A 53,288-nucleotide genomic window follows, 5' to 3' on the forward strand; every position below is an offset into this window, starting at 1 on the left:
CCGCGAGGAGGACTGCGGCACCGAGCGCGGTCTGCCGAAGAAGATCGGCGAGCCCGGTCCGGACGGCAAGGTCGTGCACGCGGAGAACGTCGAGACCAGTGCCTACGCCCGGACGCTGGCCACCGACGCCATCGGTCCGGACGGCAAGGTCGTCCTCGAGGCCGGCAGCGACCTCGGCGACGTCTCGATCGCCGTACTGGTCGAGGCCGGGCTGGAGGAGGTCAAGGTCCGCTCGGTGCTGACCTGTGACGCCAAGACCGGGACCTGCGCGAAGTGCTACGGCCGTTCGCTGGCGACCGGCAAGCCGGTCGACATCGGCGAGGCGGTCGGCATCATCGCGGCCCAGTCCATCGGTGAGCCGGGTACGCAGCTGACCATGCGTACCTTCCACACCGGTGGTGTCGCGGGTGATGACATCACCCACGGTCTGCCGCGTGTGGTCGAGCTGTTCGAGGCCCGGCAGCCCAAGGGCAAGGCGCCGATCTCCGAGGCGGCCGGCCGGATCTCGATCGAGGACACCGACAAGACCCGCAAGCTGGTGCTCACCCCGGACGACGGTTCCGAGGAGGTCGCCTACCCGGTGTCGAAGCGTGGCCGCCTGCTGATCGAAGAGGGTCAGCACGTCGAGGTCGGCCAGCAGCTGACGCAGGGTACGCCGGACCCGCAGGAGGTGCTGCGGATCCTCGGTGTGCGCAAGGCGCAGGAGCACCTGGTGGACGAGGTCCAGGAGGTGTACCGGTCGCAGGGTGTGGCCATCCACGACAAGCACATCGAGATCATCGTCCGGCAGATGCTGCGCCGGGTCACGGTGATCGAGTCGGGCGACGCCCAGCTGCTGCCGGGTGAGCTCGCGGACCGGATCATGTTCGAGGCGGAGAACCGCCGGGTGGTCGCCGAAGGCGGCACACCGGCCTCCGGTCGTCCGGTGCTGATGGGGATCACCAAGGCCTCGCTGGCGACCGAGTCGTGGCTGTCGGCCGCCTCCTTCCAGGAGACGACCCGCGTCCTCACCGAGGCCGCGATCCACGGCAAGTCCGACTCGCTGGTCGGTCTGAAGGAGAACGTCATCATCGGCAAGCTGATCCCGGCCGGTACGGGCATGGACCGGTACCGCAACATCCGGGTGGAGCCCACCGAGGAGGCGAAGGCCGCGATGTACTCGATGGTCGGCTACGAGTCGTACGACTACGACTTCGGCCCGTCCACCGGTCAGTCGGTCCCGCTCGACGACTTCGACCTCGGTTCCTACCAGAACTGATTCGAGGCACTCCGCCAAGGGCGGCACTCCTGCTGGAGTGCCGCCCTTGCGGCTTTTCCGGGCCCGGTACGACGGGTGCCGGAAAAGACACTCGGGGTGGCGGCTGAAAGTGTCCCTGTGATGCGCCAAGATTGGTCCATGACGGATCTCCCGGCCCACCTGCGGCCCTTCGTCCTGGGGGTGCTGGACGGCCCCGGCGTCCGGGTCGACCGGCTCGGCGAGATCGACTTCTACCGCCCGGCCGGAACCGCCCGGACCGGCGCGATTCTCTTTGTGCACGGGGGTCCTGGGCCCGCCGGCCTCGAGGTGCTGCCTCGCGAGTGGCCGGTGTACCGGGGATATGCGACCGCCGCCGCCCGGCGTGGCGTGGTGGCCGCTGTCGTCGACCACAGCCTGATCCGCGGCTTCGACCAGGTGGTCACCGCCGCGGACGAGGTGGAGGCTGCGATCGGCGTACTGCGATCCGACCCACGGGTCGACCCCGATCGGGTCGCTCTGTGGTTCTTCTCCGGCGCCGGCCTGCTGGCCGGGGAGTGGCTGGACAGCCGCCCCGACTGGCTGCGTTGCGTCGCCCTGACCTATCCCCTGCTCGCCACCCCGCCCGGTGTCGAAGAACTGGTCAATGCCGCCGAAGTGATCGGCAAACACAAGAACCTGCCGGTACTGCTGACCCGAGCCGGGCTCGAGCTGGAGGAGTTCGCCGGTCCGGTCGCGGAGTTCGTCTCCGCCGGTGGTACCGCGCTGGACATCATCGACGTACCGAAAGGGCACCACGGGTTCGACATGCTCGACCACACCGAAGAATCACGCGCCGCCGTCACCAAGGCCCTGGACTGGGCGATCGCCCACCTGGGTGAGGAGCCGGACGGCCAGAACAAGCTCCTCGTTCCTCCTCCCGCGAAGCCGGCGAGCCGGCGTACGACGACCGCCGCCAAGCGCACCGTGACCGCGAAGGCAGCCAAGGCGCCCGCTGAACCCGCCAGCCAGCCGAAGCCCACCCCGGCACCGGTCCCGGCAGCCCCCACCGCGGCTCCGGCCGCGCCCCCGACTCCCGATCCCACTCCCAGCCCAGCCGTCACACCCGTGGCCACACCGCTGGCCAGCGTCGCCGCCGCCACCGTCGCGGCTGCCACGGTGGACAGCCCCGCAGCTCGCGTGGTCGCGCGCGAGCACTCCGCGTACGCCGCCCATGACCTGGAGGCGTTCCTGGCGATGTACTCGCCGACCGCGCGGATCGCGCTGGCCGACGGCAGCGAACTGAAAGGCCGCCGCTTCCTCCGCGAGTACTACCAGCCACGCTTCGACGCCGGCCGCTGCAAGACCGAGGTGGTGCAGAAGCTGATGGTCGGCGAGTGGGTGGTCGAGCACGTGCTGGCGTACGACTCGGGCGAGCCGACGCCGATGATCGCCATGTACCGGGTGACCGAGGGGCTGATCGCCGAAGTCCAGTTCCGGATCTGAGCCTGTTGTCCACGCCGATCGATCATCTGGCCGAGTTCGAGCGGACGGCCGCGGAGTTCGCGGCCGTCCTGGACACTGTCGACCCCGCCGCGGCGGTGCCCGGCTGCCCCGGCTGGACGCTGGCCGACCTGGCGTTGCACCTCGGTTCCGGCCAGCGCTGGGCCGCGTCCATCCTGCTGAGCGGCACCAGGCAGAAGGTTCCGGAGGTGCTCCGTACGACGGCCTCCTGGGCGGACTGGTATGCCGGCACGACCGCGGCACTGGCCGCCGCGATCCGGGCCGTCGACCCGGACGAGCCGTGCTGGAACTTCGCACCGGTCGAGCAGCGCGCTGGATTCTGGTCCCGCCGGCGCATGCATGAGACAGTCATCCACCTCGTGGACGCGGTCCAGGCCGGGGCTGCCCCGGACCAACGGGCGGCCAGTGGTCTTACCGCCGTACCTGCGGAGCTCGCGGCGGACGGGGTGGACGAGGTGTTCGGGGTGTTCCTGCCCCGGCTGCTGGCCCGGGGGTTCGAGCCGGCGGTCACCCGGCAGATCGGCATCCGGGCGACCGACACCGGTGACGAATGGACGCTCACCCCTGTGCCACAAGGCGATCGGCCGCAGGTCGAGCGCGCGAAAGCGACCGGCGAAGCGGTGCTCTCCGGCACTGCGGCCGAGCTCGACCTGTGTCTGTGGAAACGCTTGCCGGGCAGTGTTCTGACGGTCGAGGGAGACCCCGCGGTGGCAGCCGCTTTCCTGGCCGGAAAGGCCACTCCGTAGACCCTGTAGACTGGAGTAGCGGAAGGGCTTCGGTGCGGGGCGGTTACTCATTTTGACCGTGCTTGAGGCAGCCGCTAGTCTTAACGATCGTGCCCGGGTCATCCTGGGCCGTCATGCGTGCCCCTCGTCAACGGGTCTGCGCGCGTGGCACGGGACTCCTGCCGACAGTCTGGAAGATCAAGGCTTTCGGTGCGCCTGTGAACACGCGACACACCCGACCGCGGGGGTCAGGCGAACGCAGCAGAAGAAAGCCGGACGACAGAAAGAGACCTACGCGGTGCCCACCATTCAGCAGCTGGTCCGCAAGGGCCGCCAGGACAAGGTGTCCAAGAACAAGACGCCGGCCCTGAAGGGTTCCCCTCAGCGTCGCGGTGTGTGCACGCGCGTCTACACCACCACGCCGAAGAAGCCGAACTCGGCCCTTCGCAAGGTCGCGCGTGTCCGCCTGACCAGCGGCATCGAGGTCACCGCGTACATCCCCGGCGTCGGCCACAACCTGCAGGAGCACTCGATCGTGCTCGTGCGTGGCGGTCGTGTGAAGGACCTGCCGGGTGTCCGGTACAAGATCATCCGCGGTTCGCTCGACACCCAGGGTGTGAAGAACCGGAAGCAGGCCCGCAGCCGTTACGGCGCGAAGAAGGAGAAGAGCTAATGCCGCGCAAGGGTCCCGCCCCGAAGCGGCCGGTCATCATCGACCCGGTCTACAGTTCGCCGCTCGTCACCCAGTTGATCTCCAAGATCCTGGTCGACGGCAAGAAGCAGATCGCGCAGAGCATCGTCTACAGCGCGCTCGAGGGCACCCGCACGAAGACCGGCACCGACCCGGTCATCACGCTGAAGCGTGCGCTCGACAACGTGAAGCCGAGCATCGAGGTGAAGAGCCGCCGGGTCGGTGGCGCCACCTACCAGGTGCCGATCGAGGTCAAGCCGGGCCGCTCCACCACGCTGGCGCTGCGCTGGCTGACGACGTACTCCCGGGCCCGTCGCGAGAAGACGATGGCCGAGCGCCTGATGAACGAGATCCTGGACGCCTCCAACGGCCTGGGAGCCTCGGTCAAGCGCCGCGAGGACACGCACAAGATGGCCGAAGCCAACAAGGCTTTCGCCCACTACCGCTGGTGATCCGGGGTCCGATCCGGACCCCAGCGCTCACCCTTTTGACGCAGTACAGAATCGAGAGGTAGACCACCGAGGTGGCCGTACAAATCACCACCGACCTGGCCAAGGTCCGCAACATCGGGATCATGGCTCACATCGACGCCGGCAAGACGACGACGACCGAGCGGATCCTCTTCTACACCGGTATCACCTACAAGATCGGTGAGGTCCACGAGGGCGCCGCCACGATGGACTGGATGGAGCAGGAGCAGGAGCGCGGCATCACGATCACGTCCGCCGCGACGACCTGCACCTGGAAAGACCACACCATCAACATCATCGACACCCCGGGCCACGTCGACTTCACCGTCGAGGTGGAGCGCTCGCTGCGCGTGCTCGACGGCGCCGTCGCGGTCTTCGACGGTGTCGCCGGTGTGGAACCGCAGTCCGAGACCGTCTGGCGTCAGGCGGACCGGTACGGCGTGCCCCGGATCTGCTTCGTCAACAAGCTGGACCGGACCGGCGCGGAGTTCATGCGCTGCGTCGACATGATCAAGGACCGCCTCGCCGCGGTGCCGCTGGTCATGCAGCTGCCGATCGGCGCCGAGGCCGACTTCATCGGTGTCGTCGACCTGGTCGAGATGCGCGCGCTGACCTGGCGCGGCGAGACCAAGATCGGTGAGGACTACACGGTCGAGGAGATCCCGGCCACCCACACCGAGCTGGCCGCCGAGTGGCGCGACAAGCTGATCGAGACCGTCGCCGAGGCCGACGACGAGGTCATGGAGCTGTACCTGGAGGGCGAGGAGCCGACCAAGGAGCAGCTGAAGGCCGCCATCCGGCGCGCCACCCTGGCCAGCAAGCTGACCCCGGTCCTGACCGGCACCGCCTTCAAGAACAAGGGCGTCCAGCCGCTGCTCGACGCGGTCAACGACTACCTGCCGAGCCCGATCGACGTCCCGGCCATCGAGGGCCACGACGTCAAGGACGCCGAGCAGGTCGTGCTGCGCAAGCCGGACGACAGCGAGCCGTTCTCGGCGCTGGCGTTCAAGATCGCGGCGGACCCGCACCTGGGCAAGCTGACCTTCATCCGGGTGTACTCGGGCAAGCTCGAGACCGGCACCCAGGTGCTGAACCCGACCAAGGGCCGCAAGGAGCGGATCGGCAAGATCTACCGGATGCACGCGAACAAGCGTGAGGAGATCGCGTCGATCGGCGCCGGCCACATCGTCGCCGTGATGGGTCTGAAGGACACCACCACCGGCGAGACCCTGGCCGACCCGTCGAACCCGGTCGTGCTGGAGTCGATGCAGTTCCCGGCCCCGGTCATCTCGGTCGCCATCGAGCCCAAGTCGAAGGCCGACCAGGAGAAGCTGGGCGTCGCGATCCAGCGGCTCGCCGACGAGGACCCGACCTTCCAGGTCCGGACCGACGAGGACACCGGCCAGACCATCATCGCCGGCATGGGCGAGCTGCACCTCGAGGTACTGGTCGACCGGATGAAGCGCGAGTTCCGGGTCGAGGCGAACGTCGGCAAGCCGCAGGTCGCCTACCGCGAGACCATCACCAAGAAGGTCGAGAAGGTCGACTACACGCACAAGAAGCAGACCGGTGGTTCGGGTCAGTTCGGTCGCGTGATCATCGACATCGAGCCGACCTCCGTCGAGGCCGGTGGCGAGGGCGGCTACGAGTTCGTCAACGCCGTCACCGGTGGCCGGATCCCGCGGGAGTACATCCCGTCGGTGGACGAGGGCTGCCAGGAGGCGATGGAGTTCGGTGTCCTCGCGGGCTACCCGATGGTGGACGTCAAGGTCACGCTGCAGGACGGCGCGTACCACGACGTCGACTCCTCCGAGCTCGCGTTCAAGATCGCCGGCTCGATGGCGTTCAAGGATGCCGCCCGCAAGGCCGGGCCGGTCATCCTGGAACCGATGTTCGCCGTCGAGGTCACCACGCCCGAGGACTACATGGGCGACGTGATCGGCGACCTCAACTCCCGCCGTGGCCAGATCCAGTCGATGGACGAGGGCCCCGGTGGCAGCCGGGTCGTGAAGGCCCTGGTGCCGCTGTCGGAGATGTTCGGGTATGTCGGTGACCTGCGTTCCAAGACGCAGGGCCGCGCGTCCTACTCGATGCAGTTCGATTCCTACGCCGAGGTTCCGAAGAACGTGGCGGAAGAGATCATCAAGAAGGCCCGGGGCGAGTAGTCTCTCGCTCCTGACCACCACACCCCAAGCGCGTCGGCGTACGGCGTAGTCAACATTTATCTAGGAGGGCCCCAGTGGCGAAGGCGAAGTTCGAGCGGACTAAGCCGCACGTCAACATCGGCACCATCGGTCACATCGACCACGGTAAGACCACTCTTACCGCGGCGATCACCAAGGTGCTGCACGACAAGTACCCGAACCTCAACGAGGCGTCGGCCTTCGATCAGATCGACAAGGCGCCCGAAGAGCGTCAGCGCGGTATCACCATCTCGATCGCGCACGTCGAGTACCAGACCGAGGCCCGGCACTACGCCCACGTCGACTGCCCGGGTCACGCGGACTACATCAAGAACATGATCACCGGTGCGGCCCAGATGGACGGCGCGATCCTGGTCGTCGCCGCCACCGACGGCCCGATGCCGCAGACGCGTGAGCACGTGCTGCTCGCCCGCCAGGTCGGCGTGCCGGCCATGGTCGTGGCGCTGAACAAGTGCGACATGGTCGACGACGAGGAGATCCTGGAGCTCGTCGAGCTCGAGGTCCGCGAGCTGCTCTCGGAGCAGGAGTTCGACGGCGACAACGCGCCGATCGTCCGGGTCGCCGCTCACCCGGCGCTGCAGGGCGACGCCAAGTGGGGCGAGTCGATCGTCGAGCTGATGGACGCGGTCGACTCCTACATCCCGCAGCCGGAGCGCGAGGTCGACAAGCCGTTCCTGATGCCGGTGGAGGACGTCTTCACCATCACCGGTCGCGGCACGGTCATCACCGGCCGGATCGAGCGCGGTGTCGTCAAGATCAACGAGACCGTCGACATCGTCGGCATCCGTCCGGAGAAGCAGACCACCACGGTCACCGGCATCGAGATGTTCCGGAAGCTGCTGGACGAGGGCCAGGCCGGTGAGAACGTCGGTCTGCTGCTTCGTGGCACCAAGCGCGAGGACGTCGAGCGCGGCATGGTCGTCATCAAGCCGGGCACCACGACCCCGCACACCAACTTCGACGCGTCGGTCTACATCCTGTCGAAGGAGGAGGGCGGCCGTCACACGCCGTTCTTCCAGAACTACCGGCCCCAGTTCTACTTCCGCACCACGGACGTCACCGGCGTCGTCACGCTGCCCGAGGGCACCGAGATGGTCATGCCGGGCGACAACACCGACATGTCGGTCGAGCTGATCCAGCCGATCGCCATGGAAGAGGGTCTGAAGTTCGCGATCCGCGAAGGTGGCCGCACCGTCGGCGCCGGCCGGGTCACCAAGATCATCAAGTGATCTCACGAGGTCCGCGAGGGCTCGCACTCTGAGCCCCCGCGGACCTCTGCTTTGCGCCCGATCCGGCGCTCAGGTGGGCCGGATCAGGCGTAAAGCCACCCGATTGGCGTTCCGGCGCCGATCTCTGGCACAATATTCAGGTTGCTCAGGCGAGGCCGCCGGGGTGCGCCCCAGATCCATCGGGTCTGGCGGGTGCGCCGGACCGGAGACCATGCCGAGGTTCCGGTCCGAGACCGGGCCCCGATCTCCATCCCAGGTCGAAGAAGCGGTGAGTCACGCGCGCGCCGCGTCCGCGACACACCCGACCGCGGGGGTCGGAGCAACGTAGACGTTGACGATAGAGAAGGACGAAGCGAAGCGATGGCGGGACAGAAGATCCGCATCCGGCTGAAGGCCTACGACCACGAGGTCATCGACAGCTCGGCGCGCAAGATTGTCGACACGGTGACGCGTACTGGTGCGAAGGTTGCTGGCCCGGTGCCGTTGCCGACGGAAAAGAACGTGTTCTGCGTCATCCGCTCGCCGCACAAGTACAAGGACAGCCGCGAGCACTTCGAGATGCGCACCCACAAGCGGCTCATCGACATCATCGACCCCACGCCGAAGACCGTCGACTCGCTGATGCGGCTCGACCTGCCGGCCGGTGTCGACATCGAGATCAAGCTCTGAGGGACGCGAACAACCAATGAGCAAGCACAAGAACACGCGCGGTCTGCTGGGCACCAAGCTCGGCATGACCCAGACCTGGGACGAGAACAACCGCGTCGTCCCCGTCACCGTGATCCAGGCCGGCCCCTGCGTCGTCACCGAGGTTCGCACCTCGGACAGCCACGGCTACGACGGCGTCCAGATCGCCTTCGGCGACATCGACCCCCGCAAGGTGACCAGCCCCATGCGCGGCCACTTCGACAAGGCCGGCGTGACGCCGCGGCGCCACCTGCTGGAGCTGCGCACCGCCGACGCCAGCGAGTACACGCTGGGCCAGGAGATCAAGGCCGAGGCGTTCGAGGCCGGTGAGCTGGTCGACGTCTCCGCCACCAGCAAGGGCAAGGGCTTCGCCGGTGTGATGAAGCGGCACGGCTTCGGTGGTCTGCGCGCCACCCACGGTGTGCACAAGAAGCACCGCTCGCCGGGCTCCATCGGCGGCTGCGCCACCCCCGGCCGGGTCTTCAAGGGCCTGCGGATGGCCGGCCGGATGGGCAACGAGAAGGTCACCACGCAGAACGTGTCGGTGCACGCGATCGACGCCGACCGCGGCCTGATCCTGCTGAAGGGCGCCGTCCCCGGCCCCAAGGGCGGCCTGGTGCTGATCCGCAACGCCGCGAAGGGAGCTGCCAAGTGAGCACCGTCGACGTCGTCGTCGTGAAGGGCGACAAGGTCAGCAAGAAGGGCTCCGCCGAGCTTCCGGCCGAGCTGTTCGACGTCCAGGTCAACATCCCGCTGATCCACCAGGTCGTGGTGGCCCAGCTGGCCGCGGCCCGCCAGGGCACGCACAAGGCCAAGACCCGTGGTGAGGTCTCCGGTGGCGGCGCGAAGCCGTACCGGCAGAAGGGCACCGGTCGCGCCCGCCAGGGCTCGACCCGCGCGCCGCAGTTCACCGGCGGTGGCGTGGTCCACGGCCCGGTGCCGCGTGACTACAGCCAGCGGACCCCGAAGAAGATGATCGCCGCCGCGCTCCGCGGTGCGCTCTCGGACCGGGCCCGTGACGGCCGCGTGCACGTGGTCGAGCAGTTCGTGGACGGCGACAAGCCGTCGACGAAGTCCGCGCTGAAGGTGCTGTCCGAGGTCACCGACCCCGGTAAGGCGCTGGTCGTGGTCGAGCGCGCCGACGAGCTCACCTGGCTGAGCCTGCGCAACGTGCAGCACGTGCACCTGATCGCCGCCGACCAGCTGAACGCGTACGACGTGCTGGTCAGTGACGCGGTCGTGTTCACCAAGGGTGCGCTGGACGCGTTCGTCGCCGGCGCCCCGAAGGGCAAGTCCGTGAAGGCTGTCGCGACGTCGACCGAAGCCGAGGAGGTAGAAGCATGAGCCACGGAGTCAACAAGGACCCGCGGGACGTGCTGCTGCGGCCGGTCGTGAGCGAGAAGAGCTACGGCCTGCTGGACGAGCAGAAGTACACGTTCGAGGTCGACCCGAACGCCAACAAGACCGAGATCAAGCTCGCGGTCGAGAAGGTCTTCAAGGTCAAGGTCAGCGACGTCAACACCATCAACCGCAAGGGCAAGCGCCGCCGGACCCGGTCCGGCTGGGGCAAGCGCCCGGACACCAAGCGGGCGATCGTGACCCTCAAGGGTGACGACCGCATCGACATCTTCGGAGGCCAGTCGTAATGGGAATCCGCAAGTACAAGCCGACGACGCCGGGCCGCCGTGGCTCGAGCGTGGCCGACTTCGTCGAGCTCACCCGTTCGACCCCCGAGAAGTCGCTGCTGCGTCCGCTGCCGAAGAAGGGCGGCCGGAACAACTCCGGCAAGATCACCACCCGGCACCAGGGCGGCGGTCACAAGCGGGCGTACCGGCTGATCGACTTCAAGCGGTACGACAAGGACGGCGTCCCGGCGAAGGTTGCCGAGATCGAGTACGACCCGAACCGCACCGCGCGGATCGCGCTGCTGCACTACGTCGACGGCGAGAAGCGCTACATCCTCGCCCCGTCGAACCTGAAGCAGGGCACGATCGTCGAGAACGGCCCGGCCGCCGACATCAAGATCGGCAACAACCTGCCGCTGCGCAACATCCCGGTCGGTTCCACGGTGCACGCCGTCGAGCTGCGCCCGGGCGGCGGCGCCAAGATGGGCCGCTCGGCCGGCGCCAGCATCCAGCTGGTCGCGAAGGAAGGCCGGATGGCCACCCTGCGGATGCCGTCCGGCGAGGTCCGGATGGTCGACGTGCGGTGCCGCGCCACCCTCGGTGAGGTCGGCAACGGCGAGCAGTCGAACATCAACTGGGGCAAGGCCGGCCGGATGCGCTGGAAGGGCAAGCGCCCGACCGTCCGCGGTGTCGCGATGAACCCGGTCGACCACCCGCACGGTGGTGGTGAGGGCAAGACCTCGGGTGGTCGCCACCCGGTGTCCCCGTGGGGCAAGCCCGAGGGGCGCACCCGCACCCGCAAGGAAAGCGACCGCATGATCGTCCGGCGCCGCAAGGCCGGCAAGAAGCGCTGATAGGGAGCCGGCCAGATGCCACGCAGCCTCAAGAAGGGCCCGTTCGTCGACCACCACCTGATGAAGAAGGTGGAGGTGCAGAACGAGAAGGGCACCAAGAACGTCATCAAGACCTGGTCCCGCCGATCGATGATCGTGCCGGACATGATCGGCCACACGCTGGCGGTGCACGACGGCCGCAAGCACGTGCCCGTGTTCGTGACGGACGCGATGGTCGGGCACAAGCTCGGCGAGTTCGCGCCGACCCGGACGTTCAAGGGTCACGAGAAGGACGACCGGAAGTCACGGCGTCGCTGACCCCTGGTCAGTGACGAAGCGAAAGCAACCTACGGAGAGATTCGAACATCATGAGCGTTCAAGAGCGTAGGGCGATCAGCGCCCGTCGCGAGAGCCTGCTGGGCGACGAGCCCGGGGCCTTCGCGGTCGCGCGCTTCGTCCGCGTGACGCCGATGAAGGCGCGCCGCGTGGTCGACCTGGTGCGCGGTCTGGGCGTCGACGACGCACTCGCCACTCTGAAGTTCGCCCCGCAGGCCGCTGCCGCGACCGTGTACAAGGTCGTCGACAGCGCCGCGGCGAACGCCGAGGGCACCGAGCACCTGAGCCGGGCCGACCTGGTCGTGGCGAAGGCCTTCGTGGACGAGGGTCCGACGCTGAAGCGTCACCGCCCGCGGGCCCAGGGCCGCGCCACCCGGATCGACAAGCGGACCAGCCACATCACCGTTGTGGTGGCCCCGCGGGTCGAGGAGGAGCCGGTCGAGAAGGCCCCCGCCAAGAAGTCGGCCAAGAAGGCCGACACGGCCAAGAAGGCTCCGGCCAAGAAGGCCGCGGCCGACAAGGCCGAGGCCGCGGAGAAGCCGGCCAAGAAGGCGACCGCCAAGAAGTCGGCCGCCAAGAAGGCCACCGCTGAGAAGAAGGAGTCCTGACTGTGGGACAGAAGGTAAACCCGCACGGGTTCCGTCTCGGCATCAGCACCGACCACAAGAGCCGCTGGTACGCCGACAAGCTCTACAAGGACTACGTGGGCGAGGACGTCAAGATCCGCCGCCTGCTGAGCAAGGGCATGGAGCGCGCCGGCATCTCCCGCGTGGAGATCGAGCGCACCCGTGACCGGGTCCGCGTGGACATCCACACCGCCCGTCCGGGCATCGTCATCGGTCGCCGTGGCGCCGAGGCGGACCGGATCCGGGGCAGCCTGGAGGAGCTCACCGGCAAGCAGGTGCAGCTGAACATCCTCGAGGTGAAGAACTCCGAGGTCGACGCCCAGCTGGTCGCGCAGGGCGTGGCCGAGCAGCTGTCCGGCCGCGTGGCGTTCCGCCGCGCGATGCGCAAGGCGATGCAGACCACCATGCGTGGCGGCGCCCTGGGCATCCGGATCCAGTGCTCCGGCCGCCTCGGTGGCGCGGAGATGTCGCGGTCGGAGTTCTACCGTGAGGGCCGGGTGCCGCTGCACACGCTCCGCGCGGACATCGACTACGGCTTCTACGAGGCCCGCACGACCTTCGGCCGGATCGGCGTGAAGGTCTGGATCTACAAGGGTGACGTCGCCGGCTCCCGGGCCGAGCGCGAGGCGCAGGCCGCGGCCCGGGCCGCCACTCAGCAGCGCCGTCCGGCCCGTCGCGACGACCGTGGCGGTCGTGGTGGCGAGCGCGGTGGCCGCGGTGGCGACCGTCGGGACGACCGTCGGGGACAGCGCGACGAGGCCCCCCGGGCCGAGGCGCCGGCTGCTGCCGACAAGCCCGCCGAGACGACCGGAACGGAGAGCTGACCGATGCTCATCCCCCGCAAGGTCAAGCACCGCAAGCAGCACCACCCGAAGCGCTCCGGCGCTGCTAAGGGTGGCACCACGCTGGCCTTCGGTGACTTCGGCATCCAGGCGCTGGAGAGCCACTACGTCACCAACCGGCAGATCGAGTCCGCGCGTATCGCGATGACCCGGCACATCAAGCGTGGCGGAAAGGTGTGGATCAACATCTACCCCGACCGCCCGCTGACCAAGAAGCCGGCCGAGACCCGGATGGGTTCCGGTAAGGGTTCGCCGGAGTGGTGGATCGCCAACGTGAAGGCCGGTCGCGTGATGTTCGAACTGTCCGGTGTTCCGGAGGATATCGCTCGCGAGGCGATGCGCCGCGCGATTCACAAGTTGCCGATGAAGTGCCGCTTCATCACCCGAGAGGCAGGTGAGAACTGATGGCTACCCTGACCGCCGCCGAGCTGCGGAACCTGGGCCGGGACGAGCTGCTGACGAAGCTCGGTGAAGCCAAGGAGGAGCTGTTCAACCTCCGGTTCCAGGCTGCCACGGGTCAGCTGGAGTCCCACGGCCGGCTGCGCGCCGTCCGCAAGGACATCGCCCGCATCTACACGGTGCTGACCGAGCGCGCGCTCGGCATCACCGAGGACGTCGACTCCGCCCCGGCGGCCGAGACCGAGGTCGAGGCTGACGCCGAGGCCGACGCGGACGACAGCGAGAAGGCCGGGAGCAAGGCATGACCGAGAACGCGAAGGACGAGACCGTGAGCACGACCACCACCGAGGCGCGAGGCCGCCGGAAGACCCGCGAGGGCCTGGTGCTGAGCGACAAGATGGACAAGACCGTCGTGGTCCAGGTCGAGGACCGGGTCAAGCACCACCTCTACGGCAAGGTCATCCGCCGCACCAGCAAGCTGAAGGCGCATGACGAGCAGAACGCCGCCGGCATCGGCGACCGCGTCCTGCTGATGGAGACCCGGCCGCTGTCGGCGACCAAGCGCTGGCGCGTCGTCGAGGTCCTCGAGAAGGCCAAGTAGTTCCCGGCCCGGCGCCCCGGCGCCGACCGGCAACCAATCGAAATCATTCGTTCCGCAAGGCTCACGGACGTGAGAACCAGCGAGACAACCAGGAGATCAACAGATGATCCAGCAGGAGTCGCGACTGAAGGTCGCCGACAACACGGGTGCCAAGGAGATCCTTTGCATCCGCGTGCTCGGTGGCTCCGGTCGGCGCTACGCCGGTGTCGGTGACACGATCGTCGCCACCGTCAAGGACGCGATCCCGGGCGGTGGTGTGAAGAAGGGTGACGTCGTCAAGGCGGTCGTCGTGCGGACCGTGAAGGAGCGCCGGCGTCCGGACGGCTCCTACATCCGCTTCGACGAGAACGCCGCCGTCATCCTGAAGGCCGACGGCGAGCCCCGCGGTACCCGCATCTTCGGGCCGGTCGGCCGGGAACTGCGCGAGAAGCGCTTCATGAAGATCATCTCGCTCGCTCCGGAGGTGCTCTGAGATGGCGCAGAAGAAGCTGCACGTGAAGAAGGGTGATCTCGTCCGCGTGATCGCCGGCAAGTCCAAGGGCCTCGAGGGCAAGATCATCCAGGTCTTCCCCGACGACGAGAGCATCATCGTCGAGGGCGTCAACCGGGTGAAGAAGCACACCAAGGTGCAGCAGGCCCAGCGCGGCGGCACCACCGGTGGCATCGTCACCCAGGAGGCCCCGATCCACGTGTCCAACGTGGCGCTGCTGGTCGAGGTCGAGAAGGACGGCAAGAAGCAGAAGGTGACCACCCGCGTCGGCTACAACCGCGTCGAGGTGCAGAAGCGCCGTCCCGACGGTTCGACGTACACCGGTTTCCGGAGCGTCCGGATCGCGCGGCGTACCGGCGAGGAGATCTGATGAGTGCAACAGCTACCGAGACTGCGACGAACAGGGTCCAGCCGCGGCTGAAGACGAAGTACCGCGAGGAGATCGTCGGCAAGCTGCAGGACGAGTTCCAGTTCGAGAACGTCATGCAGGTGCCCGGCCTCACCAAGATCGTGGTGAACATGGGCGTCGGCGAGGCGGCTCGCGACTCGAAGCTGATCGACGGCGCGGTGAAGGACCTGGCCGCGATCACCGGTCAGAAGCCGCAGGTCACCAAGGCCCGCAAGTCGATCGCGCAGTTCAAGCTGCGCGAGGGGATGCCGATCGGCGCCCACGTGACGCTGCGCGGCGACCGGATGTGGGAGTTCCTGGACCGGCTGCTGGCGCTCGCGCTGCCGCGGATCCGTGACTTCCGCGGTCTGTCCGCGAAGCAGTTCGACGGCACCGGGAACTACACCTTCGGCCTGACCGAGCAGGTGATGTTCCACGAGATCAACCAGGACCGCATCGACCGGGTCCGCGGTATGGACATCACCGTGGTGACCACCGCGAAGAACGACGACGAGGGCCGGGCGCTGCTGCGCGCGCTGGGCTTCCCGTTCAAGGAGAACTGACGTGGCGAAGACAGCACTCAAGGTCAAGCAGGCCCGGAAGCCGAAGTTCGCGGTGCGCGGTTACACCCGCTGCCAGCGCTGCGGCCGGCCGAAGGCGGTCTTCCGCAAGTTCGGCCTGTGCCGGATCTGCCTGCGGGAGATGGCGCACCGGGGCGAGCTGCCCGGTGTGACCAAGTCCAGCTGGTGACCGTCTCCACCTCCGATCTTCTCCCTACTCACCATCTAGTCACCGTAGGTCGCCGAGCGGCGAAACCACGGCGGGAAAGAGGCCCCAGGCCATGACGATGACCGACCCGATCGCAGACATGCTGACGCGTCTGCGCAACGCCAACCAGGCGTACCACGAGTCGACCTCGATGCCGTACAGCAAGATCAAGCAGGGCATCGCCGACATCCTCCAGCAGGAGGGCTACATCTCTTCCTACAAGGTGGAGGAGCCCCAGGAGGGCGCCGTCGGCAAGACCCTGATCGTCGACCTCAAGTTCGGCCCCAGCCGGGAGCGCTCCATCGCGGGCGTCCGGCGGATCAGCAAGCCGGGCCTGCGGGTCTACGCGAAGTCGACCAACCTGCCCAAGGTTCTCGGTGGCCTGGGCGTCGCGATCATCTCGACGTCCCAGGGGCTGCTGACGGACCGCCAGGCCAAGAACAAGGGCGTCGGCGGGGAAGTCCTCGCCTACGTCTGGTGACGAAGAACCGGAAGGAGGACCACTGTCATGTCTCGCATCGGTAAGCTCCCGATCTCGGTCCCGTCCGGCGTCGACGTCACGATCGACGGCCAGACGGTCACCGTGAAGGGTCCCAAGGGTCAGCTCTCGCACGTCGTCGCTGAGCCCATCGCGGTCAACCGGGACGAGGACGGCACGATCGCCGTCAGCCGCCCGGACGACCAGCGCAAGAGCAAGGAACTGCACGGCCTGTCCCGCACCCTGATCGCCAACCTGGTGACCGGTGTGACGGAGGGCTACGAGAAGAAGCTCGAGATCGTCGGCGTCGGGTACCGCGTCCTGTCCAAGGGACCGACCCAGCTGGAGTTCTCGCTCGGGTACAGCCACACCATCACGGTGGACGCGCCGGAAGGCATCACGTTCAACGTCGAGGCCCCGACCCGTTTCTCGGTGCAGGGAATCGACAAGCAGTCCGTCGGCGAGGTTGCCGCCAACATCCGCAAGCTGCGCAAGCCCGAGCCGTACAAGGGCAAGGGTGTGCGGTACGCCGGCGAGCAGGTGCGCCGCAAGGTCGGAAAGGCTGGTAAGTAACCATGGCGATCGGACTGCGTCCGCACAAGCACTCCGCGAAGAAGACCGCGTCCCGGCTTCGTCGCCAGATCCGGGTCCGGAAGAAGATCAACGGCACGGCCGACCGGCCGCGGCTGGTGGTCACCAAGTCGTCGAAGCACCTGTTCGTGCAGGTCATCGACGACGTGGCCGGCAAGACGCTGGTGTCCGCCTCCACCATGGAGGCCGACCTGCGCGGCGCGGAGGCGAACAAGACCGACAAGGCCAAGACCGTCGGCGGCCTGATCGCCGACCGGGCCAAGGCTGCCGGCATCGACTCGGTCGTCTTCGACCGGGCCGGGAACAAGTACCACGGCCGCATCGCGGCTCTGGCCGACGCCGCCCGCGAGGGCGGCCTCGGGTTCTGACATGGCGACATACAAGGAAGAAGGTAGTTCGAAATGAGCGGAGGCCAGCAGCGTCGCGGAGGCGGCGCCGGTGGTGAGCGCCGTGGTCGCGACGGTGGTCGCGGTCAGGCAGCTGACAAGACCGCCTACATCGAGCGCGTGGTAGCCATCAACCGTGTCGCCAAGGTCGTGAAGGGCGGTCGTCGCTTCAGCTTCACCGCCCTCGTGGTCGTCGGCGACGGTGAGGGCACCGTCGGTGTGGGTTACGGCAAGGCCAAGGAGGTGCCCGCGGCGATCGCCAAGGGTGTCGAGGAGGCCAAGAAGGCGTTCTTCAAGGTGCCGAGGATCCAGGGCACCATCCCGCACCCGGTCCAGGGTGAGAAGGCCGCCGGCGTGGTGCTGCTGCGCCCGGCCGCTCCCGGTACCGGTGTGATCGCGGGTGGCTCGGCGCGCGCCGTACTGGAGTGCGCCGGGATCCACGACGTGCTCAGCAAGTCGCTGGGTTCGGCGAACGCCATCAACGTGGTGCACGCCACGGTCGAGGCGCTGCGGAACCTGGAGACCCCGGAGGCCGTGGCCGCGCGTCGTGGCCTGCCGGTCGAGGACGTCGCTCCGGCGGCGCTGCTGAAGGCCCGGGCGGAGGTGTCGTCCTGATGGCACGCCTGAAGGTGACCCAGACCCGTTCCGGCATCGGTGGCAAGCAGAACCAGCGCGACACGCTGCGCACCCTGGGCGTCAAGCGGATCGGCGACACCGCCGTCCACGAAGACCGCCCCGAGGTCCGCGGCATGGTCCGCACGGTTCGCCACCTCATCACCGTCGAGGAGGTCGACTGACATGGCGCTGAAGGTTCACCACCTGCGCCCGGCGCCCGGCGCCAAGACCGCCAAGACCCGCGTGGGTCGTGGTGAGGGCAGCAAGGGCAAGACGGCCGGCCGCGGTACCAAGGGCAGCAAGGCGCGCAACAACATCCCCGAGTACTTCGAGGGTGGCCAGATGCCGCTGCACATGCGGCTGCCGAAGCTGAAGGGTTTCAAGAGCAGGAACCGGGTGGAGTTCCAGGTCGTTAACCTGGACAAGCTCGGACAACTGTTCCCCGAGGGTGGCGAGGTCGGCGTGGCCGAGCTGGTCGCCAAGGGCGCGGTCCGTCGCGGTCAGCCGGTGAAGGTGCTGGGTGACGGCGAGCTGACCGTGGCACTGCAGGTTTCGGTGCACAAGTTCTCCAAGTCCGCCCAGGAAAAGATCCAGGCGGCCGGGGGGACCACCACCGAGGTGTGATGTCCAGGGCTCGTGCGAGCCGGCGCTTGATATCGTGCGCTGGAGTTCGGACGAGCCCTGGTTCGTCTCTTGCCAAGCTGCTTTGCTAGGCCCCTGCCCTGACCGGGCAGAGGAAACATGTGTGGGAGGACAGGGTGTTAGGCGCCTTTGCCAACGCGTTCAAGACTCCGGACCTGCGCCGGAAGATCTTTTTCGTGCTCTTCATCATCGTGATCTTCCGGATCGGTTCGGTCGTTCCGGCGCCGGGGGTCAACGTCCAGTCGCTCGACATCTGCCTGAAGGGCGCGCAGCAGGGTGCGAACGCGAACCTGTACAACCTGATCAACCTGTTCTCCGGCGGCGCGCTGCTGCAGCTCGCGATCTTCGCGCTCGGCATCATGCCGTACATCACCGCCAGCATCATTCTGCAGCTGCTCACCGTGGTGATCCCGCGGCTGGAGTCGCTGAAGAAGGAAGGTCAGGCGGGGCAGGCCAAGATCACGCAGTACACCCGGTTCCTCACGGTCGGTCTGGCGATTCTGCAGGCGACCGCGTTCGTCGCGCTCGCGCGGACCCCCGGACGGCTCTTCCAGGGCTGCCAGGAGCCGCTGCTGCACGACGACAGCTGGTTCCCGGTGGTCGTGATGGTGCTGACCATGACGGCCGGCACCGGTGTGGTGATGTGGCTGGGCGAGCTGATCACGGACCGTGGTGTCGGCAACGGCATGTCGATCCTGATCTTCACCCAGATCGTCGCCACCTTCCCGTCGCAGCTGTGGACCATCCGCAAGGAGCGCGGTCTGGCCACCTTCGTGGTGGTGCTGGCGATCGGGTTGGTGATCATGGCCGCGGTCATCTTCATCGAACAGGCCCAGCGCCGGATCCCGGTGCAGTACGCCAAACGCATGGTCGGCCGCAAGATGTTCGGCGGCACGTCCACCTACATCCCGCTGAAGGTGAACCAGGCCGGTGTCATCCCGGTCATCTTCGCCTCCAGCCTGATCTACCTGCCGGTGCTGGTCAGCCAGTTCCAGCAGGACAAGTCCTGGGCCCAGTGGATCCAGGGCAATCTGGTCAAAGGCGACCACCCGATCTACATGATCTCGTACGTCGCCCTGATCATCTTCTTCACGTACTTCTACGTCTCGATCACCTTCAACCCGAAGGAAGTCGCGGACAACATGAAGAAGTACGGCGGCTTCATCCCCGGAATCCGGGCGGGCCGGCCGACCGAGGAATACCTGGGCTACGTGCTGTCCCGCATCACGCTGCCGGGCGCGATCTATCTCGCGGTGATCTCGTTGATCCCGCTGGTCGCGCTGGTGCTCCTGAACGCGAACCAGAACTTCCCGTTCGGCGGTACGTCGATCCTGATCATGGTCGGCGTCGGTCTGGACACGGTGAAGCAGATCGAGTCTCAGCTGCAGCAGCGTAACTACGAAGGGTTCTTGCGCTGATGAGAATGTTGCTGATGGGTCCGCCCGGGGCGGGCAAAGGCACGCAGGCAAAGGTGCTTGCGGAACGCCTGAATATCCCGGCCGTGTCCACCGGTGACATCTTCCGTGCGAACGTCAAGGACGAGACGCCGCTCGGGCTCGAGGCGAAGCGCTACATGGACGCCGGTGACTACGTCCCGGACGAGGTCACCAACGCGATGGTGCGGGACCGGCTGTCAGAGGCGGACGCCGGTGACGGCTTCCTCCTGGACGGCTACCCGCGCACGCTGGCCCAGGTCGGCACGCTGGACGACATCCTGGCCGAGCACGGCCACAAGCTGGACGCGGTGGTGGCGCTGATCGCCGACACCGAGGTGCTGGTGGAGCGGATGACGAAGCGAGCCCGGACCGAGGGCCGGTCGGACGACTCCGAAGAGGTCATCCGGCACCGGCAGGACGTCTACACCGCCGAGACCAAGCCGCTGCTGCGCGTGTACGCGCAGCGCGGCCTGCTCGTCGAGGTGGACGGGGTCGGCGAGATCGACGAGGTCAGCGAGCGCGTGCTGGCCGCTCTCAAGACGGTGACCGAGTAACCAGCGAATGATGTGCTGTGATCTTTAAAGACCGCGGGATCGAGATCAAGACCCGCGAACAGATCCTTTCCATGCGTGCGGCCGGACTGGTCGTCGGCCGCACGCTGGAGCTGCTCCGCGACGAGGTCCGGGCCGGCATCACCACCGGCGAGCTGGACGCGATCGCCGAGGACCACATCCGGTCCTCCGGCGCGGTCCCGTCGTTCAAGGGCTACCACGGCTTCACCGGCTCGATCTGCGCGTCGGTGAACGACGAGATCGTGCACGGCATCCCCGGTGACCGGGTGCTGGCCGACGGCGACCTGATCTCGATCGACTGCGGCGCGATCGTCGACGGCTGGCACGGCGACGCCGCGATCACGGTGCCGGTCGGCGAGGTGCCGCCGGAGCTGCTCGAGCTGGCCCGGATCTGCGAGGAGTCGATGTGGGGTGGGTTCGCCGCCGCCCGGCTCGGCGGCCGGCTGACCGACATCTCGGCCGCGATCGAGCGGCACGTCCGGGCGAACTCGTCGTACGGGATCGTCGAGGACTTCGTCGGGCACGGGATCGGCTCGGCGATGCACCAGCCGCCGAACGTGCCGAACTTCGGCCGTCCCGGCCGCGGCCCGAAGCTGGTCGAGGGGATGGCGCTCGCGGTCGAGCCGATGCTCACGCTGGGCAAGCAGGACAACCACACGCTCGAGGACGACTGGACCGTGGTCACCGACGACGGCAGGGTCGCCGCGCACACCGAGCACACGTTCACCCTGACCCCGCAGGGTCCGTGGGTGCTGACCGCGCTCGACGGCGGCGAGACCAAGCTGGCCGAGCTCGGCGTCAAGTTCGGCGCCCTCGCCGACTGATTACGGTACGGCGAAGTCCGCTGACTCGCCGTACCGATGGACACTCTGCGTCCACCCGTCGGGGGACGCCAAGGGCCTGCCGCTGAGGCACACTTGAGCTATGCCTCAGTACCAGCCGCACCAACGCTTCACCGAAGCCGACCGGGACAAGATCGCCGGCCGGCTGCGGGACGCGTTCGCGGACGGCCGGCTGGACCAACCCGAGTTCAGCTCCCGCCTCGACCAGCTCTACTCCGTGCAGACGTATGGCGAGCTGGAGCCGCTGGTCCGTGACCTGCCGCCGGCGCGGACGTACCAGACACCCGCGGTGGTGCAGGACAGCAAGCCGACGCCGGCGCCGGGGGAGTTCCCGGAGCGGAAGAAGAAGGACGGCCCGAAGGGGCCCGCCGCCCTGAGCGGTGGCTTCACCCCCGTCGTCATCGTCAACGTGGTGATCTGGTTCGTGATCGGCGTCGCCAACGGCGGGAACTGGCCGCACTTCTGGCCGGTGTGGCTGCTGATCCCGTGGACCCTGTTCGCCCTCAGCAGCCTCGGAAAGCGCCGTTGACAGCGGCCCCGGTCACCCGACGCGTCACCGCCCCACGGTTGCGGCCGGACTGGGGGTGGCAGCTACGGCAGGGGTCGGCAATCGTCTACGTGATCTGGTTCGCGGTCGCCGTACCGCTGGCGATCGCCGGGCTGCTGCTGGAACCGCGCTGGGTCGGCTGGATGATGCTGGTCTGGTTCCTGGTGCTGATCGGGTTCACGGTCGGGCTGCGGATCGCCGACAGCCGGCAGCGGAAGGCCTGGGGCGACGTCGTGGAGCAGATGGGCTGGCGGCTCAGCGTCGACCGGCCGGAGTTGCGGGAGCGGTGGCCGTTTCCGCCGTTCGCTGCTGATCCGGAGGCCGAGGTCTTCGACGTGACCAGCGGCCGGCACCGCGGCCGGGAGTTCGCCACCGGGCGGTTCCGGCACAAGGTCGGCCGGCGCGATCTCGGCTTCGATTTCCTTGATCTACAGGTCGATCGGCCGTTGCCGCCACTGCAGTTGTTGCCGGCCGCCCTGGCGCCGGTGGCGGCCGCGAGCCTGCTGCCGATCAAGCTGACGGTCGACGGGCTGCCCGGCCGGTATTGCCTGTTCAACGGCCGGGAGGACCACGCGGAGGCGGTGCTGCACCCGCGCGCGGTCGAGGCGCTGGCTCAGGTCCCGGCGTTCGGGTTCAGCTGCGAGGGACGGCGGTTCGTCGCGATCCTCCCGGCGTACCGCGACGCAGCCACCGCCCTCGCGCAGTTGGACGCGGCCTGCGACCTGCTCGACCTGATGCCCGAGCAGATCTGGCGCGAAGGCGAGCAATGGGCCGCTACGCACCAGCCCTGAGCAGCGGAACGAGAGCCGCCAGATCCTCGTCGCCGTGCCCGGCAGTCACTGCCTTCCGCAGAAGGTCGCCCATCGGGACGAGCAGCGCGGGATCGACGCCTTGGTCGACCGCGGTGTCGATCAGGTTGTCGTAGCCGGCGGCCTGCATCGCCAGGTTGGAACCCGCCGGCCCCTCGGGACCTTCGTCGAGGTCCTTGGCGATCCGCGGCAGGCTGCCGAGCATCGCTGTCAGCCACGGCAGCAGGAAGTCCTCGGTGAACCGCACCGCAGAGACCTTCTCGCTGGCGGCCAGGGCCAGCGCGTGCTGGGCACCACCGAACATGCCGTACATCCCGCTGAGCAAGGCGATGTCGTGCAACGCGGCCAGGCCCGGGTCACTGCCGACGTACGCCGGTCGCGCCATCGCGGCGAGGTCGGCTTCGTGGCGCTCGAAGGCGACCGGGGAGCCGCTGTAGAAGATTAAGGCGGCGGGTCCGCCGATCATCGCGGGCACGGCCATGATCCCGCCGTCGAGGTACTTCGCGCCCGCCTCCCCGGTCCAGGCGGCCGTGTCCCGGGCCTGCGCCGGAGTGCCGTTGGTGAGGTTGGCGACGGTCTTGCCGGCCAGGTCGAGGCCTTCGAGAGTACGGCGTACGGTCGCGTCGACCAGGAGGCATACGACGACGAGCGGGCTGGCGGCGACCGCTTCGGACGCAGTGGCTGCGCGGGTGGCGCCGAGAGTGTCGAGCTCGGGGGAGCGGCCGGGGGTGCGGTTCCAGACGGTCGTCGGGTGACCGGCGGCCAGAAAGGCCCGGGCGAGGGCGGTGCCCATCGCGCCGAGGCCGAGAACGGTGACAGGAGTCTTCATGGCGTCAACCCTGGCCGGGCGCTTTAGGATGGACAAGTACCCACTAAATAGTGAGGTACTGACGGAAAGGTAAGTGATGCTTCCGTACACCTGCGGCCTGGACGCCGCCGCGGACGTGATCGGCGGGAAGTGGAAGCCGCGGATCCTGTGGGCGCTGCACCACGGACCGATGCGGTTCGGGGAGTTGCGCCGTGAGATCGCCGGCGTCACCGAGAAGATGCTGATCCAGCAGTTGCGCGAGCTCGAGTCCCGCGACATCGTGCACCGGGAGGTTTTCCACCAGGTCCCGCCGCGGGTGGAGTACTCGCTCACCGAGCTCGGCCGGTCACTCAACGTGGCACTGGCGCCGCTGGACGCCTGGGGAGCGGATCATCTGGGCGAGCTGGAGGCCTCGCGAGGGCGCTGAGCGGTCTCGATTGGGTTTCGCCTGGGGGAGTGGCGTACACTCTTTCCTTGGCTCTTTGTAGCCTCTGTCTCGTCGTGCCCGCGGCTGCCTGACCTGTCGGTCGGGAGGGCGCCAAGGACAGAACCATCATTCAGTACGTCGTCTACAGAAGTGCGAGGACATGCCCAAAAAAGAGGGAGTCATCGAACTCGAGGGCACCATCGTCGAGGCCCTGCCGAACGCGATGTTCCGTGTTGAGCTGTCCAACGGGCACAAGGTGCTCGCGCACATCAGCGGCAAGATGAGGCAGCACTACATCCGGATCCTCCCCGAGGATCGGGTCGTCGTGGAGCTGTCGCCGTACGACCTCACCCGGGGTCGCATCGTCTACCGGTACAAGTAAGACCACCACCAACACCTGTCGAAGAAAGAAGCTCGATGAAGGTCAATCCGAGCGTCAAGAAGATCTGCGACAAGTGCAAGGTGATCCGCCGTCACGGCCGGGTCATGGTGATCTGCGAGAACCCGCGGCACAAGCAGCGGCAGGGCTGACCAGCCCACTCGAGCAGTACACAGCACTTTTCGCACCACACTCAGCGCGCATGCTCGTCCAGCAATCTGTACAGCCTGGATGCTGCCCCCGGAACAGAGGCCGGGGCCTTGCCGGTGAAGCACTCACCGAGGCGGGCAAGGACGCGGCGCGCCACCACACCTCTGCCGACGAAAGGAACACCGCCACATGGCACGCCTCGTAGGGGTCGACCTGCCGCGCGACAAGCGCATCGAGGTCGCTCTCACCTACATCTTCGGGGTCGGTCGTACCCGCGCCCTGGAGACGCTGAAGAGCACCGGGATCTCCGGGGACAAGCGCGTCCACGAGTTGGGCGACGAAGAGCTGGTGAAGCTCCGGGACTGGATCGAAGGCAACTACAAGATCGAAGGTGACCTCCGTCGTGAGGTGACCGCGGACATCCGCCGCAAGATCGAGATCGGGTCGTACCAGGGTCGCCGGCACCGCAGCGGCCTGCCGGTGCGTGGTCAGCGCACGCGGACCAACGCCCGCAGCCGCAAGGGTCGTCGCAAGGCGATCGCCGGCAAGAAGAAGAAGTGATGACCCGGATGACCGTCGACCACCCCAGGAGCAACTGACCTATGCCTCCCAAGAGCCGCACCGCGGCCGGCGCGAAGAAGGTGCGCCGCAAGGAGAAGAAGAACGTGGCCGCCGGCCACGCGCACATCAAGAGCACGTTCAACAACACGATCGTGACGATCACCGACCCGACCGGCGCGGTCATCTCGTGGGCGTCCGCGGGCACCGTCGGTTTCAAGGGTTCGCGCAAGTCCACCCCGTTCGCCGCGCAGATGGCCGCCGAGGCCGCCGGGCGCCGGGCGATGGAGCACGGCATGCGCAAGATCGACGTGTTCGTGAAGGGTCCCGGCTCCGGCCGTGAGACCGCGATCCGTTCGCTGGGTGCCGTCGGCCTCGAGGTCGGCACCATCCAGGACGTGACCCCGACCGCCCACAACGGCTGCCGCCCGCCCAAGCGGCGCCGGGTCTGACCTTTCGAGAGGAGCGAGAACAACCATGGCCCGTTACACCGGACCTATGACCAAGAAGTCGCGCCGTCTCGGGGTCGACCTCGTCGGTGGCGACAAGGCGTTCGAGCGTCGTCCGTACCCGCCGGGTATGCACGGCCGCGGCCGCCCGAAGGAGAGCGAGTACCTGCTCCAGCTGCGGGAGAAGCAGAAGGCCCGCTACGCCTACGGCGTGCTGGAGAAGCAGTTCAGCCGGTACTACCAGGAGGCCTCGCGGCGCTCCGGCAAGACCGGTGACAACCTGCTGATCATCCTGGAGTCCCGGCTGGACAACGTGGTCTACCGCGCCGGCCTGGCCCGGACCCGGCGGCAGGCCCGTCAGCTCGTCGTGCACGGTCACTTCACCGTGAACGGCGTCAAGGTGAACATCCCGTCGTACCGGGTGGCTGCGCACGACATCATCGATGTCAAGGCGAAGTCGGCCGAGACGACCCCGTTCATCATCGCCCGGGAGACGCACTCCGAGCGCGTCGTCCCGGCCTGGCTCGAGGTGCTGCCCGAGCGGCTGCGCATCCTCGTCCACCAGCTGCCGACCCGGCAGCAGATCGACACCCAGGTCGCCGAGCACCTGATCGTCGAGCTCTACTCGAAGAACTGATCCGTCGCCGGCCGGTGGCCTCCGGGCCGCCGGCCGGCCGGGTCTGTTTCTTCACCTTCGCGACCTCAAATAGTGGTCGTCGCGAGCAGACAAGGAACACGAAGTGCTTATTGCCCAGCGCCCCACCCTGACCGAAGAGGTCGTCGACGAGCACCGCTCGCGGTTCGTGATCGAGCCGCTCGAGCCGGGGTTCGGCTACACCCTCGGCAACTCCATCCGCCGTACCCTGCTGTCCTCCATCCCGGGGGCCGCCGTGACCAGCATCAAGGTCGACGGCGTCCTGCACGAGTTCTCCACCGTGGCCGGGGTCAAGGAGGACGCCACGCAGCTGATCCTGAACCTCAAGGACCTGTGCGTCTCCTCCGAGCACGACGAGCCGGTCACCATGTACCTGCGCAAGCAGGGCCCCGGTGACGTCACCGCCGCGGACATCGCGCCGCCGGCCGGTGTCGAGGTGCACAACCCGGACCTGAAGATCGCCACCCTGAACGAGAAGGGCCGGCTCGAGATGGAGCTGGTCGTCGAGCGGGGCCGGGGCTACGTCTCGGCGATCCAGAACAAGTCGGCCGACGCCGAGATCGGCCGGATGCCGGTCGACTCGATCTACTCGCCGGTGCTCAAGGTCACCTACAAGGTCGAGGCGACCCGGGTCGAGCAGCGCACCGACTTCGACCGCCTCGTGGTCGACGTCGAGACCAAGCCGTCGATGCTGCCCCGCGACGCCGTCGCGTCGGCCGGCAAGACGCTGGTCGAGCTGTTCGGCCTGGCCCGCGAGCTGAACGTCGAGGCCGAGGGCATCGACATCGGCCCGTCGCCGGTGGACGAGCAGATGGCCGCCGACCTGGCGCTGCCGGTCGAGGACCTGCAGCTCACCGTCCGGTCGTACAACTGCCTCAAGCGTGAGGGCATCCACACCGTGGGTGAGCTGATCTCGCGCAGCGAGCAGGACCTGCTGGACATCCGCAACTTCGGCTCCAAGTCGATCGACGAGGTCAAGCTGAAGCTGGCCGAGATGGGCCTGTCGCTGAAGGACTCGCCTCCTGGCTTCGACCTGCGTGCGGCCACCGAGGCCTACGGCACCGAGGCCGACGACGAGGACGAGAGCTTCGCCGAGACCGAGCAGTACTGAGTCAACCACCCCCGGGCCGAGCGGCCTGAGATTCCTGGAGTCAAGAGATGCCTACCCCCACCAAGGGTGCCCGGCTGGGCGGCAGCCCGGCGCACGAGAAGCTGATCCTCAGCAACCTCGCGACGTCGCTGTTCGAGCACGGCGCCGTCACCACCACCGCGGCCAAGGCCAAGCGCCTGCAGCCGCTGGCGGAGCAGATGATCACCAAGGCCAAGCGTGGTGACCTGAACTCGCGCCGCCAGGTGATGAAGCGGATCAAGGACAAGAGCGTGGTGCACGTGCTCTTCACCGAGATCGGCGAGCGGTACGCCGACCGTCCGGGCGGCTACACCCGGATCACCAAGCTCGGCCCGCGCAAGGGTGACAACGCGCCGATGGTGAAGATCGAGCTGGTCGAGGCGCTGGCCGACTCGCCGAAGGCTAAAAAGCGCACGCCCGCCGCTCCGGCCAAGAAGGCGGCGGCTGCGGACGAGGCCAAGGTCGAGGACAAGGTCGACGAGAAGGTCGAGGACGAGGCCAAGGTCGAGGACGTCCAGGACGTCGTCGCCGAGGACGCCAAGACCGAGGACGCACAGGTTGACGACGTGAAGGCCGACGACGACAAGTGAGTCGCCGGCTCTAGCCACTGACAGTGCCCCCTCACCACACGGTGCGGGGGCACTGTTGCGTTAGATTGCCGTGTGCGTTGGCGGATAGACCTGAGGTACGACGGAACGGCCTTCCACGGCTGGGCCCGCCAGGAGGGTCTCCGGACCGTGCAAGGCGTGCTCGAGGAGACGCTCCGGGTCGTACTGCGATTGCCGGAGCCGCCGACCGCGACCTGCGCCGGACGGACGGACACCGGCGTGCACGCCCGTGGCCAGGTCATCCATGTAGACGTCGAAGGCGCTGTAGAGCCCCTCAGGCTGCTCAGAAGCCTGAACGGCGTACTACCCGAGGATGTGGCTGTTACGGCGGTGACAGCGGCTCCAGAGGGCTTTGACGCCCGCTTCTCCGCTCTCGCCCGTCGCTACGTGTACCGCCTGTGTGACGACCCCGCAGGTTGGGACCCGCTACAGCGCGGTTACGTACTGCGAGTGGGCCGCCCGCTGGATGTGGACCGGATGAACGCCGCCTGCGCCGGGTTGCTCGGTGAGCACGACTTCGCGGCCTTCTGCAAGAAGCGGGAGGGCGCCACCACAGTGCGTGCACTGCTGGAGTACTCGTGGCAGCGGACAGGCCCCGGACAGCTGGAGGGCACTGTGATCGCAGACGCGTTCTGCCACTCCATGGTGCGGGCTCTGGTGGGTGCGCTGATCCCCGTGGGTGACGGACGGCGTGACGTGAGCTGGCCGGCCGCCGTACTGGCTGGGAAGGTGCGGGACTCGGCTGTCTCCGTCCTGCCTGCGCACGGGCTCACACTGGAGGAAGTGCGCTACCCAGCCGACGACGAGTTGGCCGCGCGGGCGTTGCAGGCCCGTCAGGTCAGGGGAGAGGTGCACCAGCGTGGCTGACCACTACTTCTCGGCAGAGCCGGGCTCGGCGGACGTACGTCGTACCGTCGAAGCGCGGATCTGGGGACGGGAGTACACCTTCACCACGGCGACCGGAGTGTTCTCGCGGGACCGCTTGGACATCGGTACGGCGGTCCTGCTGCGCGAGGTGGACCCGCCGAGCGGCTCTGGTACTTACCTCGACCTGGGGACCGGCTACGGGCCGATCGCCTGTGCGCTGGCGGTCGAGGCGCCGAAGGCGGAGGTCTGGGCGGTCGACGTGAACACGCGGGCGCTGGAGCTGACCACGGAGAACGCGCAGCGGGCCGGGGTGGCTGACCGCGTGCATGCTGTGCTGCCGGACGCCGTACCCGAGGACGTGCGGTTCGACGAGATCTGGTCCAACCCGGCCATCCACATCGGCAAGCCCGAGCTGCACAAGATGCTGCTGCGCTGGCTGGGCCGGCTTGCCCCCGGTGGCGTGGCATGGTTCGTCGTCGGCAAGAACCTCGGCGGTGACTCCCTGCAACGCTGGCTGACCGACCAGGGCTATCCCTGCGAGCGGACCGGCAGCGCGAAAGGCTTCCGGGTCCTGCGTGCAACGAACCCGGGGTCATCGCCGTCCTGAGGGTATGGAGGCAGCCTTGGCGGCAGCAGAGGCACGCACGGGCCCGATCGACTTCGAGCTCTGGGTGATCGAGAAGGCGGACGCGTTGCTGCGGTTCGCCTACGTCCTGACCGGCGACAAGAGCCTGGCCGAGGACGCGGTGCAGGACGCCCTGACGACCGCCTGTGCCCGCTGGAGCCGGGTCAGCCGTGCCGACGACCCCGAGGCGTACGTGAAGCGGATGGTGGTCAACGCGCACATCTCCTGGTGGCGCCGCTTCCGCCGCCGCGAGGCGCCGTCCGAGGATCCGGTCCGCACCGGGCCGCCGGCGCCGGACGGAGCCGCGGACAGAGCGGAGTCGGACGCCGTCTGGGCGCTGTGCGCGACGCTGCCGGACAAGCAGCGGGCAGCCGTCGTACTGCGCTTCTACGAGGAGCTCTCGTACGCCGAGATCGGTGCGCTGCTGCACTGCGCCGAGGCGACCGCCCGGTCACACGTGCACCGGGCACTGGCAGCACTGAAGACCACGCTGAGCAAGGAAGGAGCCGAGGATGCCTGAGCACGAGCACGAGTCTGAGCAGGAGCTCGGCCCCAAGATCGCTGACGCGTTCCAGCACCAGGCCGACCGGGCTGGTGGACTGCAGGGCGGTGGGCTGGCAGCAGAGGCTCGCCGGCGGGTCCGCAAGCGGCGGCAGGGCATGGCGATGGCCGCGGCGGCCGTGGTGGTCGCCGTGTCGATCGGAGGCGTCTGGAACGCCATCGGTGAGCCGTCGCCGATCGCGTCGAGCGCTCAGGACAGCGGCAGTAGCAGCCCGGAGCGTGGGACTGCCGGTACAGAGTCGGAGAAGGGCACGCCGAAGTTCGTGCCACCGCAAGCGGACGCGGGCTGCCCGGCGGACCACCCGATCCTTCAGCCGAACGGGGCCACCGCCGTACCGCGGGGGACCGGGCTGGACGTGGAGACCCCGGTCTACGGGATGCAGGCGTGCCGCTACAAGCTCACGCCGGGTGCCACGATGCTGCTCGGCCAGCGATCGTTCAACGCCACCATCGCGCAGCAGGTGGTCGACGCGATCAAGGTTCTGCCTGAGCGGAACCCGGACCTGCCGGTGTTCAAGTGCACCCCGCAGGCCGCGCGGCCGTCGGAGGCCATCGTGCTGCGGTTCGACACGTCCACCGGCGTACGGGAGATCTGGGTGCAGTACGACGGCTGTGACTCGGCCGGCTTCTTCACCGGCTCACGCACCTTCGGTCTGTACTCCGCACCACTCAAGCTGTTCATGACCGGCACGGTCCGCCCGACTGGAGGCACGTATCTGGAGGCACTCAAGGACTGGTGAGTCAGTCGACAGCCGGCCCGCGGTCCTGCCGGGGCCGGAACTGCACGACCCGGCCGGCCGCTGCTGCACCGGACGCCGCGCCACCACCCGCTGCGGCACCACCGCCCAGTCCTCCACCCGGTCCAACGCCGGGCTCGACTGACCTGACCACTGGCTCAGCCAGCACCGTTCGCGGCATCCCGGTTGCGCCCTGGCCGGTCTGGGATCCCAGGAAACGCTGCAGGTCTGCGAGCGATGCCTCCACTTTCTGCACAGCCTGGTAGGTCTCGAGGCTGTCGAGAAGTTCCTGCTCATGTGGCATCAGGGGCGGCTCGGCGCCCGGGTTTGCTGCGTAGTGGGCCTCCGCATCCGCCAGGCGTTCGGTTAGGTCGGCAACTGCACGCTGCGCATGCTCCGCGCCGATGCGGGCCGCCTCCGCTGCGGTGTGCTTACTCGACCACTCGGGCACTTCGTACTGCATCAGCGCACCGAGCTCATGCCGCAGCGACCTGGTGAGCCGGTCGCGCATCAGCACGCGGTGCGACTCCGGCATCACGTCGCCAAGCCGCTTGTCGATCACCAAATCGGCCAGCGCGTTGAACCGCTGCGGCCGCGGTGTCTTGTCGATCGTCGACCAGAACTCGGCGGCCGGGCGATCGGCGAGCACGGCCAGTGCGTCGACGCTGTCTTCCAGGCATCGGCTGACGGCGGGGTACCCCCAGTCGACCTTGGCGTCCAGGATGCCGGGCACCTCCCGGTCGAGCCCGAGCTCCCGGATGATCTCGTCGGTGTCGCGTTCCGACCTGAGCGTCGCTCGGGCCTCTTCGAGCGCGGTGTCCTCGGGTGACATCAGCTTGACCGTGTCCGGGGACCTGTCGTCGCCGAGGACACACATCTGGTGCTCCGCCTCATGGATCAGCACGATCATCGCGTACCGCGCCAGCCAGGGGTCCGCACCCGCGCGCACCAGTGGCTCCAGCACCGTCGGCCGGTGCACAGCGATCGGCCCACCGATCTGCGCGAAGGCCGGGTGCTTCCCGTCGACCTCCTCGTACAGCCGGAAGTTCCACTGCGACGCCATCTCGGAGCGACGTACGACGGACTCGACGACGCCGGCCACCAGCGCGTACTCCGGCGTACCCGGCGGAATCAGCGCCCCAAGACGCCCGGTCGGAGGATGGGCGGCGGTCACGTCCGAATCCTCCCGACCCACCAGGTCACTCGACCCCGTGACCCCGAGTGCGCTGCGATCTGACGTCCCGGTTGACGACGGTTGCGGCTGAAGCTTCCGCTGCTTGGACACCACCGCCCAAGCCCGGCCGCTGATCGTCCAAGAACTTTCGCAAGTCACCCACGTCCCCAACCGACTGCTGCCCCTGCGCCTGAACAGGCTGCTGCCCCTGCGGCTGGAAGGCGGGTGGCTGCGCCTGCTGGCGTTGCCAGGCGAGCACCTCGTCTTCCCAGGTCTGCGCGGCCGGCTGCTGTGGTGCCTGCTGTGCGGCCTGCGCTTGCTGCTGCTGTTGCCAGGCGAGGATTTCCTCTTCCCAGGTCCGTGGAGCCCGCTGGGGTTCGACCGTCCGGTCGGGGGCGGGCTCGGTCAGCACGCGGTCGACCTCGGCCAGCGTCAGCCGGCCCACCTCGGCGCCGCGCTCGGCCTTCGCCTCGAAGTTGTCGCCCTCGATGGCCAGCACCGGGGCGAACTTCTCCTGCAGCGCCTGCTCCAGCCGGCCACGAACCTCCGCCACGTCGCCGGTGATCTCGTCCCGCCGAGCCTCGATCACCAGGTCCGCGACCACACCGAACCGCTCGTTCGACCTGGTCCCCTGGAGCTGCCTGCCGACATCATCTGCGTCCCGGCCGGCCAGCGTGGCGACACCGCTGACCAGCTCCTTGCTCGCCGCCTGCAACGCGGGATAGGCGTCGAGCCGTGGCTGCGTGGGCAGCTCCGGATACCTCACGTCCAGCTGCAATGCCCGGATCACGTGGTGGACGTTGTCCTGCGCCCAGTTCTCCGCCAGGCCTTCCTCGAAGGCCCGCTCGGCTGCCGAGAACCGCACGTTTCCATCGGCGTCCTGCACCTCATGGCACAGGTGCAGTGACTCGTGGGTGAGCGTGACGAGCGCGTCCCGCAGGTTGTAGAGCTCAGCGGGGGTCAGGTCCTCGCCCCGGAACGCCCGCTCCAAGGGCTGCAGCACGGTCGGATCGCTGACGCTCATCCCGCCGTCAGGCCCGGCCGCTCCCTCGGCGCTGCTCAGCTCGAGGTAGATCCGTCCGTTCCAGCGGGTCTGCTGCCGCTCCATGCGGCTGGCAACGGTCCGAATGACCGCCGCCACCCGCGCCCAGTCCTGCGACCTGGGGTCGAGCAGTCGCCCGCGCCTGAATGCCATCGACTCCGTCTCCCCGTTGGTTCGGGCAACCTTAACCGGTCGCGGGGAGGGGGCCCGGGTTGTCAGACTGGGGGGATGGGTCACGTGGATGTCGGCGGGGTCGGGTTCGAGTTGCCGGACGGGCGGGTGTTGCTGGACGACATCACGTTCCGGGTCGGGGACGGAGCCAAGGTGGCGCTGGTCGGGGCGAACGGGTCCGGCAAGACCACGCTGACCCGGATCATCGCGGGTGACCTGAAGCCGCACAGCGGGAGCATCGCGCGGTCCGGCGGGCTCGGGGTGATGCGGCAGTTCGTCGGCTCGGTGCGGGACGCCTCGACCGTGCGCGACCTGCTGCTGTCGGTCGCCCCGGAGGCGATCCAGACCGCCGCCGCCAAGCTGGACAAGGCCGAGCTGGCGATGATGGAGGCCGACGACGAGAAGACCCAGCTCAAGTACGCGCAGGCGGTGGCGGACTGGGGCGAGGTCGGTGGGTACGACGCGGAGGTCCTCTGGGACGTCTGTACGACGGCCGCCCTCGGCATCCCGTTCGACCGGTGCCGCTGGCGCGAGGTGAAGACCCTGTCCGGCGGCGAGCAGAAGCGCCTGGTCCTGGAGGCCCTGCTGCGTGGACCGGACGAGGTCTTGATGCTGGACGAGCCGGACAACTACCTCGACGTACCAGGCAAGCGCTGGCTGGAGGAGCAGCTGCGGGCGACCGACAAGACCGTGCTGTACATCAGCCACGACCGTGAGCTGCTGGCGAACACGGCGACCCGGATCGTCACCGTGGAGCTCGGTGCGGCCGGCAACACGGTGTGGACGCACGGTGGCGGCTTCAAGACGTACCACGAGGCGCGGCAGCACCGCTTCGACCGGTTCGAGGAGCTGCGCAAGCGCTGGGACGAGGAGCATGCCAAGCTCCGCGCGCAGATGCTGATGTACAAGCAGAAGGCGGCCTACAACTCCGACATGGCCTCGCGCTACCGGGCCGCACAGACCCGGCTGCGCAAGTTCGAGGAGGTCGGTCCTCCACAGGCGATCCCGCGCGAGCAGAAGGTCAGCATGCGCCTCACCGGCGGCCGCACCGGCAAGCGTGCGGTGGTGTGCACAGCACTCGAGCTGACCGGTCTGATGAAGCCCTTCGATCTGGAGGTCTGGTACGGCGAACGCGTCGCCGTACTGGGGTCCAACGGGTCCGGCAAGTCGCACTTCCTCCGGCTGCTCGCCAACGGAGGCTCGGACCCGGACGTGGAGCACCGGCCGGTCGGCGACGTACAGATCGCGCTAGTGACTCACACCGGCAAGGCCAAGCTGGGTGCGCGGGTGCGACCGGGGTGGTTCGCGCAGACGCATGAGCACCCGGAGCTGGTCGGACGGACGCTGCTGGAGATCCTGCACCGGGGAGACGAGCACCGGGAGGGCATGGGCCGCGAGCTGGCCTCGCGGAAGCTGGACCGGTACGAGCTGGCGCACGCGGCGGAGCAGACCTTCGACAGCCTGTCAGGTGGTCAGCAGGCCCGCTTCCAGATCCTCCTGCTCGAGCTGTCCGGCGCCACGCTCCTGCTGCTCGACGAGCCCACCGACAACCTCGACGTCGAGTCGGCCGAGGCGCTGGAGGAAGGCCTCGACTCGTTCGACGGCACGGTCCTGGCCGTGACCCACGACCGCTGGTTCGCCCGCGGCTTCGACCGCTACCTGGTCTTCGGCGCGGACGGCTCGGTCTACGAGTCCAACGAACCCGTCTGGGACGAGGGACGCGTCGAGCGAGCCCGCTGACCCTTACAGTTCTCCCACACTGACGAGGGGGGACTCGCATGGCACCAGACCTGGCCGAGACCTGGGCAGGCACGGTCGTGCCCAGCTGGGTCTACCGCTGGTTGATGCCGCTTGCGTGGGTCGCAGCGACCACGGTGTCACTGGTGACGGTGGACGACGTGCCGTGCGCGGAGGATCCCAGCATCTGTGCGCCGGACGTGGCGTTCGCGCTGACCTTGGTTCCGGCCTTCGCCTCGCTGCTCCTGTGGTGGTGGCAGCCCCGCGTCGCCGCCGTCGCGGGGGTGGTGTTCTTCGCGGCCCAGGTCTGGTACGACGGCGGCGCGGTGATGACCGAGTGGGTGCTGTTCGCGAGCGCCTGCGTCGCTTTGCTGGTCTGGTTCGCTGCCAGTCGTCGCAAGCAGCTCGCGCTGACGGCTGACCTGCCGAGACGGCCGGTGACGGTCCCCGCCGCAAAGCCGGTGGGACTGTCAGGGCGGCTCGTTGTGGCGGTCCTGCTGTTGGCGGCCGGAGCTGCTGGTCTCGGGGTCATGCGGTGGCAGGACCAGCGGGAGCAGGTGCATCTGCAACGAGCCGTGGAGCAGACGGCGGTCGCCGGCGAGAGCCAGGACGGCGAACTGGTGCTGAAGCTGCCGGATGGCAACAGACGGGTCGTCAGCGTGCTGGACGACTACGAGCCGGGGGCACAGATCCCCGTGCTGATCGATCCGGCGGATGACGAGTGGGCCCGGCTGCGAGTGGAGCCCGCGGACTACACGCACTGGTACGCCGTGGCAGGAGGAGCGTGGTTGCTGGCGGCCCTCCTTGCCTACCGGGACATGCGCCGACGGCGAGCTCGGCGTCGTGAGTCATGGACCGGCGCCGGCCTGCCGGTCCGGGTCACGCCCGACGCCTCGACGGACTTCGTGATCTGTTCCGCCGGCGGCACCGACGTACTGGCGTTCCTGTCAGCTGACCTGGACGACGAGGCCGCGGACGACCGGCTGTTCGATGCGATCGATCAACTCGACGACGACGAGCCGGACGCGCCGGCGTCTGTTCGGCAGCAATGGCTCCAGACGGTTCAGCGCTATCAGGGCGAGGCAGTGCTGGTGGGCGAGCTGGCCGAGGGCAGTTGGCCGACTGTCCTGCTCGGTGACCTCGCGTTGCGGCCGACGGCTCCGCTGCGCGCGCCACGCCGTACTCCCTGGAGTGTCGAGGCCACGGCGAGCTTGCCTGCCTCGGTGAACGTCGACCCGACGAATGTGCATCTCGAGTTCAGGCTCGTCGACCCGGCGCGGGAGACGCCGCCGCTGCCGTGGTCAGTGCCCACCGAACGGCCATCGTGGTGGTACTGGCCGGCGTTGATCGGGGCCGTGCTGGCCGGGCTGGTCGCTGTCGCGTGGTTCGTGAGCGTCGGCGACTGGGTCCCGGCGATCGGTGCGGCGGCCGGGGCAGTGACTGTGATCGGCTTCGTCGGCGACGCCCTCTTCGATCGCGTCAGCGTCTCCGCAAATGAGGTGCGCTTCCGGAGGGGGTGGTCCGAGCTGGTCGTGGACTGGCGAAGCGTGGACTCGGTCGAGATCCATCCCCACTGGGTCGCGCTCCGGTCCGGGCGTGAGAGCCACCAGATCACTCGGCTGCAACGTCCCGTTGACGTGGCAGGAGTCCTCGAAGCCCTGCGGCTACGGGCGCGGACCGGACTGCCGGCCCCATCGGTCCGGCGCCGGCTGAACCCACAGGCGCTGGTCGACGTGCTCTTCCTGGCGGTCTGTGTGGGCGTCGCCCTCCTGGTGCGGCTGGCCTAGGGGCTGACACACCAGCCGTCGCGGTACGCCGCCCAGTGGTCCGCGGTAGCAGTGAAGTCGACGTACAAGGCCAGGCCGAAGTTCTGGCGGCTCGACGTGCCCAGACCGAGCCGTGCGCCCCGGACCGCTGCGGCCACGGTCTCCGCGTGGCCCCAGTGCGATGGGTTGCTCTCCCAGTACGCCGGGAGGCCCATGAGGAGGTCCGTTGATGCGGGTGTCGCCTCCAGCGCCAGCTTGGTCTGCTGGGCGACGTAGCCGCCGTACAGGGACTCCAGGGGCATCGCGGTGTCGTAGGACATGACCGCGATCTGCTCGACCCGGCGGGCGACCTCCGCGAAGTAGTCCTGCGACCACCACTTGCCCTCGCCGGTGATGGCCAGCGGGAGTGCATTGACTCGCCACAGCGGCTCCAGTTGGGCAGCCGCGACGGACAGCGGTACGGCGCGCTCCGCCGTCAGCACATGCGTTTCGTCCAGTACGGCGAGGAACCCAGCCGACCCGGAGTGCACCGGCTCGAAGTCGAAGTGGATGCCCTGGAACCCCTGATTGAGTACGGCGGCCGACGACGCCACCACCCGCGTCCGCACTGCCGGGTCGTCCAGGTCCATGCCCGGGTTCTTCCCCGGCCGCACGATGTCCCCCAGCCAGGCCTGCACGCGTACGGCGGGAGCCGCGGCCTTCATCGCCGCCGTGAACCACCGGGCCCGCGGCGACACCTTGGCCAGCGGCAGCGTGCCGTCGTGTTCCAGCGGACCGGCGTGCACGTAGAGGTCACGGATTCCCGTGCCTTCGAGTTGACGGGCCAGCGCGGTCACGTCGGCCTCGGTCTTCCGGCCGTCCACCCAGGCGTGACCCAGCCACAGTGCGTCGTTGTTGCGCGTCCGGGCCTCGGCTGCCGGTTCACCGACGTACCGGATCCGTAGCGAGACTGCGAAGGCGCTGAGCGGCACCGGCACGAGCAGCACGAAGACCAGGAGCACGATCATCGCGACCCGGCGACGCCGCGACCAGGTCTTCCAGCGCCGCCTGACGGACGCGGGCCGCCTCACGGACGCAGGCCGTCGAAGACCAGCCCGAGCATCCGGTCCCTGACCTCCGGCTCGAGGCCGACCGCGGTCGCGCCGCGGGACGCGCCGATCAGCAGCGCGTAGACCTCGGCCAGCCCGGCATCACGCCGTACGGCGCCCGCCTCCTGAGCCCGGGTGAGCAGCGTGCCGAACGCCTCCCGCAACCCCGCGCCCGCGTTCCGGGCGTCCGCGCCGCCCAGCGAGCCGGCTGCCGTGAGCGCCTCGGCGATCGCCAGCTTGGACGCGGACTCCGACACCACCTGGGTGAAGAACCCGAAGAACGCCTCGCCCGGATGGTTGCTGCCGGCAAGGTCGAGAGCGGTGTCGCGCAACCGCTCCAGCCGCAGGGTGAGCACCGCCTCGAGCAGCTCGGTCTTGGTCGGGAAGTGCCGGAACACCGTCGCGATCCCGACCCCGGCCAGTTTCGCCACGTCGTCGGTGGACGCGTTCGGCGACCGCCCGAACACCTCGTCCGCCGCGGTCATGATCCTGGCCCGGTTGTCCCGCGCGTCTGCTCGCACCCTGCTCCCCTCTCGCCCCTTCAGCCTAGGAGACGCCGACACTCCCTCATGGGTTGTAACCGAAGTTGTGACTCCGTATATTCGGAGTTGCTACTCCGTTTATCGATGAAAGGCACTGGCGCATGACTCCCGAAGAGGTCTTCCTGAAACTCGTGCACGGCGTCGCCGACCGCGACTTCGACGCGCTGCCGGCGCTGTACGCCGAGCAGACCGACGTCCGGCACCCGATGAACCCGTACGGCGACCGGCCGTTGCTCACCCGGGACGCGCTGAGCGAGCATTTCGGGGTCAACGCCCCGCGGGTGGTCGAGTCGATCCGGTTCCGGCCGGAGAACATCCGGGTCCACCAGACCGCCGACCCGGAGGTGATCGTCGCCGAGTTCGAGTACGCCGGGACCGTGCTGGCGACCGGGGCGCCGTTCCGGGCGCCGGCGATCTTCGTGCTGCGGGTCCGCGACGGGCTGATCGTGGAGTCCCGCGACTACATCGACCACGTGGCGATGGCGAAGGCGCGCGGCCAGGTCGGCCAACTGGTCGAAAAACTGCAGGAACCGGCCGGCGCCCCTGCCGCGTCGTAGTCGGCAGAGGCGCCGGATGGCCCCGGACCGAGGCATCAAGCCCGCCCGGGGCCATCTCCAATCCGGACCGGCATCGCGGTCAGCGCCTTCGCGGCGACGACCAGGCCGGCGGCGGCCAGCACGATGTCCTTCAGCACGTACTGCGCCTCCAGCGTCGGGGTGCCCGGGAACAGGTCGCCGAAGAACAGCACCAGCGGCGCCATGATCCCGACCAGCGAGAACCCGAGCACCAGCAGCCCGGTGCGCAGGAGCTTCCCGGTGACCAGGGTCAGCCCGATGAAGCACTCCAGCAGCGCGGTCAGCAGAACCGCGTTCCGTCCCTCGATGACGCCGAGGGTCAGCGTGTCGATGGTCCGCATCACCAGGGCCTCCGCCGGGCTGGCGCCCGGGAAGAACTTCAGCACTCCGAACCCGAGGAAGATCAGGCCGAGGCTGACCCGCAGGATGTCGATGCTGCGCCGCCCGAGCCAGTCGGCGATCCTGTTTCCCTTGTGGAGCAAGGCGTTCATGGTGGTTTCTCCCTGTCACAGTCGATGTCCACCACAGCGTCGCCGCCGCACTGTGCCTACCGCGTCCGGCAGTTGACGGCAGTTCGCCTACGCCAGCCGCGGTACGACTCAGGGAGACCCTGAGGCCGCGGGGAGTACGTCACTCCAGCCGTCGGCCGTCCAGTTTGAGCCGCCGGACGGTGGTCTCGGGAAAGCGCCCCCGGTCCTGCACGTCCGGGTACGGCGTGACCGTCACCGCCTGCTTCTCGATCCGAAGCACCTCACCGACCAGCACCTCGCGCAACTCCGCGGCGACCTCCTGATGCCCGGCGCTGTCGATCAGGTTGTTGAGCTCGTACGGGTCGGCCGTCAGGTCGTACAACGCCTTCTCCACATAGCGATCCGCCGTCGGCTCGTCACCGATCTCCGGCGCGTGGACGTAGTACTTCCACCGGTCCGTGCGCACCGCACGCCCGACCTCGGACTCGCTCACCTGGATCAACACCGGCTCGTTCGCCGTGCGTTGCCGCAGAGGTACGCCGTCCAGGTGATCGGGCAACTCGATTCCGGCGGCATCGAGCACGGTCGGCACTACGTCGACCGTGCTGACGGGTACTCCGACGCGAGTACCGCCGCGGTAGCCCGGACCCTCGACAACCAGCGGGACCCTGACCGATCCGTCATGCGGCGACCGCTTGTACTCGCTGTTGCGTGTCTTGAAGTGGGACCCGTGGTCCGAGGTGTAGACGACCAGGGTGTCGTCGAGCAGGTCGAGGCTGACCAGCGCGTCGCGGAGTCTGCCGAGGCACTCGTCGACCCGCTTGATCTGGCCGTAGTACCCGGCGGCGTGCTGGTGCGCCGTACCTGGGAGAGAGGCGAGGTCCGGTGGGAGCCAGGCGCCGTTGTAGGTGTCGCGGTAGACCTCGGGGGCCGGATAGTCGTCGTGCTCGTTCTGGTGGTGCGGCTCGATCAGCGAGAGGAAGAGCATGAACGGGCGGTCGTCCGCCGAGGCCCTGGTGACGTAGCGGATCGCGGCGTCCGTCAGCGCGTCCGGGCGGTAGCCGGGCAGGCGGACGGGCTCGCCGTCCCGGTCGTACACGACGGTTCGGAACGCGTCCGAGGTGAACTCGAGCAGGTTGGAAGCCAGCCAGAAGTCGTAGCCGCCTTGCTCCTCGACGGGAACGGGCTCCTGCGTTCCGAGGTGCCACTTGCCGATGTAGCCGGTTTGGTAGCCGGCGGCACCGAACAGCCGGCCCAGCGTCGGCGCATCCGTCGGCAGCGGCACGTTGTTGCGGTAGACGCCGGTGTTGGTCGGATACATGCCCGTCTGCATGGCCGCGCGGGCCGGTGCGCAGACGGGGTTGGTCGTGCAGGCTGTCTCGAACGAGGTGCCGTGCCGGGCCATCAGGTCGAGGTTCGGGGTGATGCCCAGCGGGCTCCCGACGGTGTCCCAGCGCTGCTGGTCGGTGAAGAAGACGATCACATTAGGGCGCATCAGAGTCCTCACTTCAGGCCGGAGAGCGCGATGCCCTCGACCAGGAATTTCTGGGTGATCACGAAGAACACCGCGGTCGGGACGAACAGCAGCAGGGCGCCGGCCGCGGTCAGGTTCCACTGGGTGAAGTACTCCTGGTTGAACAGCGTCAGCCCGATCGGCAGCGTGCGCATCTCGGTCCGGCTGGTGGCGATCAACGGCCAGAGGAACTCGTTCCACTGGAAGACGAAGGTGAACAGGCCGAGCACCGCCAGCGCGGGCTTGCACTGGGGCAGGATCACCCGCAGGTAGATCCGGAACTCGCCGGCGCCGTCCACCCGGGCCGCCTCGATCAGCTCGTCGGGCAGCGGCCGGATGAACTGCCGCATCAAGAAGATGCCGTAGGCATCCATCAGGAACGGCACGATCAGGCCCTGGTAGCTGTCGATCCAGCCCAGGTTCGCGAAGATCGCGTAGATCGGCAGCATCCGGACGAAGAACGGCACCATCAGCGTGGACAGCACGGCGACGAACGCGATCCGCTTGCCCGGGAAGTCCATCTTCGCGAACACGTACCCGACCAGCGGGTCGAAGACCAGGTGCGCGACCGTGATCGCCCCGGCCATCACGAAGCTGTTCACGAAGAACCGCCCGAACGGCGCCGCCTCGAACAACCGGGTGAAGTTCTGCCACTGCAGGTCGGCCGGCCACAGCACCGGATCGCCGGACTGCACCTCGGCGTCACTCTGCAACGCCAGCACGATCATGTAGAGCAGCGGCAGCACGGTGACCAGGCCGAGCGCGACCAGTACGACGTACGCCGCCAACCGGTCACCGGGGAAGAGTCGTTCACGCATGGGCCCGGTCCCCGATCCGCAACTGCAGCAGCGACAGCACCAGTACGACGAGCAGCAGCAGGACGGACAGCGCCGACGCGTAGCCGAAGTCGTTGTCGTTGAACGCGACGATGAACAAGCGATGGGCGTAGAGCGAGGTCGCGTTGCCGGGCCCGCCGCCGGTGACTATGTACGGCAGAGCAAACTGCTGCAATGTACTGATCAATCCGATGATCGAAACAAATAACGTAGTCGGCGCGAGCAACGGCAGCGTGATCGCGAAGAACCGCCGCCACGGCCCGGCCCCGTCGATCCTCGCGGCTTCGTAGTACAAGGTCGGGATCCCTTGCAGGCCGGCCAGGAAGAGCACCATCGTGTAGCCCGCGCCGGACCAGACCGTGATGCCGACGATCGTCGCCAGCGGGTGGGTGCTCAGCCAGGTCTGCCCAGGCAGGCCGACTGACTCGAGCAGCCGGTTCAGGATCCCGACCTGCGGATCGAGGATGTTGCGCCACAGCAGGCCGACGATCGACACCGACGTCAGGTACGGGATCAGGAGCATCGAGCGGAACAGCGTGCGGCCGGGCAGCGCCTGGTTGAGGATCACGGCCAGTCCGAGGCCCACCGCCGTACCGACGATCAGGGTGCCGGCGGCGTACAGCAAGGTGATCAGGAACGAGTGCACCACCTCGGGATCGCTCAGCGCGCGACTGAAGTTGCCCAGGCCGACGAACGTCACCCCGTCGGCGTCGTACAGGCCGGTCATCAGTTGGTTGCCGATCGGGAGGAAGAACAGCAGGGTGAAGAACAGCACCGCCGGAGTCAGGAACAGCCATGCGGTCGCCGCCTGCCGCCGACGGGTCACAGGGCCGCCCCGGCCTGCTTACGGAAGTCGGCCAGCGTCTGCTCGACCGGTGCGCGCTGGATGATCATCTGCTGGTAGGCCTTCTTCCACAGCTCGGTGATCTGCGCGGCCTTACCGCTGGCGGACAGCTGGACGTCCTGCTTCGCCACCACCGCGAGCGCTTTGGCGATCGTGGCCAGGTTCGGGTCCGCGGCGACCGCCGGGTCGGCGGCCCAGCTCTTCCGCGGCATCGACATCCCGGACTCCTTGGTGGCGGCCAGTTCGGTCTTCACCGCGGTCAGCTTGGTGATCAACTCCCAGGACAGCTTGGGGTCCCGTGCCTTGGTCGGGATCATCAGGCCGGCGCCGGCCATCGACGCTGCCTGCACTGCGCCGATCAGCGGTACGGCGAGACCGAGGTCGATGTCCGGGCTGCCCTGCCGGATCGGGCCGATGTCCCACGGCCCGGACACGAACATCGCGGCGCGCTTGGCGGAGAACAGCTTCTGCGGACCGGAGTAGTCCGTCGTCGCGACCGGCGCGGGGGAGAACTTGTGGGTGTAGATCAGGTCCTGCATGAACTGCAGCGCGGTCCGGGCGCCGTCGACGGGCATCATGAACTGCTTGCCGGCGACTTGGCTGAAGTCGACCTTCTGCTGGCTGTAGAACGGACCCGCATAGCTGGCGTCGGCGTTGAGCGCCGTACCACTGACCTTGTCCTTGGTGGTGGACCTGGCGATCTCGAGGAACTCGTCCCAGGTCGTCGGCGCCTTGTCGACCATCGCCTTGTTGTAGAAGACCAGGCCGTTGGCCGTCAGGTGCAGCGGGATCGAGTACGTCTTGCCCTCGTACTGCCGGGCGACGACGGCCTGGTCGATGAAGTCGCCCGGGAAGCCGAACGCTTGGTCCGCCTTGGCGAACTCGTCCAGCGCCAGCACGTTGCCGGCCAGCCCGTACTGCGTCCCGGTCCCGGCGGACACCTCCTCGACCAGGTCCGGCACGTTCCCGGACCGGAAGTCGGCGGTCAGCTTGGTGGTCAGGTCCGGCCACTGGAACTTCTGCCAGTTCATCTGCAGGTCGTGATCCTTGCCGAACTGGTCGATCACCTCCTTGTAGGCCTGGTAGCCGTGCCCGGCGTTCCAGTAGATGGTGAACGTCCGGGCGTCCTGCGTCTTCGCCCCCGGCGTGGCCGGCGCGCAGGCGGTGCCGACCGCGCCGAGGACAGTGGCGCCGAGCCCGAGCTGGAGGAACGAGCGGCGGTCGATTGAGGGCATGACGAACCTTTCGAAGTACTTGGTACGGCACGGGGAGGGTTACGCGGATTCGCGGTGGTTGAGGACCCAGGGCATGGAGAGCTCCCGGGCGGGCAGGGTGGGATCGTCGATGCGCGCGAACAGCGCCTCGACCATCTCGGTGAAGTCGAGCTGATACATGCCGACGCTGGTCAGCGGCGGCAGCGAGTACGACGCCTCGCGGGTGTTGCCGGTCCCGATCACGGCCAGGTCGTCCGGCACCTTCACGCCTCGGTCCACGGCAGCCTGGAGGGCCGCGAACCCGCCGCGGTCGGACTCGGAGACGATCGCGTCCGGTGGCTTCGGTGAGTCGAGGAGCTCGCGGACGACGAGTACGGCGTCCTCCCGGGACGCCGCGCCGACCCGGACCAGGGCCGGGTCGACCTCGACACCGTGTGCTTGCAGGGCGTCGACGTACCCGAGGTGGCGATCGTCCTGTGCGCCGGTGTGGGAGAGGAAGGCGATGCGCTCCCGTCCGGCGTCGAGGAGGTAGGTGGTGGCCTCGGCCAGGGCCTTGCGGACGTTGTTGCGGATGACGTCGACTCCGGGCATTCGGAGGTTGTCGGAGAACGCCATCAGTGCCCGGGTGGAACGGCGGGCCGCGGTGAGATCCAGGTCGTCGCTGAGGCCCGGGGTGAAGATCGCGCCGTCGATGTGCCCGCGGGTGATGACTCTGAGGGACTGGGCTGCGCGGTCCAGGCGCCGTACCGGGACACCTATGACGGAGTAGCCGTGCGCGGCCGCGATGTCCTCGCATTGCATCGTCAACCGATCCAGCCAGGGCCCGACCGGTGGGGCGTACACCAGAGCGATCAACTCCGACCGCTGCCGCCGCAGACTCCGCGCCGCGGTGTTCCCCTTGTACCCCAGCCGCCGAGCCGCCTCCTCGACCCGCCGCCGAGTCGCCTCCGGCAACGGCGTGGTCCGGTCCGCCCGCCCACTCAGCACATACGAGCAGGTAGCCACCGAAACCCCAGCCGCCTCCGCGACATCCCGAAGCGTCGTCCGCTCTTCCCTACCCATGGTGAAAGCATTAACCTGACCAGAGACCCGGTCAATACCCCTAAGTTGGTTAATTCTATAGACATTAACCAAAGGCCACCGCCTCCGGCCGCTCGGGGCGGCTGGGATGTCGAGAGTGGGCGGGGGGCTTCGTCTCTGGGGTAAATGCGGTGGACATCGCACTTACCGGGAGGACTGTTATGCGGAAGCTCGTAGTTCAGCAGTGGGTTACCGTCGACAACGTTGCGGCGGAGGAGGACGGGGGCCTGAGCTTCGTGTCGGGGGAGCCGTTTGACGACGCGGTCACCGACGATCCCTTCAAGAACAACCTGATCGGGTTCATCGACTCGGTCGACACGATGATTCTCGGGGCCAACACGTACAACCAGTCCAAGGGCTACTGGCCGTACGCCAAGGATCAGGGCGTGTACGGCGAGAAGCTCAACAAGCTCACCAAGTTCGTCGCCTCGTCGACGCTGGACGACGCGCCCTGGGGCGACTTTCCGGCTGCGACCGTGACGCGGGACCCGGCCGCCACCGTCCGGGAGCTCAAGGAGCAGGGCGGCAAGGACATCTGGCTGTGGGGGAGCTTGCGGCTCATGCGCTCCCTGGTGGACGCGGGCCTGGTCGACGAGGTCCGGATGCTGGTCTGCCCGGCGACACGTGGCAACGGGACTCGCGTCTTCGAGGACCGGCAAGACCTGACGTTGCTCGAGGCCACCTCGTTCGACAACGGGGTGGCGCTTCTGCGGTACGGGATCAAGCAGTAGACGATAGTCCTGGGCGGCGGCCGTCGACGTCGGTGAAGTCGTACTGCTGAGCGAGTTCGGCCGAGCGGACCACCTGGCCGCTCAGTCGGATGACATCGGGGTCGCCGGCTAGGGCAGCCACGGCGCGGCCGGTGAACTGGGGTGATTCCGAGTCGGTGAGGTCGAAGTGTTCGGCGGCTCGGAGGACTGCCTCGGTGCGGACCAGGCCTGGGTGGAGGGACACCGCGGTCACCCCGTGGTCATCCGGTGCGGTTGTGCCTTCTCCCTTGGTGTGCGAGGGGAGAAGGCACAACACCGAGGGATATCCGCTCGTCAACGACAAACGGCCCCTCCGGGTGGAGGGGCCGTTTGGGGGGTGGGTCAGCGGTCGCCCATGGGGACGTATTGGGTGCCGCGTTCGCCGGTGTAGATCTGCTTGGGGCGGGCGATCTTCTGGTCGCCGTCGTTCAGCATCTCCAGCCACTGGGCCAGCCAGCCCGAGGTGCGCGGGATGGCGAACAGGACGGTGAACATGTCCGGCGGGAACTGCAGGGCCTCGTAGATCAGGCCGGAGTAGAAGTCGACGTTCGGGTAGAGCTTGCGGGAGACGAAGTACTCGTCCTCCAGCGCGATCTTCTCCAGCTCGACGGCGATCTTCAGCAGCGGGTTGATCCCGGTGACCTCGAAGACGTCGTCGGCCGCCTTCTTGATGATCTTGGCGCGCGGGTCGTAGTTCTTGTAGACCCGGTGGCCGAAGCCCATCAGCCGCTCTTCGCCGTTCTTCACGCCCTCGATGAACGACGGGACGTTCTCGATCGAGCCGATCCGGCGGAGCATCTTCAGCACCGCCTCGTTGGCGCCACCGTGCAGCGGGCCGTAGAGGGCGCCGATGCCACCGGCGACCGCGGTGTACGGGTCGACCTGGGTGGAGCCGATCGCCCGGACCGCGTTGGTGGAGGCGTTCTGCTCGTGGTCGGCGTGCAGGATGAACAGGATCTCCAGCGCCCGCACCAGCCGGTCGTCGGCGGCGTACTTGGGCTCGCTCATCTTGAACAGCATGGACAGGAAGTTCGCCGTGTAGCTGAGCTCGTTGTCCGGGTACACGTACGGCTTGCCCTGGGCGTGCCGGAAGGCGAACGCGCCCAGCGTCGGCATCTTCGCGATCAGCCGCCGGATCTGCAGCGCCCGGGACTCCTCGTCGAAGATGTTGCGGGACTCGGGGTAGAAGGTGGACAGCGCGCCGACCGAGGCCAGCAGCATGCCCATCGGGTGGGCGTCGTACCGGAAGCCCTGCATGAAGGTCTTCAGGTTCTCGTGCACGAACGTGTGATACGTCACGTCGTGCGCCCAGGCCTCGTACTCCGCCTTGTTCGGCAGCTTGCCGTTCACCAGGAGATAGGCCACCTCGAGGTAGTTCGACTGCTCGGCGAGCTGCTCGATCGGGTAGCCCCGGTACTCCAGGATGCCCTTGTCGCCGTCGATGAAGGTGACGGACGAGCGGCAGGAGGCGGTGTTGACGAAGCCGGGGTCGTAGGTGGCCAGGCCCCCGTCGCCGTCGGTTGCGCTGATCTGCTTGAGATCCGCGGCACGGATGGTGCCATCGGTGATGGCAAGGTCGAAGTCCTTGCCGGTCCGGTTGTCCCGGACGGTGAGCGACTGTTCGGTCACAATGCCCTCTTCGGAAGCTGGCGTCATCGCCTGGACGAGTGAGGGTAAGTCTTCCGGCGGGACGCGGGTCGGACTGCAATCTTCACCGCTAAACTAGTGCGGTCGGGGATTCCTTCCAAGCCGGGGTCCCCGGTGGGCTTGCGCTCGCTTTGACCCGGAGCCGACACCGCCGGTATTCTGGGCTGCTGTTGTGCGTTCCAGGTCCCAGCCCGTCGGCGGACCGCTCGCCGACGTACCAGTTTTGTCAACCTCTGAGAAACGAAGGTCAACGACCGTGCGCACGTACAGCCCGAAGCCTGCTGACGTCACCCGCGAGTGGCACGTGATCGACGCCACCGACGTCACGCTCGGTCGGCTCGCCGTCCAGATCGCCACCCTGCTGCGCGGCAAGCACAAGCCGACGTTCGCGCCGCACGTGGACGGCGGCGACTTCGTCGTCGTCGTCAACGCCTCCAAGGTCGCCTTGTCCGGCACCAAGCGGACGGACAAGCTGGCGTACCGCCACTCGGGCCACCCGGGTGGTCTGACGGCCACGCCGATCGGCGAGATCCTCGAGAAGGACCCTCGCAAGGCCGTCGAGAAGGCTGTCTGGGGCATGCTGCCGAAGAACCGCCTGAGCCGGAAGCTGCTCACCAAGCTGAAGGTGTACGCCGGTCCGGAGCACCCGCACTCGGCCCAGCAGCCGAAGCCGTTCGAGATCACCCAGATCGCCCAGTAAGCGATCGACGAGCCCTGTAAACGAGGATTTTCAGCGTGAGCGACATCACCACCGAGACCGAAGAGTTCGACCCCGAGGTCCCCATCGACAGCGAGGGCCCGGTCGCCTACACCTCCGAGACGAGCCCGACTCCGGAGCAGCGCGCCGAGACGGGTCGCGTCGCGGTGATCAACCCGGCCGGCGCCACCGGCCGCCGCAAGGAGGCCGTCGCCCGCGTGCGGATCGTGCCGGGCAGCGGCAACTGGAAGATCAACGGCAAGCCGCTCGACGTGTACTTCCCGAACAAGGTGCACCAGCAGCACGTGAACGAGCCGTTCGTCGTCGCGGGCCTGGAGGGCTCGTACGACGTGATCGCCCGGATCAACGGTGGCGGCATCACCGGCCAGGCCGGTGCGCTGCAGCTGGGCGTGGCCCGGTGCCTGAACGAGGCCGACCAGGAGGCGAACCGCCCCGGTCTGAAGAAGGCCGGTCTGCTCACCCGCGACGCGCGGATCAAGGAGCGGAAGAAGGCCGGTCTCAAAAAGGCCCGCAAGGCGCCGCAGTACAGCAAGCGCTGATCATCTGATGGGTCGTTTGTTCGGCACGGACGGAGTCCGTGGCCTGGCGAACGTGGACCTGACCGCGGAGCTTGCGCTCGACCTCTCGGTCGCGGCAGCTCACGTACTCGGCGAGGCCGGTGCCTTCGAAGGGCACCGGCCGCGCGCCGTTGTGGGGCGGGATCCACGCGCCAGTGGTGAGTTCCTGGAAGCCGCCGTGGTGGCCGGTCTGGCCAGCGCCGGCGTCGACGTGGTCCGGCTCGGCGTCCTGCCGACCCCGGCCGTGGCCTACCTGACCGGCTCGACCGGCGCCGACCTCGGCGTGATGCTGTCCGCCAGCCACAACCCGATGCCGGACAACGGCATCAAGTTCCTGGCCCGCGGCGGGATCAAGCTGGACGACGCGATCGAGGACGCGATCGAGGCCCGGATGGGCGAGGAGTGGCAGCGCCCGACCGGGTCGGACGTCGGCCGTGTCTCTGACGACGGGCAGGGGTTCGAGACCTACGTCTCGCACCTGGTCCGCTCGGCGCCGAACCGGTTCGACGGCCTCAAGGTCGTGATCGACTGCGCCAACGGCGCCGCCTCGCAGACCGCGCCGGAGGCCCTGCGCCGGCTCGGCGCGGAGGTGATCACGTACGCCGCCGCCCCCGACGGACTGAACATCAACCTGGACTGCGGTTCCACCCACCTGGAGGGCCTGCAGCGCGAGGTGCTCGGTCACCGCGCCGACCTCGGCATCGCCCTCGACGGTGACGCGGACCGCTGCCTGGCCGTCGACGCGAACGGCGAGCTCGTGGACGGCGACCAGATCCTCGCCATCCTGGCGCTGGCGATGCGCGACAGCGGTCGGCTGTCCAACGACACCGTGGTCGCGACCGTGATGAGCAACCTCGGGTTCGTCCAGGCGATGGTCCGGGAGCGGATCGCGGTCGAGCAGACCAAGGTCGGCGACCGGTACGTGCTGGAGGCAATGAAGGCCGGCGGGCACAAGCTCGGCGGTGAGCAGTCCGGGCACGTGATCCTGTCCGACCACGCCACCACCGGCGACGGCACGCTGACCGCGGTCATGCTGCTCGCCCGGGTCGCCCAGACCGGCAAGACGCTGAGCGATCTGGCCGGCGCGATGACCCGGCTCCCGCAGGTGCTGGTCAACGTCAAGGACGTCGACAAGTCCCGCGCCGGCACCGACCCGGCAGTCCAGGCTGCGGTGGCCGAGGCCACCACCCGCCTGGGTGACACCGGCCGAGTGCTCCTCCGCCCCTCGGGCACGGAGCCCCTGGTCCGGGTCATGGTCGAGGCGGAGTCGTCCGACACCGCGCACGAGATCGCCCACTCGCTCGCCGACGTGGTCGCCGCTGCACTGAAGCTCTGACAACTTCCGGGGACCTCGGACATCTGACCAGATGTCCGAGGTCCCCGTTTGCTGTCCAGGCCCTAGCGGGTGCCGACGAACTGGCTGACGTGGTACGCGGTTGACGGCTGGTTCGGGTCGTTGTTGAGGTGGGTCCACTTGGAGACCATCAGGTGGAGAGAGTCCCGGGTCGACCACGGGTGGATGAATCCGCCGTACAGGCCCGGCTCCTCCCACGGGAACACCTGGACCTTCTCGCCGGTCCACACCTGGTCCGGGCCGGCCGCCGTACGTGTGACGATGCAGCCGGTCGCGCAGTTCAGGTACGACATCGCCCAGGTGCCGTCGGCCAGCCGCCGTACCGACGGCTCGCCGAAGCGGCCGGTGAGGATCGGGGTGCAGGGCCGGTTCCAGCCCCAGTTCGACCCGTTCCAGCCCCAGCCCTGGTAGGACTCGGGGTAGAACATCTCCTCCCAGGGCACCCGTTGCAGCATCATCGGGCCGTCCTGCCGGCCGGAGCGGACCGAGAACACGTAGACCCAGTCGCCGTCGCGCTGCATCGTCCACATCTGGAACGGGTTCGCGTTGTCGCCGTCGTTCCACCACTTCAGCGGCGTCCGGAAGAAGTCGTTGCCGTTGTCGGAGTACGCGAGGCCGGCGTAGTTGGACTTCCAGAGCGCGTTGCGCGGACCCGGGTTCCAGTTCTGGATGCTCATGTACGACACCAGTTGCCGGCCGGTCTCGGGGAAGCTGATCCCGTCGTTCGGGATCACGGTCACCTCCCAGACCCCGTCGATGCCGATCCCGTTGTGCCCGTTGTGCATGATCTCCGGCGCCCGCCCGTTGCCCGCGACCTTGGCCGCGCTGTCGAAGACCACGCCGCCGGGATCACCGGGGTGTACGGCGGACCGCAGCATCACCGGGGAACGCCAGTCGTTGTTCGGCTGCTCCGGCCACGGGGAGTTGAAGGTGTCGCCGAACAGGTAGCCGATCGAGCCGTTCTCCAGCACGTACGGGATGCCGAGGTCGGTGCCCGCCACCTGCCACCGACTGTTCGTGTCCAGGTCCGCCCCGGTCAGTCGCTTCTTCCACCGCGCCGCCTGAGCACGCCCGGGCCGCAGCAGATCGGGTACGACGGCCGCCGCCAGCCCGGCGCCACCGACAGTTCCGAAGAACGCACGTCGGGACAGTGTCATCGGAGTCCTCCAAGTGAGTAATCGATTTCCCCGTCGATTGTCCGCCCGGAAACGCGGTCCACTCCGAAACTCCCCGACCCCTTCGAGCACCATTGAAAGGCCGCGCTCAGGCAGCGGCCGGCAGCCTGATCCCGGTTCGCTTGGCCCAGTGCCGCCCGGAGCCCAGATGTGTCACGAACGCTCGCTGCAAGGTGCACCAGCCGGCATCGCGCGACCGATCCGGCCGGGCTGCGAGCATGTCGTCCCGGTCCTGCTCCGAGACCCCGCAGAACTCGAGCAGCTGCACAGCCCGGTCGTCATCGGGGAGGCTCACGCCGTCCGCGGGACGCCTACCTTCCAGCCAACCAATTGCCGTCTCCGAAAGCCCCAGCACGTCCTCGTCCTCCCAGCAGGCCGACACGTTCAAGGGTGATCACACCACGGGCCGCGCGGCCCACGCACGACTCAACTGACGGAGATGTCCACCGACGGACGGAGTTTTGCAGCTTCGGCGAGAGCCGCGTGGGTGGGGTTGTCGAGGAAGCTCTTGAGCAAGGTGGTGTCTGCCGGGTCGGTCAGCCCGGGGATGGCGATCTGCTCGTAGGCGGCCTGGAAACGCGGACCCCAGCGGCGGGTGCCGAGGCGGGCGGTGCGGGAGCAGTTGTCGACCATGTAGGCGACGTCGCGGGCGTGCATGTACGGCAGCAGCGAGTCGACGGCCTCGATGATCGACTCGTTGACGATCTCGGACCACGGGTGGCCGCGGTCGGCGAACTCGTCCACCTGGGCGACCATGGTGGCCACGAACAGGCCGGCGGTCAGCGGGTCGATGGCGATGGTCGCCGTACCGCGGCGAGCATGTACCTCGGCGGCGTGCAACCACATCGGGCTGCCGCCGATCTTGGTCATCGGCCGGGTCGCGAGCCGGCCCTCGGCCAGGATGACGCTGCGCAGCTCGGTCCCGTCGGCAACTTCGTCGTAGATCTCGGCGACGAGCTCACGAGCCGGTCCGTAGGCCGCGGTGTACGCCCGGTCGAACACGTCCTGGTCCGCTTCGCTCAGGGCCGCCCGGACCGCGGGCAGACCGGCGTCGGAGATGGTGCGCGCGATCGGGCCGGTGATCGCCTCGGTGGAACGCTCGTACGCCGACACCGGATCAGCGCCCTCGATCCGGAAATGCCGGTACAGCGCCTCGACGAGACCGTGGACCGCGCCCAGCAGGATCGCGCGCTCGCCGACGATGTCGGACTTGTACTCGTTCTCCAGCGTGGTCAGGAAGGTGTACGGCGAACCCAGGCCGACCGACCACGCGAGCGCGCGGTCCGTCGCGTGCCCGTCCGGGTCGGCGTGGACGGCGATGCTCGCGTTGATTCCGGCGCCGTTGACGGTCGCGCCCTGCTCGTAGAGCCGCCGTACCGAGTCGCCCATGCCTTTGGGGCAGACCGCGATCACCGGGTGGCCGGCGGGGAAGTCGCCGCCGGTCGCCTTCAGGTGGCCGAGCAGGAAGCCGTGCGACAGGCCGATCGTGGCGCCGGGCTTCAGGACGGCGAAGATCTTCTCGTGGTTGGCGGCCAGCGCCGCGTCGGCGATCAGCAGGATCAGCAGGTCGGAGTCGGCGGCGACGGCCAGCCAGTCGCCGAGGGTGCCGTTCTCCTCGGTGAAGCCGTGCTTGCGGGCGTCCTCCGCCGACGACGAACCCGGTCGCAGTCCGACGGACACCGTCACGTCGGTCCCGGCGAGCGAGTCGCGCAGGTTCAGCGCCTGGGCGCGGCCTTGCGGACCCCAGCCGAGCACGCCGATCCGCCGTGCGCCGTGCAGTGCCTCGGGAAGCAGCGGGAACAGGTCCTGGCCGCCGCGCAGGATGGTCTCCGTTCCGCCCGGAACGGTCATGGTCTCGGTGCGAAAGACCGACGAGGTGAAGGTGCTCATGCCGTTCAGTCAAGGCGGTCTGAGAGCATTGCGGCAAGCGCAACATCTGCACCGGGTCGTTGCAGGGAGTGGAAGATGGAACATCGCGAGCTGGAGCTGTTCCTGCATCTGGCGCGCACACTGAACTACGGGCGCACCAGCCTCGAGTGTCATGTCAGCGCGGCCACGCTGACCCGGACGATCCAGCGGCTGGAGGTACGAGCGGGTGCTCGCCTGCTCGACCGCGGTCCGCGCGGCGTCGTACTGACCCCGGAAGGTCAGCGGTTCACGTCGTACGCCGAACGGGCTTTGGAGCTCTGGGACGACTACCGGACTGGGGCTGACGAGCCGGCCGAGCTGGCCGGCGTGCTCCGGATCTTCGCCACGGTGACCGCCTGCCAGGCGTTGCTGCCCGACCTGCTGGCGCCTTTGCGGGAAGCGCATCCGCAGATCCGGCTCGACATCCGCACCGGCGATGCGGCGGCTGCCCTGGCCAGGCTCGACGAAGGCGAAGTGGACGCGGCGGTCGCAGGTATTCCGAAGCGGTTCCCGCAAACGATGGTGACTCGCACTGTCGCCGTCACGGACCTCGTCCTGGTGACGACAGATCCCGCGGCAGACGGTCCGTTCGTCGTACCCGCCCGT

At 68.2% G+C, this 53,288-nt stretch carries 68 protein-coding genes and 1 pseudogene (2 of these 69 cut by a window edge); 53 read left to right on the plus strand and 16 right to left on the minus strand.

The features are described 5' to 3' along the window. The 33 genes and pseudogenes from ACIBL3_RS13640 to ACIBL3_RS13800 all read left to right on the plus strand — a co-directional run. Positions 1–1,258: the final stretch of a DNA-directed RNA polymerase subunit beta' gene (locus ACIBL3_RS13640; protein ID WP_396353617.1), read on the plus strand. Its footprint begins 2,603 nt before the window's first position; the window shows 1,258 of its 3,861 coding nt (coding positions 2,604–3,861); its start codon lies off the left edge, out of view; its stop codon occupies positions 1,256–1,258. 138 nt (positions 1,259–1,396) lie between these two features. Continuing rightward, the gene (locus ACIBL3_RS13645) at positions 1,397–2,719 is read left to right on the plus strand and encodes a nuclear transport factor 2 family protein (protein ID WP_396353618.1); all 1,323 of its coding nucleotides are present in this window, start codon (positions 1,397–1,399) and stop codon (positions 2,717–2,719) included. Positions 2,720–2,724: 5 nt separating this feature from the next. Further along, on the plus strand, positions 2,725–3,483 hold the full coding sequence (locus ACIBL3_RS13650) for a maleylpyruvate isomerase N-terminal domain-containing protein (protein ID WP_396353619.1): 759 nt from the start codon (positions 2,725–2,727) through the stop codon (positions 3,481–3,483). Between the two features lie 277 nt (positions 3,484–3,760). Then, positions 3,761–4,135: a 30S ribosomal protein S12 gene (gene rpsL, locus ACIBL3_RS13655; protein WP_012923692.1), complete on the plus strand. Its 375-nt coding sequence runs from the start codon at positions 3,761–3,763 to the stop codon at positions 4,133–4,135. Continuing rightward, positions 4,135–4,605: a 30S ribosomal protein S7 gene (rpsG, locus tag ACIBL3_RS13660; protein WP_360527719.1), complete on the plus strand. Its 471-nt coding sequence runs from the start codon at positions 4,135–4,137 to the stop codon at positions 4,603–4,605. The genes rpsL and rpsG overlap by 1 nt, the downstream gene beginning before the upstream one ends. Positions 4,606–4,727: 122 nt before the next feature. After that, entirely contained in the window at positions 4,728–6,788 is a 2,061-nt protein-coding gene (gene fusA, locus ACIBL3_RS13665) for an elongation factor G (RefSeq protein WP_396353807.1), read from the plus strand. A 74-nt stretch (positions 6,789–6,862) separates the two neighbouring features. Continuing rightward, on the plus strand, positions 6,863–8,056 hold the full coding sequence (gene tuf / locus ACIBL3_RS13670; protein ID WP_360527725.1) for an elongation factor Tu: 1,194 nt from the start codon (positions 6,863–6,865) through the stop codon (positions 8,054–8,056). Between the two features lie 360 nt (positions 8,057–8,416). Further along, a complete protein-coding gene (gene rpsJ / locus ACIBL3_RS13675; RefSeq protein WP_012923688.1) occupies positions 8,417–8,725 on the plus strand; it encodes a 30S ribosomal protein S10 in 309 nt (102 codons plus the stop codon). Positions 8,726–8,741: 16 nt separating this feature from the next. Then, positions 8,742–9,398 (plus strand): 50S ribosomal protein L3, encoded by a 657-nt coding sequence (rplC, locus tag ACIBL3_RS13680; protein WP_360527728.1) that lies wholly within the window; start codon positions 8,742–8,744, stop codon positions 9,396–9,398. Further along, a complete protein-coding gene (gene rplD, locus ACIBL3_RS13685) occupies positions 9,395–10,087 on the plus strand; it encodes a 50S ribosomal protein L4 (RefSeq protein ID WP_396353620.1) in 693 nt (230 codons plus the stop codon). Before rplC ends, rplD begins: the two co-directional genes overlap by 4 nt. Further along, the gene (gene rplW, locus ACIBL3_RS13690) at positions 10,084–10,389 is read left to right on the plus strand and encodes a 50S ribosomal protein L23 (RefSeq protein WP_132147597.1); all 306 of its coding nucleotides are present in this window, start codon (positions 10,084–10,086) and stop codon (positions 10,387–10,389) included. Before rplD ends, rplW begins: the two co-directional genes overlap by 4 nt. Beyond that, a complete protein-coding gene (gene rplB / locus ACIBL3_RS13695) occupies positions 10,389–11,222 on the plus strand; it encodes a 50S ribosomal protein L2 (protein WP_360527735.1) in 834 nt (277 codons plus the stop codon). Before rplW ends, rplB begins: the two co-directional genes overlap by 1 nt. A gap of 15 nt (positions 11,223–11,237) precedes the next feature. Then, positions 11,238–11,519 carry a 30S ribosomal protein S19 gene (gene rpsS / locus ACIBL3_RS13700; protein ID WP_131361012.1) on the plus strand — a complete coding sequence of 94 codons (282 nt, stop codon included), beginning with the start codon at positions 11,238–11,240 and terminating at the stop codon, positions 11,517–11,519. A 50-nt stretch (positions 11,520–11,569) separates the two neighbouring features. After that, a pseudogene (rplV, locus tag ACIBL3_RS13705) lies at positions 11,570–12,058 on the plus strand (50S ribosomal protein L22); the annotation flags it as partial. Between the two features lie 89 nt (positions 12,059–12,147). Next, positions 12,148–12,987 (plus strand): 30S ribosomal protein S3, encoded by an 840-nt coding sequence (rpsC, locus tag ACIBL3_RS13710; protein WP_396353621.1) that lies wholly within the window; start codon positions 12,148–12,150, stop codon positions 12,985–12,987. Between the two features lie 3 nt (positions 12,988–12,990). After that, entirely contained in the window at positions 12,991–13,410 is a 420-nt protein-coding gene (rplP, locus tag ACIBL3_RS13715) for a 50S ribosomal protein L16 (protein WP_132216203.1), read from the plus strand. Next, entirely contained in the window at positions 13,410–13,709 is a 300-nt protein-coding gene (gene rpmC, locus ACIBL3_RS13720) for a 50S ribosomal protein L29 (protein ID WP_396353622.1), read from the plus strand. The genes rplP and rpmC overlap by 1 nt, the downstream gene beginning before the upstream one ends. Continuing rightward, positions 13,706–14,005 carry a 30S ribosomal protein S17 gene (gene rpsQ, locus ACIBL3_RS13725; RefSeq protein WP_360527744.1) on the plus strand — a complete coding sequence of 100 codons (300 nt, stop codon included), beginning with the start codon at positions 13,706–13,708 and terminating at the stop codon, positions 14,003–14,005. The genes rpmC and rpsQ overlap by 4 nt, the downstream gene beginning before the upstream one ends. 103 nt (positions 14,006–14,108) lie before the next feature. After that, positions 14,109–14,477: a 50S ribosomal protein L14 gene (gene rplN, locus ACIBL3_RS13730; RefSeq protein ID WP_012923677.1), complete on the plus strand. Its 369-nt coding sequence runs from the start codon at positions 14,109–14,111 to the stop codon at positions 14,475–14,477. 1 nt (position 14,478) lies between these two features. Next, complete coding sequence (gene rplX / locus ACIBL3_RS13735) at positions 14,479–14,865, plus strand: 50S ribosomal protein L24 (RefSeq protein ID WP_360527747.1); 387 nt, start codon at positions 14,479–14,481, stop codon at positions 14,863–14,865. Then, positions 14,865–15,446 carry a 50S ribosomal protein L5 gene (rplE, locus tag ACIBL3_RS13740; RefSeq protein WP_396353623.1) on the plus strand — a complete coding sequence of 194 codons (582 nt, stop codon included), beginning with the start codon at positions 14,865–14,867 and terminating at the stop codon, positions 15,444–15,446. Before rplX ends, rplE begins: the two co-directional genes overlap by 1 nt. A 1-nt stretch (position 15,447) precedes the next feature. Then, complete coding sequence (locus tag ACIBL3_RS13745; protein WP_012923674.1) at positions 15,448–15,633, plus strand: type Z 30S ribosomal protein S14; 186 nt, start codon at positions 15,448–15,450, stop codon at positions 15,631–15,633. Positions 15,634–15,724: 91 nt separating this feature from the next. Then, positions 15,725–16,132, plus strand: coding sequence for a 30S ribosomal protein S8 (rpsH, locus tag ACIBL3_RS13750; RefSeq protein ID WP_360527753.1), 408 nt, complete (start codon positions 15,725–15,727; stop codon positions 16,130–16,132). A 27-nt stretch (positions 16,133–16,159) separates the two neighbouring features. Further along, positions 16,160–16,702, plus strand: coding sequence for a 50S ribosomal protein L6 (gene rplF, locus ACIBL3_RS13755; RefSeq protein WP_360527756.1), 543 nt, complete (start codon positions 16,160–16,162; stop codon positions 16,700–16,702). 2 nt (positions 16,703–16,704) lie between these two features. Beyond that, on the plus strand, positions 16,705–17,088 hold the full coding sequence (gene rplR / locus ACIBL3_RS13760; RefSeq protein ID WP_132318727.1) for a 50S ribosomal protein L18: 384 nt from the start codon (positions 16,705–16,707) through the stop codon (positions 17,086–17,088). 33 nt (positions 17,089–17,121) lie between these two features. After that, a complete protein-coding gene (rpsE, locus tag ACIBL3_RS13765; protein WP_396353624.1) occupies positions 17,122–17,721 on the plus strand; it encodes a 30S ribosomal protein S5 in 600 nt (199 codons plus the stop codon). Continuing rightward, a complete protein-coding gene (gene rpmD, locus ACIBL3_RS13770) occupies positions 17,721–17,903 on the plus strand; it encodes a 50S ribosomal protein L30 (protein WP_360527762.1) in 183 nt (60 codons plus the stop codon). Before rpsE ends, rpmD begins: the two co-directional genes overlap by 1 nt. 1 nt (position 17,904) lies before the next feature. Beyond that, positions 17,905–18,345 carry a 50S ribosomal protein L15 gene (gene rplO / locus ACIBL3_RS13775; protein ID WP_396353625.1) on the plus strand — a complete coding sequence of 147 codons (441 nt, stop codon included), beginning with the start codon at positions 17,905–17,907 and terminating at the stop codon, positions 18,343–18,345. A 134-nt stretch (positions 18,346–18,479) separates the two neighbouring features. Continuing rightward, positions 18,480–19,781, plus strand: coding sequence for a preprotein translocase subunit SecY (gene secY, locus ACIBL3_RS13780; RefSeq protein ID WP_396353626.1), 1,302 nt, complete (start codon positions 18,480–18,482; stop codon positions 19,779–19,781). Then, complete coding sequence (locus tag ACIBL3_RS13785; protein WP_360527773.1) at positions 19,781–20,353, plus strand: adenylate kinase; 573 nt, start codon at positions 19,781–19,783, stop codon at positions 20,351–20,353. Before secY ends, ACIBL3_RS13785 begins: the two co-directional genes overlap by 1 nt. A 17-nt stretch (positions 20,354–20,370) precedes the next feature. Beyond that, positions 20,371–21,195 carry a type I methionyl aminopeptidase gene (gene map, locus ACIBL3_RS13790; RefSeq protein ID WP_396353627.1) on the plus strand — a complete coding sequence of 275 codons (825 nt, stop codon included), beginning with the start codon at positions 20,371–20,373 and terminating at the stop codon, positions 21,193–21,195. 100 nt (positions 21,196–21,295) lie between these two features. Next, positions 21,296–21,742, plus strand: coding sequence for a DUF1707 domain-containing protein (locus ACIBL3_RS13795; RefSeq protein WP_396353628.1), 447 nt, complete (start codon positions 21,296–21,298; stop codon positions 21,740–21,742). Continuing rightward, the gene (locus ACIBL3_RS13800; RefSeq protein ID WP_396353629.1) at positions 21,739–22,551 is read left to right on the plus strand and encodes a hypothetical protein; all 813 of its coding nucleotides are present in this window, start codon (positions 21,739–21,741) and stop codon (positions 22,549–22,551) included. The genes ACIBL3_RS13795 and ACIBL3_RS13800 overlap by 4 nt, the downstream gene beginning before the upstream one ends. On the opposite strand, the gene ACIBL3_RS13805 is transcribed toward ACIBL3_RS13800, so the two are convergent. After that, positions 22,535–23,398 carry an NAD(P)-dependent oxidoreductase gene (locus tag ACIBL3_RS13805; RefSeq protein WP_396353630.1) on the minus strand — a complete coding sequence of 288 codons (864 nt, stop codon included), beginning with the start codon at positions 23,396–23,398 and terminating at the stop codon, positions 22,535–22,537. The genes ACIBL3_RS13800 and ACIBL3_RS13805 overlap by 17 nt on opposite strands. 76 nt (positions 23,399–23,474) lie before the next feature. Here ACIBL3_RS13805 and ACIBL3_RS13810 point away from each other — a divergent pair, with 76 nt between their 5' ends. From ACIBL3_RS13810 to ACIBL3_RS13865, 12 genes are all read left to right on the plus strand, one after another. Next, entirely contained in the window at positions 23,475–23,804 is a 330-nt protein-coding gene (locus ACIBL3_RS13810) for a winged helix-turn-helix transcriptional regulator (RefSeq protein ID WP_396353631.1), read from the plus strand. 160 nt (positions 23,805–23,964) lie between these two features. Continuing rightward, positions 23,965–24,186: a translation initiation factor IF-1 gene (gene infA, locus ACIBL3_RS13815; protein ID WP_012923661.1), complete on the plus strand. Its 222-nt coding sequence runs from the start codon at positions 23,965–23,967 to the stop codon at positions 24,184–24,186. 35 nt (positions 24,187–24,221) lie between these two features. Then, entirely contained in the window at positions 24,222–24,335 is a 114-nt protein-coding gene (rpmJ, locus tag ACIBL3_RS13820) for a 50S ribosomal protein L36 (protein ID WP_008361054.1), read from the plus strand. A gap of 187 nt (positions 24,336–24,522) precedes the next feature. Next, complete coding sequence (gene rpsM / locus ACIBL3_RS13825) at positions 24,523–24,894, plus strand: 30S ribosomal protein S13 (RefSeq protein WP_360527791.1); 372 nt, start codon at positions 24,523–24,525, stop codon at positions 24,892–24,894. A gap of 41 nt (positions 24,895–24,935) precedes the next feature. Then, on the plus strand, positions 24,936–25,343 hold the full coding sequence (gene rpsK / locus ACIBL3_RS13830; RefSeq protein WP_012923659.1) for a 30S ribosomal protein S11: 408 nt from the start codon (positions 24,936–24,938) through the stop codon (positions 25,341–25,343). Positions 25,344–25,368: 25 nt separating this feature from the next. Then, a complete protein-coding gene (gene rpsD / locus ACIBL3_RS13835) occupies positions 25,369–25,977 on the plus strand; it encodes a 30S ribosomal protein S4 (protein WP_360527794.1) in 609 nt (202 codons plus the stop codon). A gap of 103 nt (positions 25,978–26,080) precedes the next feature. Next, positions 26,081–27,106 (plus strand): DNA-directed RNA polymerase subunit alpha, encoded by a 1,026-nt coding sequence (locus tag ACIBL3_RS13840; protein WP_360535690.1) that lies wholly within the window; start codon positions 26,081–26,083, stop codon positions 27,104–27,106. Positions 27,107–27,153: 47 nt separating this feature from the next. Continuing rightward, entirely contained in the window at positions 27,154–27,714 is a 561-nt protein-coding gene (gene rplQ / locus ACIBL3_RS13845) for a 50S ribosomal protein L17 (protein WP_396353632.1), read from the plus strand. Between the two features lie 72 nt (positions 27,715–27,786). Further along, the gene (gene truA, locus ACIBL3_RS13850) at positions 27,787–28,599 is read left to right on the plus strand and encodes a tRNA pseudouridine(38-40) synthase TruA (RefSeq protein WP_396353633.1); all 813 of its coding nucleotides are present in this window, start codon (positions 27,787–27,789) and stop codon (positions 28,597–28,599) included. Beyond that, positions 28,592–29,206, plus strand: a complete 615-nt coding sequence (locus tag ACIBL3_RS13855) for a class I SAM-dependent methyltransferase (RefSeq protein WP_396353634.1) — start codon at positions 28,592–28,594, stop codon at positions 29,204–29,206. Before truA ends, ACIBL3_RS13855 begins: the two co-directional genes overlap by 8 nt. A 16-nt stretch (positions 29,207–29,222) precedes the next feature. Continuing rightward, positions 29,223–29,744, plus strand: a complete 522-nt coding sequence (locus tag ACIBL3_RS13860) for a SigE family RNA polymerase sigma factor (RefSeq protein WP_396353635.1) — start codon at positions 29,223–29,225, stop codon at positions 29,742–29,744. Next, positions 29,737–30,525, plus strand: coding sequence for a hypothetical protein (locus ACIBL3_RS13865; protein ID WP_396353636.1), 789 nt, complete (start codon positions 29,737–29,739; stop codon positions 30,523–30,525). Before ACIBL3_RS13860 ends, ACIBL3_RS13865 begins: the two co-directional genes overlap by 8 nt. 1 nt (position 30,526) lies before the next feature. On the opposite strand, the gene ACIBL3_RS13870 is transcribed toward ACIBL3_RS13865, so the two are convergent. Further along, positions 30,527–31,696 (minus strand): hypothetical protein, encoded by a 1,170-nt coding sequence (locus ACIBL3_RS13870; protein WP_396353637.1) that lies wholly within the window; start codon positions 31,694–31,696, stop codon positions 30,527–30,529. A 25-nt stretch (positions 31,697–31,721) separates the two neighbouring features. Then, positions 31,722–32,891, minus strand: coding sequence for a hypothetical protein (locus tag ACIBL3_RS13875; protein WP_396353638.1), 1,170 nt, complete (start codon positions 32,889–32,891; stop codon positions 31,722–31,724). A gap of 75 nt (positions 32,892–32,966) precedes the next feature. Here ACIBL3_RS13875 and ACIBL3_RS13880 point away from each other — a divergent pair, with 75 nt between their 5' ends. Beyond that, entirely contained in the window at positions 32,967–34,649 is a 1,683-nt protein-coding gene (locus ACIBL3_RS13880; RefSeq protein ID WP_396353639.1) for an ABC-F family ATP-binding cassette domain-containing protein, read from the plus strand. Between the two features lie 38 nt (positions 34,650–34,687). Continuing rightward, positions 34,688–36,433: a hypothetical protein gene (locus ACIBL3_RS13885; protein WP_396353640.1), complete on the plus strand. Its 1,746-nt coding sequence runs from the start codon at positions 34,688–34,690 to the stop codon at positions 36,431–36,433. Here the strand turns inward: ACIBL3_RS13885 and ACIBL3_RS13890 are convergent. Further along, positions 36,430–37,482 (minus strand): hypothetical protein, encoded by a 1,053-nt coding sequence (locus ACIBL3_RS13890; RefSeq protein WP_396353641.1) that lies wholly within the window; start codon positions 37,480–37,482, stop codon positions 36,430–36,432. The genes ACIBL3_RS13885 and ACIBL3_RS13890 overlap by 4 nt on opposite strands. Next, the gene (locus ACIBL3_RS13895) at positions 37,479–38,021 is read right to left on the minus strand and encodes a TetR/AcrR family transcriptional regulator (protein WP_396353642.1); all 543 of its coding nucleotides are present in this window, start codon (positions 38,019–38,021) and stop codon (positions 37,479–37,481) included. The genes ACIBL3_RS13890 and ACIBL3_RS13895 overlap by 4 nt, the downstream gene beginning before the upstream one ends. Before the next feature lie 122 nt (positions 38,022–38,143). On the opposite strand from ACIBL3_RS13895, the gene ACIBL3_RS13900 reads away from it, so the two are divergent. Further along, a complete protein-coding gene (locus tag ACIBL3_RS13900) occupies positions 38,144–38,599 on the plus strand; it encodes a nuclear transport factor 2 family protein (RefSeq protein ID WP_396353643.1) in 456 nt (151 codons plus the stop codon). Positions 38,600–38,634: 35 nt separating this feature from the next. Here ACIBL3_RS13900 and ACIBL3_RS13905 read toward each other — a convergent pair whose 3' ends face one another. The 6 genes from ACIBL3_RS13905 to ACIBL3_RS13930 form a co-directional block, all read right to left on the minus strand. Then, entirely contained in the window at positions 38,635–39,108 is a 474-nt protein-coding gene (locus ACIBL3_RS13905) for a DoxX family protein (RefSeq protein WP_396353644.1), read from the minus strand. 139 nt (positions 39,109–39,247) lie between these two features. After that, a complete protein-coding gene (locus ACIBL3_RS13910) occupies positions 39,248–40,582 on the minus strand; it encodes a sulfatase-like hydrolase/transferase (RefSeq protein WP_396353645.1) in 1,335 nt (444 codons plus the stop codon). Positions 40,583–40,590: 8 nt separating this feature from the next. Continuing rightward, entirely contained in the window at positions 40,591–41,418 is an 828-nt protein-coding gene (locus ACIBL3_RS13915; RefSeq protein ID WP_396353646.1) for a carbohydrate ABC transporter permease, read from the minus strand. Beyond that, positions 41,411–42,262, minus strand: a complete 852-nt coding sequence (locus tag ACIBL3_RS13920) for a carbohydrate ABC transporter permease (RefSeq protein WP_396353647.1) — start codon at positions 42,260–42,262, stop codon at positions 41,411–41,413. Before ACIBL3_RS13920 ends, ACIBL3_RS13915 begins: the two co-directional genes overlap by 8 nt. After that, the gene (locus ACIBL3_RS13925) at positions 42,259–43,515 is read right to left on the minus strand and encodes an extracellular solute-binding protein (protein ID WP_396353648.1); all 1,257 of its coding nucleotides are present in this window, start codon (positions 43,513–43,515) and stop codon (positions 42,259–42,261) included. Before ACIBL3_RS13925 ends, ACIBL3_RS13920 begins: the two co-directional genes overlap by 4 nt. A gap of 39 nt (positions 43,516–43,554) precedes the next feature. After that, positions 43,555–44,556, minus strand: a complete 1,002-nt coding sequence (locus tag ACIBL3_RS13930) for a LacI family DNA-binding transcriptional regulator (protein ID WP_396353649.1) — start codon at positions 44,554–44,556, stop codon at positions 43,555–43,557. A 179-nt stretch (positions 44,557–44,735) separates the two neighbouring features. Here ACIBL3_RS13930 and ACIBL3_RS13935 point away from each other — a divergent pair, with 179 nt between their 5' ends. After that, positions 44,736–45,305: a dihydrofolate reductase family protein gene (locus ACIBL3_RS13935; protein WP_396353650.1), complete on the plus strand. Its 570-nt coding sequence runs from the start codon at positions 44,736–44,738 to the stop codon at positions 45,303–45,305. Here ACIBL3_RS13935 and ACIBL3_RS13940 read toward each other — a convergent pair. Both ACIBL3_RS13940 and ACIBL3_RS13945 read right to left on the minus strand, forming a co-directional pair. Continuing rightward, positions 45,295–45,528: a hypothetical protein gene (locus ACIBL3_RS13940; RefSeq protein WP_396353651.1), complete on the minus strand. Its 234-nt coding sequence runs from the start codon at positions 45,526–45,528 to the stop codon at positions 45,295–45,297. The two genes, ACIBL3_RS13935 and ACIBL3_RS13940, sit on opposite strands and share 11 nt — an antisense overlap. A gap of 137 nt (positions 45,529–45,665) precedes the next feature. Next, positions 45,666–46,952, minus strand: coding sequence for a citrate synthase (locus ACIBL3_RS13945; RefSeq protein WP_396353652.1), 1,287 nt, complete (start codon positions 46,950–46,952; stop codon positions 45,666–45,668). 274 nt (positions 46,953–47,226) lie between these two features. Here ACIBL3_RS13945 and rplM point away from each other — a divergent pair, with 274 nt between their 5' ends. The 3 genes from rplM to glmM are packed head-to-tail and all read left to right on the plus strand — an operon-like array spanning position 47,227 to position 49,581. Continuing rightward, positions 47,227–47,670 (plus strand): 50S ribosomal protein L13, encoded by a 444-nt coding sequence (gene rplM / locus ACIBL3_RS13950; protein WP_396353653.1) that lies wholly within the window; start codon positions 47,227–47,229, stop codon positions 47,668–47,670. Positions 47,671–47,705: 35 nt separating this feature from the next. Continuing rightward, the gene (gene rpsI / locus ACIBL3_RS13955; RefSeq protein ID WP_396353654.1) at positions 47,706–48,227 is read left to right on the plus strand and encodes a 30S ribosomal protein S9; all 522 of its coding nucleotides are present in this window, start codon (positions 47,706–47,708) and stop codon (positions 48,225–48,227) included. Between the two features lie 7 nt (positions 48,228–48,234). After that, complete coding sequence (gene glmM, locus ACIBL3_RS13960) at positions 48,235–49,581, plus strand: phosphoglucosamine mutase (protein WP_396353655.1); 1,347 nt, start codon at positions 48,235–48,237, stop codon at positions 49,579–49,581. 62 nt (positions 49,582–49,643) lie between these two features. On the opposite strand, the gene ACIBL3_RS13965 is transcribed toward glmM, so the two are convergent. From ACIBL3_RS13965 to ACIBL3_RS13975, 3 genes are all read right to left on the minus strand, one after another. Further along, positions 49,644–50,756 (minus strand): DUF4185 domain-containing protein, encoded by a 1,113-nt coding sequence (locus ACIBL3_RS13965; RefSeq protein ID WP_396353656.1) that lies wholly within the window; start codon positions 50,754–50,756, stop codon positions 49,644–49,646. Positions 50,757–50,862: 106 nt separating this feature from the next. Further along, a complete protein-coding gene (locus ACIBL3_RS13970) occupies positions 50,863–51,129 on the minus strand; it encodes a hypothetical protein (RefSeq protein WP_396353657.1) in 267 nt (88 codons plus the stop codon). Between the two features lie 71 nt (positions 51,130–51,200). Beyond that, the gene (locus ACIBL3_RS13975) at positions 51,201–52,664 is read right to left on the minus strand and encodes a ketol-acid reductoisomerase (RefSeq protein WP_396353658.1); all 1,464 of its coding nucleotides are present in this window, start codon (positions 52,662–52,664) and stop codon (positions 51,201–51,203) included. A 75-nt stretch (positions 52,665–52,739) separates the two neighbouring features. On the opposite strand from ACIBL3_RS13975, the gene ilvY reads away from it, so the two are divergent. Continuing rightward, on the plus strand, positions 52,740–53,288 hold the 5' portion of the coding sequence (gene ilvY / locus ACIBL3_RS13980) for an HTH-type transcriptional activator IlvY (protein WP_396353659.1). 273 nt of this gene lie beyond the right edge of the window; 549 of the gene's 822 nt are visible here — the first part of the coding sequence; its start codon is at positions 52,740–52,742; its stop codon lies beyond the right edge, outside the window.

Origin of the sequence: Kribbella sp. NPDC050124 (assembly GCF_044460355.1) — a bacterium.
In the GTDB taxonomy this organism is placed as follows: domain Bacteria; phylum Actinomycetota; class Actinomycetes; order Propionibacteriales; family Kribbellaceae; genus Kribbella.

Bases quoted from the DNA above. Each gene is read 5' to 3' on its own strand.
- ACIBL3_RS13645 (WP_396353618.1), top strand. From the start codon at position 1,397: ATGACGGATCTCCCGGCCCACCTGCGGCCCTTCGTCCTGGGGGTGCTG.
- rpsG (WP_360527719.1), top strand. From the start codon at position 4,135: ATGCCGCGCAAGGGTCCCGCCCCGAAGCGGCCGGTCATCATCGACCCG.
- fusA (WP_396353807.1), top strand. From the start codon at position 4,728: ATGGCTCACATCGACGCCGGCAAGACGACGACGACCGAGCGGATCCTC.
- rpsJ (WP_012923688.1), top strand. From the start codon at position 8,417: ATGGCGGGACAGAAGATCCGCATCCGGCTGAAGGCCTACGACCACGAG.
- rplC (WP_360527728.1), top strand. From the start codon at position 8,742: ATGAGCAAGCACAAGAACACGCGCGGTCTGCTGGGCACCAAGCTCGGC.
- rplW (WP_132147597.1), top strand. From the start codon at position 10,084: ATGAGCCACGGAGTCAACAAGGACCCGCGGGACGTGCTGCTGCGGCCG.
- rplB (WP_360527735.1), top strand. From the start codon at position 10,389: ATGGGAATCCGCAAGTACAAGCCGACGACGCCGGGCCGCCGTGGCTCG.
- rpsS (WP_131361012.1), top strand. From the start codon at position 11,238: ATGCCACGCAGCCTCAAGAAGGGCCCGTTCGTCGACCACCACCTGATG.
- rplP (WP_132216203.1), top strand. From the start codon at position 12,991: ATGCTCATCCCCCGCAAGGTCAAGCACCGCAAGCAGCACCACCCGAAG.
- rpmC (WP_396353622.1), top strand. From the start codon at position 13,410: ATGGCTACCCTGACCGCCGCCGAGCTGCGGAACCTGGGCCGGGACGAG.
- rpsQ (WP_360527744.1), top strand. From the start codon at position 13,706: ATGACCGAGAACGCGAAGGACGAGACCGTGAGCACGACCACCACCGAG.
- rplN (WP_012923677.1), top strand. From the start codon at position 14,109: ATGATCCAGCAGGAGTCGCGACTGAAGGTCGCCGACAACACGGGTGCC.
- rplX (WP_360527747.1), top strand. From the start codon at position 14,479: ATGGCGCAGAAGAAGCTGCACGTGAAGAAGGGTGATCTCGTCCGCGTG.
- rplE (WP_396353623.1), top strand. From the start codon at position 14,865: ATGAGTGCAACAGCTACCGAGACTGCGACGAACAGGGTCCAGCCGCGG.
- rpsH (WP_360527753.1), top strand. From the start codon at position 15,725: ATGACGATGACCGACCCGATCGCAGACATGCTGACGCGTCTGCGCAAC.
- rplF (WP_360527756.1), top strand. From the start codon at position 16,160: ATGTCTCGCATCGGTAAGCTCCCGATCTCGGTCCCGTCCGGCGTCGAC.
- rplR (WP_132318727.1), top strand. From the start codon at position 16,705: ATGGCGATCGGACTGCGTCCGCACAAGCACTCCGCGAAGAAGACCGCG.
- rpsE (WP_396353624.1), top strand. From the start codon at position 17,122: ATGAGCGGAGGCCAGCAGCGTCGCGGAGGCGGCGCCGGTGGTGAGCGC.
- rpmD (WP_360527762.1), top strand. From the start codon at position 17,721: ATGGCACGCCTGAAGGTGACCCAGACCCGTTCCGGCATCGGTGGCAAG.
- rplO (WP_396353625.1), top strand. From the start codon at position 17,905: ATGGCGCTGAAGGTTCACCACCTGCGCCCGGCGCCCGGCGCCAAGACC.
- ACIBL3_RS13785 (WP_360527773.1), top strand. From the start codon at position 19,781: ATGAGAATGTTGCTGATGGGTCCGCCCGGGGCGGGCAAAGGCACGCAG.
- ACIBL3_RS13795 (WP_396353628.1), top strand. From the start codon at position 21,296: ATGCCTCAGTACCAGCCGCACCAACGCTTCACCGAAGCCGACCGGGAC.
- ACIBL3_RS13805 (WP_396353630.1), bottom strand. From the start codon at position 23,398: ATGAAGACTCCTGTCACCGTTCTCGGCCTCGGCGCGATGGGCACCGCC.
- ACIBL3_RS13810 (WP_396353631.1), top strand. From the start codon at position 23,475: ATGCTTCCGTACACCTGCGGCCTGGACGCCGCCGCGGACGTGATCGGC.
- infA (WP_012923661.1), top strand. From the start codon at position 23,965: ATGCCCAAAAAAGAGGGAGTCATCGAACTCGAGGGCACCATCGTCGAG.
- rpmJ (WP_008361054.1), top strand. From the start codon at position 24,222: ATGAAGGTCAATCCGAGCGTCAAGAAGATCTGCGACAAGTGCAAGGTG.
- rpsM (WP_360527791.1), top strand. From the start codon at position 24,523: ATGGCACGCCTCGTAGGGGTCGACCTGCCGCGCGACAAGCGCATCGAG.
- rpsK (WP_012923659.1), top strand. From the start codon at position 24,936: ATGCCTCCCAAGAGCCGCACCGCGGCCGGCGCGAAGAAGGTGCGCCGC.
- rpsD (WP_360527794.1), top strand. From the start codon at position 25,369: ATGGCCCGTTACACCGGACCTATGACCAAGAAGTCGCGCCGTCTCGGG.
- rplQ (WP_396353632.1), top strand. From the start codon at position 27,154: ATGCCTACCCCCACCAAGGGTGCCCGGCTGGGCGGCAGCCCGGCGCAC.
- ACIBL3_RS13865 (WP_396353636.1), top strand. From the start codon at position 29,737: ATGCCTGAGCACGAGCACGAGTCTGAGCAGGAGCTCGGCCCCAAGATC.
- ACIBL3_RS13875 (WP_396353638.1), bottom strand. From the start codon at position 32,891: ATGGCATTCAGGCGCGGGCGACTGCTCGACCCCAGGTCGCAGGACTGG.
- ACIBL3_RS13880 (WP_396353639.1), top strand. From the start codon at position 32,967: ATGGGTCACGTGGATGTCGGCGGGGTCGGGTTCGAGTTGCCGGACGGG.
- ACIBL3_RS13885 (WP_396353640.1), top strand. From the start codon at position 34,688: ATGGCACCAGACCTGGCCGAGACCTGGGCAGGCACGGTCGTGCCCAGC.
- ACIBL3_RS13900 (WP_396353643.1), top strand. From the start codon at position 38,144: ATGACTCCCGAAGAGGTCTTCCTGAAACTCGTGCACGGCGTCGCCGAC.
- ACIBL3_RS13905 (WP_396353644.1), bottom strand. From the start codon at position 39,108: ATGAACGCCTTGCTCCACAAGGGAAACAGGATCGCCGACTGGCTCGGG.
- ACIBL3_RS13910 (WP_396353645.1), bottom strand. From the start codon at position 40,582: ATGCGCCCTAATGTGATCGTCTTCTTCACCGACCAGCAGCGCTGGGAC.
- ACIBL3_RS13915 (WP_396353646.1), bottom strand. From the start codon at position 41,418: ATGCGTGAACGACTCTTCCCCGGTGACCGGTTGGCGGCGTACGTCGTA.
- ACIBL3_RS13925 (WP_396353648.1), bottom strand. From the start codon at position 43,515: ATGCCCTCAATCGACCGCCGCTCGTTCCTCCAGCTCGGGCTCGGCGCC.
- ACIBL3_RS13930 (WP_396353649.1), bottom strand. From the start codon at position 44,556: ATGGGTAGGGAAGAGCGGACGACGCTTCGGGATGTCGCGGAGGCGGCT.
- ACIBL3_RS13935 (WP_396353650.1), top strand. From the start codon at position 44,736: ATGCGGAAGCTCGTAGTTCAGCAGTGGGTTACCGTCGACAACGTTGCG.
- glmM (WP_396353655.1), top strand. From the start codon at position 48,235: ATGGGTCGTTTGTTCGGCACGGACGGAGTCCGTGGCCTGGCGAACGTG.
- ACIBL3_RS13965 (WP_396353656.1), bottom strand. From the start codon at position 50,756: ATGACACTGTCCCGACGTGCGTTCTTCGGAACTGTCGGTGGCGCCGGG.
- ACIBL3_RS13975 (WP_396353658.1), bottom strand. From the start codon at position 52,664: ATGAGCACCTTCACCTCGTCGGTCTTTCGCACCGAGACCATGACCGTT.